The organism is Rhodococcoides kyotonense (assembly GCF_001645385.1).
Classification (GTDB): domain Bacteria; phylum Actinomycetota; class Actinomycetes; order Mycobacteriales; family Mycobacteriaceae; genus Rhodococcoides; species Rhodococcoides kyotonensis_B.
In genome coordinates, this window is record NZ_LVHI01000038.1 from 1 (window position 1) to 57,671 (window position 57,671).

43 protein-coding genes and 2 pseudogenes (1 of these 45 running past the window's edge) are annotated in these 57,671 nt (G+C 65.9%); 18 read left to right on the forward strand and 27 right to left on the reverse strand.

Features of this window, described 5'->3' with window-relative positions; translation table 11 throughout:
* Together A3K89_RS25885 and A3K89_RS21730 are read left to right on the forward strand one after the other, a co-directional pair.
* A pseudogene (locus A3K89_RS25885) lies at positions 1-156 on the forward strand (IS30 family transposase); the annotation flags it as partial.
* A 97-nt stretch (positions 157-253) separates the two neighbouring features.
* Complete coding sequence (locus tag A3K89_RS21730) at positions 254-949, forward strand: glycoside hydrolase family 25 protein (protein ID WP_068430982.1); 696 nt, start codon at positions 254-256, stop codon at positions 947-949.
* A gap of 50 nt (positions 950-999) precedes the next feature.
* Here A3K89_RS21730 and A3K89_RS21735 read toward each other — a convergent pair whose 3' ends face one another.
* The 4 genes from A3K89_RS21735 to A3K89_RS21750 all read right to left on the reverse strand — a co-directional run bounded on the left by A3K89_RS21735 (position 1,000) and on the right by A3K89_RS21750 (position 20,225).
* The gene (locus tag A3K89_RS21735) at positions 1,000-1,932 is read right to left on the reverse strand and encodes an alpha/beta hydrolase (RefSeq protein ID WP_068430985.1); all 933 of its coding nucleotides are present in this window, start codon (positions 1,930-1,932) and stop codon (positions 1,000-1,002) included.
* A 47-nt stretch (positions 1,933-1,979) separates the two neighbouring features.
* Positions 1,980-16,427, reverse strand: coding sequence for a non-ribosomal peptide synthetase (locus tag A3K89_RS21740; protein WP_068430618.1), 14,448 nt, complete (start codon positions 16,425-16,427; stop codon positions 1,980-1,982).
* Between the two features lie 306 nt (positions 16,428-16,733).
* Positions 16,734-18,779 (reverse strand): PhoX family protein, encoded by a 2,046-nt coding sequence (locus A3K89_RS21745; protein WP_068430621.1) that lies wholly within the window; start codon positions 18,777-18,779, stop codon positions 16,734-16,736.
* Positions 18,780-18,884: 105 nt separating this feature from the next.
* Positions 18,885-20,225, reverse strand: coding sequence for a helix-turn-helix domain-containing protein (locus A3K89_RS21750; protein ID WP_254303628.1), 1,341 nt, complete (start codon positions 20,223-20,225; stop codon positions 18,885-18,887).
* A 166-nt stretch (positions 20,226-20,391) separates the two neighbouring features.
* Here A3K89_RS21750 and fepB point away from each other — a divergent pair, with 166 nt between their 5' ends.
* Complete coding sequence (gene fepB, locus A3K89_RS21755; RefSeq protein ID WP_068430627.1) at positions 20,392-21,369, forward strand: Fe2+-enterobactin ABC transporter substrate-binding protein; 978 nt, start codon at positions 20,392-20,394, stop codon at positions 21,367-21,369.
* Between the two features lies 1 nt (position 21,370).
* Positions 21,371-22,171 carry a siderophore-interacting protein gene (locus tag A3K89_RS21760; RefSeq protein WP_068430631.1) on the forward strand — a complete coding sequence of 267 codons (801 nt, stop codon included), beginning with the start codon at positions 21,371-21,373 and terminating at the stop codon, positions 22,169-22,171.
* Between the two features lie 63 nt (positions 22,172-22,234).
* On the opposite strand, the gene A3K89_RS21765 is transcribed toward A3K89_RS21760, so the two are convergent.
* From A3K89_RS21765 to A3K89_RS21800, 7 genes and pseudogenes are all read right to left on the reverse strand, one after another.
* Positions 22,235-22,963 (reverse strand): amino acid ABC transporter ATP-binding protein, encoded by a 729-nt coding sequence (locus A3K89_RS21765; protein WP_068430635.1) that lies wholly within the window; start codon positions 22,961-22,963, stop codon positions 22,235-22,237.
* 2 nt (positions 22,964-22,965) lie between these two features.
* Positions 22,966-24,698 (reverse strand): annotated as a pseudogene (locus tag A3K89_RS26505) (ABC transporter substrate-binding protein/permease).
* Between the two features lie 115 nt (positions 24,699-24,813).
* The gene (locus A3K89_RS21780) at positions 24,814-25,578 is read right to left on the reverse strand and encodes an LLM class F420-dependent oxidoreductase (protein ID WP_068430644.1); all 765 of its coding nucleotides are present in this window, start codon (positions 25,576-25,578) and stop codon (positions 24,814-24,816) included.
* Positions 25,579-25,594: 16 nt separating this feature from the next.
* The gene (locus A3K89_RS21785) at positions 25,595-26,107 is read right to left on the reverse strand and encodes a TIGR04338 family metallohydrolase (RefSeq protein WP_302050743.1); all 513 of its coding nucleotides are present in this window, start codon (positions 26,105-26,107) and stop codon (positions 25,595-25,597) included.
* Between the two features lie 18 nt (positions 26,108-26,125).
* Positions 26,126-26,452 carry a TfoX/Sxy family protein gene (locus tag A3K89_RS21790; RefSeq protein ID WP_068430646.1) on the reverse strand — a complete coding sequence of 109 codons (327 nt, stop codon included), beginning with the start codon at positions 26,450-26,452 and terminating at the stop codon, positions 26,126-26,128.
* Positions 26,415-26,876 (reverse strand): hypothetical protein, encoded by a 462-nt coding sequence (locus A3K89_RS21795; RefSeq protein WP_068430649.1) that lies wholly within the window; start codon positions 26,874-26,876, stop codon positions 26,415-26,417. Before A3K89_RS21795 ends, A3K89_RS21790 begins: the two co-directional genes overlap by 38 nt.
* Positions 26,877-26,888: 12 nt before the next feature.
* Positions 26,889-27,707 carry a DUF2786 domain-containing protein gene (locus tag A3K89_RS21800; RefSeq protein ID WP_068430991.1) on the reverse strand — a complete coding sequence of 273 codons (819 nt, stop codon included), beginning with the start codon at positions 27,705-27,707 and terminating at the stop codon, positions 26,889-26,891.
* A 185-nt stretch (positions 27,708-27,892) separates the two neighbouring features.
* On the opposite strand from A3K89_RS21800, the gene A3K89_RS21805 reads away from it, so the two are divergent.
* Genes A3K89_RS21805 through A3K89_RS26070 form a run of 4 tightly spaced genes read left to right on the forward strand, consistent with a single transcriptional unit; the run spans position 27,893 to position 31,234 of the window.
* A complete protein-coding gene (locus A3K89_RS21805) occupies positions 27,893-29,164 on the forward strand; it encodes an ABC transporter substrate-binding protein (protein WP_068430652.1) in 1,272 nt (423 codons plus the stop codon).
* Between the two features lie 29 nt (positions 29,165-29,193).
* Positions 29,194-30,243: a carbohydrate ABC transporter permease gene (locus A3K89_RS21810; RefSeq protein ID WP_174551489.1), complete on the forward strand. Its 1,050-nt coding sequence runs from the start codon at positions 29,194-29,196 to the stop codon at positions 30,241-30,243.
* Entirely contained in the window at positions 30,240-31,061 is an 822-nt protein-coding gene (locus A3K89_RS21815; protein ID WP_068430655.1) for a carbohydrate ABC transporter permease, read from the forward strand. The genes A3K89_RS21810 and A3K89_RS21815 overlap by 4 nt, the downstream gene beginning before the upstream one ends.
* Positions 31,058-31,234, forward strand: coding sequence for a hypothetical protein (locus A3K89_RS26070; RefSeq protein ID WP_165839539.1), 177 nt, complete (start codon positions 31,058-31,060; stop codon positions 31,232-31,234). The genes A3K89_RS21815 and A3K89_RS26070 overlap by 4 nt, the downstream gene beginning before the upstream one ends.
* Positions 31,235-31,255: 21 nt before the next feature.
* Here the strand turns inward: A3K89_RS26070 and A3K89_RS21820 are convergent, their stop codons facing one another.
* Positions 31,256-31,846 carry a TetR/AcrR family transcriptional regulator gene (locus A3K89_RS21820; RefSeq protein WP_068430658.1) on the reverse strand — a complete coding sequence of 197 codons (591 nt, stop codon included), beginning with the start codon at positions 31,844-31,846 and terminating at the stop codon, positions 31,256-31,258.
* A 63-nt stretch (positions 31,847-31,909) separates the two neighbouring features.
* On the opposite strand from A3K89_RS21820, the gene A3K89_RS21825 reads away from it, so the two are divergent.
* A complete protein-coding gene (locus A3K89_RS21825; RefSeq protein ID WP_068430661.1) occupies positions 31,910-32,602 on the forward strand; it encodes a CPBP family intramembrane glutamic endopeptidase in 693 nt (230 codons plus the stop codon).
* Positions 32,603-32,616: 14 nt separating this feature from the next.
* Here A3K89_RS21825 and A3K89_RS21830 read toward each other — a convergent pair whose 3' ends face one another.
* A complete protein-coding gene (locus tag A3K89_RS21830) occupies positions 32,617-33,288 on the reverse strand; it encodes a TetR/AcrR family transcriptional regulator (protein WP_068430664.1) in 672 nt (223 codons plus the stop codon).
* A gap of 134 nt (positions 33,289-33,422) precedes the next feature.
* Here A3K89_RS21830 and A3K89_RS21835 point away from each other — a divergent pair, with 134 nt between their 5' ends.
* The 3 genes from A3K89_RS21835 to A3K89_RS21845 are packed head-to-tail and all read left to right on the forward strand — an operon-like array spanning position 33,423 to position 36,243.
* Complete coding sequence (locus tag A3K89_RS21835; RefSeq protein ID WP_068430667.1) at positions 33,423-34,319, forward strand: alpha/beta fold hydrolase; 897 nt, start codon at positions 33,423-33,425, stop codon at positions 34,317-34,319.
* Complete coding sequence (locus A3K89_RS21840; protein WP_068430670.1) at positions 34,316-35,194, forward strand: metal-dependent hydrolase; 879 nt, start codon at positions 34,316-34,318, stop codon at positions 35,192-35,194. Before A3K89_RS21835 ends, A3K89_RS21840 begins: the two co-directional genes overlap by 4 nt.
* Positions 35,191-36,243: a PDR/VanB family oxidoreductase gene (locus A3K89_RS21845; RefSeq protein WP_068430673.1), complete on the forward strand. Its 1,053-nt coding sequence runs from the start codon at positions 35,191-35,193 to the stop codon at positions 36,241-36,243. Before A3K89_RS21840 ends, A3K89_RS21845 begins: the two co-directional genes overlap by 4 nt.
* Positions 36,244-36,294: 51 nt before the next feature.
* Here the strand turns inward: A3K89_RS21845 and A3K89_RS21850 are convergent, their stop codons facing one another.
* The 4 genes from A3K89_RS21850 to A3K89_RS21865 all read right to left on the reverse strand — a co-directional run bounded on the left by A3K89_RS21850 (position 36,295) and on the right by A3K89_RS21865 (position 39,741).
* Positions 36,295-37,371, reverse strand: coding sequence for an inositol-3-phosphate synthase (locus A3K89_RS21850; RefSeq protein WP_068430677.1), 1,077 nt, complete (start codon positions 37,369-37,371; stop codon positions 36,295-36,297).
* Positions 37,364-37,942 (reverse strand): PadR family transcriptional regulator, encoded by a 579-nt coding sequence (locus A3K89_RS21855; protein ID WP_068430997.1) that lies wholly within the window; start codon positions 37,940-37,942, stop codon positions 37,364-37,366. The genes A3K89_RS21850 and A3K89_RS21855 overlap by 8 nt, the downstream gene beginning before the upstream one ends.
* Positions 37,943-38,066: 124 nt before the next feature.
* Positions 38,067-38,915 (reverse strand): DUF1707 SHOCT-like domain-containing protein, encoded by an 849-nt coding sequence (locus tag A3K89_RS21860; RefSeq protein ID WP_254303629.1) that lies wholly within the window; start codon positions 38,913-38,915, stop codon positions 38,067-38,069.
* A 7-nt stretch (positions 38,916-38,922) separates the two neighbouring features.
* Positions 38,923-39,741, reverse strand: a complete 819-nt coding sequence (locus tag A3K89_RS21865; RefSeq protein WP_254303630.1) for a DUF1707 SHOCT-like domain-containing protein — start codon at positions 39,739-39,741, stop codon at positions 38,923-38,925.
* A gap of 57 nt (positions 39,742-39,798) precedes the next feature.
* On the opposite strand from A3K89_RS21865, the gene A3K89_RS21870 reads away from it, so the two are divergent.
* From A3K89_RS21870 to A3K89_RS21885, 3 genes are all read left to right on the forward strand, one after another.
* Positions 39,799-40,260, forward strand: coding sequence for a DUF5318 domain-containing protein (locus tag A3K89_RS21870; protein ID WP_068430680.1), 462 nt, complete (start codon positions 39,799-39,801; stop codon positions 40,258-40,260).
* Between the two features lie 231 nt (positions 40,261-40,491).
* Positions 40,492-43,008 (forward strand): transglycosylase domain-containing protein, encoded by a 2,517-nt coding sequence (locus A3K89_RS21880; RefSeq protein WP_240931470.1) that lies wholly within the window; start codon positions 40,492-40,494, stop codon positions 43,006-43,008.
* An 82-nt stretch (positions 43,009-43,090) separates the two neighbouring features.
* Positions 43,091-44,629: a glycosyltransferase family 87 protein gene (locus A3K89_RS21885; RefSeq protein ID WP_174551496.1), complete on the forward strand. Its 1,539-nt coding sequence runs from the start codon at positions 43,091-43,093 to the stop codon at positions 44,627-44,629.
* A gap of 68 nt (positions 44,630-44,697) precedes the next feature.
* Here A3K89_RS21885 and A3K89_RS21890 read toward each other — a convergent pair whose 3' ends face one another.
* From A3K89_RS21890 to A3K89_RS21930, 9 genes are all read right to left on the reverse strand, one after another.
* Complete coding sequence (locus A3K89_RS21890) at positions 44,698-45,912, reverse strand: TerD family protein (protein WP_068430686.1); 1,215 nt, start codon at positions 45,910-45,912, stop codon at positions 44,698-44,700.
* A gap of 101 nt (positions 45,913-46,013) precedes the next feature.
* Complete coding sequence (locus tag A3K89_RS21895) at positions 46,014-46,235, reverse strand: helix-turn-helix domain-containing protein (RefSeq protein ID WP_068430689.1); 222 nt, start codon at positions 46,233-46,235, stop codon at positions 46,014-46,016.
* On the reverse strand, positions 46,235-46,831 hold the full coding sequence (locus A3K89_RS21900) for a hypothetical protein (protein WP_084423979.1): 597 nt from the start codon (positions 46,829-46,831) through the stop codon (positions 46,235-46,237). Before A3K89_RS21900 ends, A3K89_RS21895 begins: the two co-directional genes overlap by 1 nt.
* A gap of 64 nt (positions 46,832-46,895) precedes the next feature.
* Entirely contained in the window at positions 46,896-47,642 is a 747-nt protein-coding gene (locus tag A3K89_RS21905) for an ESX secretion-associated protein EspG (protein WP_068430692.1), read from the reverse strand.
* Entirely contained in the window at positions 47,639-49,114 is a 1,476-nt protein-coding gene (locus A3K89_RS21910) for a hypothetical protein (RefSeq protein WP_068430694.1), read from the reverse strand. Before A3K89_RS21910 ends, A3K89_RS21905 begins: the two co-directional genes overlap by 4 nt.
* Before the next feature lie 75 nt (positions 49,115-49,189).
* Positions 49,190-50,020: an HAD family hydrolase gene (locus tag A3K89_RS21915; protein ID WP_174551490.1), complete on the reverse strand. Its 831-nt coding sequence runs from the start codon at positions 50,018-50,020 to the stop codon at positions 49,190-49,192.
* Complete coding sequence (locus A3K89_RS21920; protein ID WP_084423981.1) at positions 50,017-52,350, reverse strand: phosphoribosyltransferase; 2,334 nt, start codon at positions 52,348-52,350, stop codon at positions 50,017-50,019. Before A3K89_RS21920 ends, A3K89_RS21915 begins: the two co-directional genes overlap by 4 nt.
* Positions 52,347-53,504, reverse strand: coding sequence for an HpcH/HpaI aldolase/citrate lyase family protein (locus A3K89_RS21925; protein WP_068430697.1), 1,158 nt, complete (start codon positions 53,502-53,504; stop codon positions 52,347-52,349). The genes A3K89_RS21920 and A3K89_RS21925 overlap by 4 nt, the downstream gene beginning before the upstream one ends.
* Before the next feature lie 59 nt (positions 53,505-53,563).
* Entirely contained in the window at positions 53,564-54,667 is a 1,104-nt protein-coding gene (locus tag A3K89_RS21930) for a hypothetical protein (RefSeq protein ID WP_068431020.1), read from the reverse strand.
* Between the two features lie 233 nt (positions 54,668-54,900).
* On the opposite strand from A3K89_RS21930, the gene A3K89_RS21935 reads away from it, so the two are divergent.
* Positions 54,901-55,476, forward strand: a complete 576-nt coding sequence (locus A3K89_RS21935; protein ID WP_068430700.1) for a TerD family protein — start codon at positions 54,901-54,903, stop codon at positions 55,474-55,476.
* 108 nt (positions 55,477-55,584) lie between these two features.
* Positions 55,585-56,682 (forward strand): DUF475 domain-containing protein, encoded by a 1,098-nt coding sequence (locus tag A3K89_RS21940; protein WP_068430703.1) that lies wholly within the window; start codon positions 55,585-55,587, stop codon positions 56,680-56,682.
* A 3-nt stretch (positions 56,683-56,685) separates the two neighbouring features.
* Here A3K89_RS21940 and A3K89_RS21945 read toward each other — a convergent pair whose 3' ends face one another.
* Complete coding sequence (locus A3K89_RS21945; protein WP_347812639.1) at positions 56,686-56,985, reverse strand: helix-turn-helix transcriptional regulator; 300 nt, start codon at positions 56,983-56,985, stop codon at positions 56,686-56,688.
* A 188-nt stretch (positions 56,986-57,173) separates the two neighbouring features.
* Here A3K89_RS21945 and A3K89_RS21950 point away from each other — a divergent pair, with 188 nt between their 5' ends.
* Positions 57,174-57,671 carry the beginning of an nSTAND1 domain-containing NTPase gene (locus A3K89_RS21950; RefSeq protein ID WP_068430706.1) on the forward strand. 3,168 nt of this gene lie beyond the right edge of the window, so 498 of the gene's 3,666 nt are visible here — the first part of the coding sequence; it begins with the start codon at positions 57,174-57,176; its stop codon lies off the right edge, out of view.

Here is a 57,671-nt window from a genome sequence, read left to right on the forward strand (position 1 = left end):
CGTCAGTACTTTCCCAAAGGCACCGATCTGTCCGTTCACTCCCCGGAACGGCTCGCCGAGGTCGAGGACCTACTCAACAACCGTCCCCGTAGGACCCTCGGATGGGATACTCCTCTGAAGGCATACGACAAGACGCTCGTTGCGATGACCGCTTGAGACCGCCGTATAGCCCGCTATACATTCGCGCGCACGAGGTCTGTGACGACTCACCATTGAACCGTCGCTGCCGGCTACCTACCGTCAGCGAGTGGCCATGAAACGCAGTGTTGCGACCGTCGTTCTTGCCAGTGCGCTCGTGTGCGCGATGCCCGCAGTGGCGTCGGCGAATCCACAGGGGCCCGATGTGTCGTCGTGGCAACACATCGACGGCACCGCGATCGACTGGTTCGCAGTGCGCGAATCGGGCCACGACTTCGCGATGGTCAAGGCCACCGAGGGTCTGAACTACGTCAACCCGTACTTCGTGCAGGACTGCGTCGTCATGCGGGTCGCGGGTGTCGCTCGCGGCGCGTATCACTACGCGGACGTCCGGGAGTCACCCGAACTGCAGGCGGCGTACTACTCGACGGTCGTCCTCGGCATCAACGGACCGGGTGATCTGCCACCGGTCTTGGATCTCGAACGGTCGCACGGTCTTTCGCCGGCACAACTGATCGACTGGACACACCGCTACCTGAACGCGGTGCAGGCGCTGACCGGACGCCAGCCGATCATCTACACCTATCCGAACTTCTGGCGGACGGCGATGGCCGACACTCACGAGTTCAACCACTATCCCCTGTGGATCGCGGACTACAACGACACTCTCGGTCCGCTTCCGGGAGGGTGGACGCAGTGGATGTTCTGGCAGTTCACCGACAACGGTCGCATCCCGGGCATCGAGGCGCCGACCGACATCAACAACTACAGCGGGTCCGGCGGCGATCTTCGGCGGTTGGCGCGCTGGTAGCCCTCGTGCGTGCGAATGTATAGCGGGCTATACATTCGCACGCACGTGGGCTAGGCGCCCAATGCCCTCGCCAGCGTCGGCCACGACGCCCGCAGCGCATCCTGCCAGTACATCCACGAGTGCGTGCCCGGGAACCCGAGGTCGAAGTCGGCGGGTATGCCCAGGTCGTCGAGACGCTGCTGCAGCCGCATCGCGCAGCTGTTCGTGATGGCCTCGATCGCGCCACCGACGACGATCTGATCGGGTAGCGGAGGCGATCCCGCAGGCCGGACGACGCCCGGCACCTCGTACGGCCCCGGCAACCCGGTCGCGTTGGAGACGAACAGCTCGAGTCCGCGAAGCTTCTCGGCGTTGACGTACGGATCGTGCTCGACCCAGCGCGGGTCTCCGTCGGGACCCCACATGTTGTCGGTGTTGCCGCGGCCGCGCGCTTCGACCAGCAGTCGAACGAAGTTGCGTGCCACAGGATCCGACGTCTGCGCACACCCGCTGTACGACGCCACTCCTCGATACAGGCCGGGAGCCTGAATCGCGAGATCGAGCACCGATCCGGCCGACATGGACAGTCCACCGATTGCGTTGACGCCGTTGGCATCCAGTGCGTCGTCGAGTACGGGCGGGAGCTCCTGCGTCAGGAAGGTCTGCCATTTGTTGCGGCCGAGCACCGGGTCGTCGTGCTGCCAGTCGGTGTAGTACGACAGATAGCCGCCGACGGGGATGACCACGTTGACGTTCTTGTCTCCGAAGAACTGAGACATGTCCGTCTGCCGCAACCAGTTCGCGCCGTCCTCGCCGCCGCCTGCACCGTTGAGCATGTACAGCGTCGGCCGCGGTGCGGACGTGTCTGCGGGACGAAGCACCTGCAGCTGGATGACGCGATCCATCGACGGCGAGTAGACGAAGACGTCCCAGCGGCGATCGTCCTTCTTGTCGATACGGTCCACCGAGCTGGGCGGATCGGCGACGGCAACAGCCGTCGGCATCAGCAGAAACAGAGCCAGAACCCCGAGGACCGCGCGGCGTAACCAGATCACCGCCCACCACCTCGGGACAGCCGCCGCGCAACCACCGGGCCGTAGGTCTTGACGGCAGGCGCGGACATCATCTGCCAATGCGAGTGTGCGACGGACACATTCGTGATTTCACCGCGGACGTAGGGATGCCACGTGGCGACACCCGACCGATCTTCCATCCCTGCCGCGACGTAGAGGACGTCGCCGTCGTACACACGTGGACGATGGCGCACCGCCAGATCGTGATTGTGCAGTGCCGCGGCGAGAAGCCGTTCGGCGTCTGAGGTCTCGATGATTCCGGACCCGCCGAGCAATGTCGGCAGAGTGTCGAGCGCGACGACTTGATTCTCGACGCCGGGCAACGACAGTCCCACCGCGTCGAGCAGATCCGACGCCGGAATCTCGGCGTTCCAGACGTCCTCGGGTTGCATGGCGTGGCTGTCGAGCAGAGTCAGCGACGCCACGTCCTTGCCTGCGTCGCGGAGTTGCACGGCCATCTCGTGCGCGATCGTGCCGCCGAGCGACCAGCCCAGCAGGTGGTACGGCCCGTCGGGTGCGATCTTCTCGATCTCCTCGATGTAGCGGCGCGCCACACCGCCGAGAGAATCGGGTAAGTCGGCGGGACCGGGCGTCTGCAGGCCGTAGATCGGGCCGTCCGTGTATCGATCCAATCCGGTGTAGCACCACGACAATCCGACGATCGGATGGATGCAGAACAGCGGCGCGGACGTTCCCTCCGTACGTATGGGGAACACGATGTCGTAGGACGAGCCCGCCGACCCCTCTGAATCGAGCAGAGCCGCAATCGATTCGGGCGTCGGTTCGGTCAACAGCGCCTGCAGCGACAACACCGTCCCGGTGTTCTCTCGAATGGCCGAGACGACGCGCATCGCCGTCAGCGACGTCCCGCCGAGGGCGAAGAAGTCGTCGTCGATGCCAACCTTGTTCATATCGAGTACCTCCGCGAATACACGTGTGACGATCTCTTGGGATTCTGTGGTGGGCGGTGTGTAGCTCCGCTCGGCGTGATTCGGAGCGGGGAGCCGTGCCGTGTCCAACTTGCCTGTCGGTGTCCGCGGCACCGCGTCGAGAACGACGACAGCCGACGGAATCATGTAGCTCGGCAACATTTTTCGAAGATGGGCACGCGCGTCGTCGGGACTGCCGAGTACGTAGGAGACGAGAATCGTCTCCCCCGACGGGCCGGGTCGGCCGATCGTGACGGCGAAGTCGACGTCGGGATGCGTCGACAGTGCCGCGTCGATCTCCCCCAGTTCGATGCGGAAGCCGCGTACCTTCACCTGGGAGTCACCGCGGCCGCTGTAGCGCAGACGGCCGCCGGGGGTCCACCGCACGATGTCGCCGGTGCGATACATCCGGCCCGCTCCGAACGGGTTCGCGACGAAACGCGTCGACGTCAGGCCTTCTCGCCCGTGGTAGCCGCGCGCCACCGCGGGCCCTGCGACGTACAGCTCACCGGGAACGCCGACCGGCGCCGGGTGCAGGCGGGAATCCAGTACGACTGCCTCGAAACCTGTTATGGGTGCACCGATGTCGACCGGCGCGCCGACGTCGACTGCGCCGAGTGTCGAGATGTCGGTGGCCTCGGTCGGTCCGTATCCGTTGAGCATGAGCCGCCCCGGTGCCCAGCGCGCGACCAACTCGGGACTGCACGCCTCACCTCCGACGCAGACGACGCGCAGCGTCTCGAGGCCGTCCGGGTCGAGTGTCGACAGCGCGGACGGTGTCATCAGCGCATGGGTGACGCCCTCGGATCGGATCAGGTCGCCCAGTTCGTCACCACCCAGAATCTCCGGCGGAGACACGACGAGCGTGGCCGACGCGGACAGCGCCGACACCATCTCACCGACGGCCATGTCGAAGCTCGGGGACGCCGCGTGCAGGAACCGCGACTCGGCCGTCACGCGATGCAGATCACGCCGTGCTGCAGCGAGATTCGCCAGACCGCGATGGGGGACGACGACTCCCTTCGGCAGCCCGGTCGAGCCGGACGTGTAGATGACGTACGCGGCGGAATCGAGCCTTACGACCCCGGCGAGTTCGTCCGCGCCCAGCGGTTCGGCGGACGCTCCATCCTGATCGGCGACGGTGTCCGCGTCATCGAGTTCGAGCCACGTGATCCCGTCGGGCAGAGACGATCTGTGCGCGGCGAGCGTGATCCCCATCGCCGCTCCGGAATCGGACACCATGTGCGCCACTCGGTCTCGCGGATAGGTGGGATCGACGGGCAGATAGGCCGCTCCCGTCTTCGTCACCGCCCACACTGCCGCCACCGACTCCCACGACCGCGGAAGACCGAGTGCGACGACGGTGTCCGGCCCGATTCCGTACCCGAGAAGCACCCGAGCCAGCCTGTTCGACGCCTCGTCCGCCTCACGGTAGGTGTGTCCGTGACCGTTCCACCGGACGGCGATGCCGTTCGGGTTGGCCATGACGGCCGTGTCGATCAGCTGCGAGAGCGTCTGTGGCCGAACCGCATTCGCGCCGTGTACCGGCGTCGACGCCGCTCGCTCGGCCGCGGACAGCAACTCGATGTCTCCCACCGCCCGACTCGGATCCTGCATCGCCGCAGTCACGATCACACCGAACATCGATGCGAACCGCCTCGCGGTGGCCGCGTCGAACAGGTCGGTGCTGTAGCGCAGCGATCCGTGGATGCCGTCGGCCACGTCTGTGAGGGTGAGTGCCAGATCGAATCGTGTGACGGGTGACTCGTACGGAAACTCCGACACGGTCAGACCCGGCAACTCCAGCGTGGTCGGCCGCTGCGGTTCGTACGCGAGCAACGCCTGGAACAACGGCGCGTGCGACGTCGACCGCGTGGGCGCGACCGCCTGAACGACCTGTTCGAACGGAATGTCACTGTGCGCCAACGCGTCCAGATTCGTCTCACGTACCCGCTGCACCAAGTCCTCGAAACTCTCGCCGGCGCGATACTCGGTCCGGAGCACGAGCGTCCCGACGAACATGCCGACCACGTCGTCGAGTGCCCCGGCGCCGCGGCCCGACACGGTGGTACCGACGGCGATGTCCGTCGTTCCCGACAGCCGCGCAAGCAGGACCGCGTACGCGGCATTCATGACCATGAACACCGAGGCGCCAGAGCGAAGTGCGAGCGATCGGACGGCCGCCGCCTCGTCTCGTGAGAGGTCGAATCCGACCTCCGCACCGCGCTGCGACGCCACCACCGGACGCGGCCTGTCGGTGGGAAGTTCGAGCAGGTCGGGCAGCCCGTCGAGCGTGCGACGCCAGTAGCCGAGCTGCTGTGACGCGACCGAGTCCGCATCGTCGGTGGATCCGAGTACCGTGCGCTGCCAGACCGCGAAATCGGCGTACTGCACGGGAAGCGGATCCCATCCGGGTGAAGTGCCCTGCAGCCGAGCAGAATACGCGGTGACGACGTCCCGAGCCAGTGGCGCCATCGACATGCCGTCGGCCGCGATGTGGTGCACGACGAGGACGAGCACATAGCTGTCGACGTCGGTCCGCAGCAGGGCGCCGCGAATCGGAACAGCCGCGGTGACGTCGAATCCGCGACCGAGGACATCGGTCACGGCGGCGAGTACGTTCTTCTCGTCGACCTCGGCGACGCGCAGATCCAGGCCGACATCGGCCGCGTCCACGATCACCTGCTCGGGCTCGTCGGCGACTGGGTACAGCGTGCGCAGCGACTCGTGCCGCTCGAGAACGTCGTGTACGGCCAGGCGCAGCGCATCGGCGTCGAGCGCTCCGGTGAGTCGTACCGCGAACGCGATGTTGTACGCCGGGCTGTCCGGCGCAGCCTGATTCAGCAACCACATGCGAGTCTGGGCGGCCGACAACGGGATTAGGTCCGGACGATCGGCGGCGATCAACCGCGGCAGCGACGACCGCTCCGCATCGTCGACCCGCGCCGCGAGCCCGGCGACGGTCGATGCTTCGAACAGAGCGCGTACCGCGAGTGCGGTCCCGGCTTCCTCGTTGATGCGGGCGATCACACGCGTCGCGACGAGCGACGTGCCGCCGAGGTCGAAGAAGTCGTCCTGGGCGCCGATGCGGTCCACCGCGAAGACCGTCTCGAACACGTCGGCGACCAGAATCTCGCTGTTCGTGCGCGGTGCGACGTAGTCGGCGCCTGCAAAGACAGGACGCGGCAACGCCTTTCGATCGATCTTGCCCGCCTCCGTCATCGGGACGCGGTCGATCGTGGTGACCGAGCGAGGAACCATGTGCGACGGCAGAGACTGTCGCGCGAAGTCCGTCAGCGCCGCGTCGTCCACGTCCCCACCTGCGGGGACGACGTAGCTGACGACGCTGTCAGCGTGCACCGCCGACACCGCGTGGGCGACGCTCGGATGCCGCGCGAGTACCGCGTCGACCTCGCCGAGTTCGATGCGGAAGCCGCGGACCTTCACCTGCGCGTCCGCCCGGCCGAGGTATTCGAGGCTGTCCCCGACGACGCGCACCCGATCACCGGTGCGGTACAGCCGCTCACCACCGGGCCCGGCGACGAACGACGCTGCCGTCAGTGCCGGGTTGCCGTGGTACCCGCGGGCGAGCGCGTCACCGGCCACGTACAGCTCGCCCACGACCCCGAGACCGACGGGATGCAGTCGCGCATCGAGGACGTAGGCGTCGATCCCGCGGGTCGGTCCGCCGATACGAACCGGTGTGTCGGCGTCGAGCGGGCCTTCCAGGGTGGCGACGATCGTGCACTCCGTCGGCCCGTAGGCGTTGAACAGCGAGACGCGGTCGGCCCAGGTCCGTACCAGCTCGGGACTGCACACGTCGCCGCCGACGACGAGTACTCGTAGCTCGGGGAGGGCATCCGGATCGACCGTGGCGGCGGCCGCCGGCGTCAGGAACGCATGCGTGACGCCGTGCATAGCAGCCGTGAGCTCGGCGCCACCGTAGACGTCGGGGTCGACGATCGTCATCGTGCCCCCTGCGCCGACGGTCATCAGGAGTTCCAGAATCGAGGCATCGAAGCTCGGGGACGCGAAATGGAGTGTGCGACTGCGGGGATCGAGTCCGAAGCGTTCGACGAACTCGGCCGTCAGATGTGCCAGGCCCGCGTGTGTGACGGCAACACCCTTCGGCAGGCCCGTCGAACCGGATGTGTAGATGACGTACGCGCGATGCGCGGGCCTCAGCGGCAGCAGGCGGTCTCTATCCGTTATCGGTGCCGTGGAACCGTCGGGGAGATCGCCCGGGTCGATCCAGTCGATGCCCCCGAGCCGGATCGTGTCGGAGATACCCAGCACCGCTTTGGAATCGGTGAGCATGTGTTCGATCCGGTCCGCCGGATAGCGCGGGTCGACGGGCACGAACGCGGCACCGGTCTTCGCGACGGCCCACACCATGGCGATCGACTGGACGCTCCGAGAGAGCGCGACGACGACCGACGTCTCCGGTCCTGCGCCGCGGGCGATCAGTTGTCGAGCCACGGAGTTCGAGACTGCGTCGAGTTCGATGTAGCTGCAGACTCTTTCACCGTGAAGCAGAGCTACATCTCCGGCTTTCAGCGCTCCAGCCATGATGTCCGGCAGGGTTCGTCGCGCGGCACCCGGCCGGCCGCGCAGCACCGACGGGCGGCTCGCCGGAATGTCCCCGACCACCGTCGCCGGATCTGCGAGCACCGCCGTCAGAATGCGCACGAACTGCTCGGCGAATCTTTCGACGGTACTGCGGTCGAAGAGATCGGTTGCGTACGTGAGAGTTCCGTCGTACGTAGTGGAATCGATACCGAACTGCAGATCGAACTTCGCGATCGGTGCGACGCCGGTCAACGGGGTGACGGTCAGATCCGGCAGTTCGACGGCCGGGGCTGGCTCGTCGAGCGACAGCATCACCTGGAAGAGCGGATGGTGCGCGGTGGAACGTGCGGGAGCGAGGAGTTCGACGAGGCGGTCGAACGGCACGTCGGCATGCGCGTAGGCGGTGAGGTCACGGTCCCGGACCTGCTGGAGAACATCGGTGAAGCTCGACGCCGAGTCCACGAAGGCCCGTAGTGCCAACGTGCCGACGAACATTCCGACCAGATCGTCGAGCGCCTGCTCACCGCGGCCCGCGACCGGGGTACCGATCGTGATGTCCCGCTCCCCCGACAACTGTGCGAGCAGAACCGCGAGCGCCGCGTGCAGCACCATGAACGGGGTCGTTCCGGTGCGCGCGGCGAGGTCGGCGACGGATGTGCGGACGTCGTCGGGGATTGCGAACGACACCGAGTCTCCGCGATAGGAGAAGGTCTGCGGCGCAGAACGATCCGTCGGCAGAGCAAGCCGGTGCGGAACACCGTCGAGTTCTCGCGTCCAGAAATCGATCTGACGTGACGCCACCGACTCCGGATCGTCCTCCGCTCCGAGCTTGTCCAGCATCCACAGCGCATAGTCGGCGTACTCCACGGGCAGGGCGTTCCACGACGGAGCGACACCGTGCGCGCGAGAGGTGTACGCCAGCATCACGTCTCGCGCAAGCGGCCGCATCGACCAGCCGTCGGCCGCTATGTGATGCGTGACGACGAGCAGGACATGCTCGGTCGCGGACAGACGGAACACCTTGGCGCGCAACGGCGGCCGATCCGTGACGTCGAACCCGCGGCCCGCGGCGGTCAGCAGCGCGGCGGTGAGGCGATCCGCGGTGGTGTCGACGACCGGAACATCGAGTGCGACATCGTCGAGTATCACCTGACGTGGGCCCGTCGGCGAATCCGGATAGAAGGTGCGCAGGGGATGGTGTCGCGCGACGACGTCCACGACGGCCTGGGTGAGTGCGCCGACATCCACGACGCCGTCGAGCCGGACCGCGCCTGCGATGTTGTAGGCGGGCGACGACGGATCGAACCGGTTCAGCAGCCACATGCGATGCTGGTTCGGCGCGAGCGGAATGGTCGACGGTCTCGGTCCGGCAACGAGAGTGGTTATCGCCGAACCGACCTCGACTCTGGAGGCCAGACCACGCACCGTCGGATCGTCGAACAGATCACGCACGCTCAGGGAGCCGCCGAGGTCGGAGTTGATGCGTGCGATCACCTGCGTCGCGGTCAGCGAGTTCCCCCCGAGTTCGAACCAGCTCGTCGTGGCACCGACGTCGACTGCCTCGAGCACATCGGAGAAGATATGCGCCACGGCGACTTCCACGTCACCGGCGGGTGGCTCGAAAACAACAGGTGACGCCAACGGTTCCGGTAGTGCCGAGCGGTCCAGCTTGCCGTTGCGCCCGAGGGGCATGCGGTCGACGTCGACGAACACCGTCGGCACCATGTACGCGGGCAGTTCCGACTCGACGTGCGCGCGGATCGTGTCGACGTCGGCAGTTCCACAGACGTACGCGACGAGGCGTTCCTTCGTTCCTTCGCCGTACACCGTCGCAACGGTCGACGCGACGCCGGGCGTCCTCAGGATCGATGCTTCGATCTCGCCGAGCTCGAGACGCTGCCCGCGCAGCTTCACCTGGAAGTCGTTGCGACCCAGATACTCCAGCGTCCCACTCGCCGTCCATCGCACCAGATCCCCGGTGCGGTACATGCGGCTGCCGACCGCGAACGGGTCCGCGACGAAACGATCCGACGTCAGCGCGCTGCGTGTCACGTATCCCCGAGCGAGCTGCACACCCGACAGATAGAGCTCGCCGACGGCGCCGATCGGAGCCGTGCGCAGCGCCGAATCGAGTACGCGCACGCCGGTGTTCCACACCGGCACGCCGATCGGAACGGCGCCTTCGCCGTCGGCGTCGGTGCGGTGGTAGGTGACGTCGACGGCGGCCTCGGTGGGCCCGTACAGGTTGTGCAGCTCGGTGGTGAGCGCTGCATGGGTGCGCTGGACCGTCGAGCGGGGTAGGGCTTCGCCGCTCGCGAAGATCTGCCGCAGCGAGCCGCACGCGTCGAGATCTCCGTGCGCGAGGAACAGATCGAGCATCGACGGCACGAAATGCATCGTCGTGACGGCCTGCTCGTGGATCAAGCTGGAGAGGTACTTGGGGTCGCGATGGCCACCGGGTTCGGCGATGACGGTCCGCGCCCCGATCATGTGCGGCCAGAACAGCTCCCACACGGACACGTCGAACGTCGTCGGGGTCTTGTGCAGAACGACGTCGGATGCGTCCATCGGGTAGGTGTCCTGCATCCACACCAGTCGGTTCACGATGGATCGATGCGATACCGCGACGCCTTTCGGCCCTCCGGTCGAGCCCGACGTGAAGATGACGTACGCGGTGTTGTCGGCGCGCAGCGGTGTCGGGCGCTCGCGGTCGAGAATCGGACCGGTGTCGAACGACGACAGGTCGAGCGCCCTCGGATCGATGACCGGCACGGCACTCTCGATCTGCGTCCCCAGGACGAGCGTCGGCGCCGCGGTGGCAATCATGTGCGCGAGCCGAGCCGCAGGCAGTGCCGGGTCGAGCGGGAGATAGGCGCCTCCCGCATGCACGATCGCGTGGATAGCGACGAGCTGATCGATCGATCGCGGCAGCGACACGGCGACGACGCTTTCCGGCCCGATCCCGCGTGAGATCAGGTAGCGCGCCATGCACCGCACGCGGGCGGCGAAGTTGCCGTACGTCAGCGACCGGCCGTCGGACACCACGCACGTGCTGTCCGCGTGCGTCGACGCCGGTTCGCGCAGTAGATCGAGCAGTGTCGTCGGCGCCACCTCACGCCTGGTGTCGATCCACCGACCGGTGACGGCGAGTCGTTCCTCCTCGCCGAGCACGTCGATGTCGACGACGCGCCCCTCGGGTGCGTCGATCATCGCGGCCATGACGCGCTCGAGTCGCTGCGCGATCGTCGTGACCTCACCGTGGGAGAACGCGTCGGGCGCGAACCGCAGCGTCATGGCCGGTGTCGGTTCCAGCACCGTGACGAGGGTCAGCGGGTAGTGCGTCGAGTCGGCGACGTCGATGCCGAGCACACGCATGCCGCCGATGTCGGTGGCGTTGCCGAGCGCATTGTGGTCGACGGGGTACGACTCGAACACCGTCAGCGTGTCGAACATCGCGCCCGGTCCCGCGGCTGCCTGGATCTCGGCCAGCCCGACGTGGTGGACATCGAGCAGGTCTGCCTGCTCCTGCTGGATGCGGGTCAGCAGTGCCCGCACGGTGTCCGCGACCTCGGTGCGCACCCGGACCGGCAACGTGTTGATGAACAGCCCGAGAGTGTCCGTCGCGCCGGCCAGTTCGGCGGGACGGCCGGAGACCGTCGCGCCGAAGACGACGTCGCGTCGAGAGAGCACCGCGGACAGCACGATCGACCAGGCCACCTGCACGACGGTGTTGACCGTGACGCCCAGGCTGCGTGCCAGGTCGTCGAGTGCGCGGCCGTCGAGTCGCACCGGAACGTCCTGAGGCAGAACGGTCGTGCCCGTGAACCGGTCGGCCACCAGGGTCGGCTCGGTCGAGCCCGACAGCACGTCCGTCCACCGCGTGAGCGCAGCGGCACCGTCGCGTCGCGACAGCCAGGCCAGGTAGTCGCGGTAGGACGGAGCGGGCGTCGGGATCGGACCGTCGGCCGCGTACAGCACCAGCAGGTCCCGGACGAAGATCGGCATCGACCAACCGTCGAACAGGATGTGGTGATTGGTGACGACGAGGTGCGTTCGCTCCCCGCTGCGCACGACGGCGAATCGGACGAGCGGGCCCGTGGCCAGGTCGAACGGCTGCGAACGTATCCGGGCGACGGCGTCACCGAGGTCGTCGGCTTCGATCTCGGACCACGGCACGTCGTGGTGGTGATGCACGATCTGCACGGGACGTCCGTGAGCGTCGGAGTCGAACGACACGCGCAGCGCGTCGTGACGGTCCAGCAGGCGGCCGGCAGCGCGGCGCAGCCGTGCGGTGTCGACGTCACCTCCGAGTGCGAAGACAATCTGCGCGGTGTACGGATCCACCCCGCCGCGCGTCAGATCGGCGTGGAACAGCAGTCCGCGCTGCAGCGGCGACAGTGGCCATGCATCGTCGAGCGTACCGAAACGACTCTCCCACAGCTCGATTCGCTTTTGATCGACCGAGATCAACGACATGTCCGACGGCGTGAGCCCGCCCGCGTCCGGAGCGGACGCGCGGTCGACCATCCGGGCGATCGCGCGGTGCCACAGTTCACCGAGCGCGTCGGCATCGACGAGGTCTACGGCATATCCGATGCGCGCCTGCAGAATTCCGTCGACGACGGCGAGGTCGATCTCGACGGCGAACTCCTGGGCCAGGTCGCGTCCGCTGTCGGACCCCACGGTTCTCGCGAGATCCGGAATCCAACCCTGGCCGGCCAGAGCGTCGGGAATGCGGGTGGAGAGGCGTCCGAGGTAGTTGACGGAAATCTGCGGTCGCGGCAGGTCGTCGAAGGCGCCGGACGCCGCGAGCACGCCGTATGCGGGACCGCGGCTCGGTACCGAGCGGATCTGTTCCTTGATGGACTTCGCGACGACATCGACGTCGGCGTTCGGTACGTCGAGCCGTACCGGATAGGTCGTGGTGAACCAGCCGACCGTCCGGGTGAGATCCGACCCCGGTATCGAATCCTCGTCCCGGCCATGGCTTTCGAGCTGCAGAAGCAACGACGGGGACGACTGCCAGCGCGAGAGCGCCATCGCCAGCGTCGTCAGCAGCACGTCGTCGGCGCTCATCCGGTAGGTGGTGGCGACGTTGCCGAGAAGCTTCTCGGTGAGGTCGGCTTCGACGGTCAGTTCGCTGTGCGCGGTGGAAATCCGTGTGTTCACCGAGTCGAACGGGCCGGACGGACCGTCGAGAACGGCTCTCCACGAATCGGTTTCGGCGACGACTTCGAGATCCTGCACCGCGTGCGACCACCGTCGCATCGAGGTCTCGACGGGCGGCAGCACGATCGACCCGGCACGCTGCGACCATGCGGTCGCGAGATCGGGAACCAGGATGCGCCAGGAGACACCGTCGACGACGAGGTGGTGGGCGACGAGCACGATACGATCCGCGTCGGTCAGGCGAACCACCTGCAGCACGACTCCGTCGCGCGGACGCAACCGCTCGCCTGCGCGTCGAACCACTGCGTCGAGATCCCCGGAATCGGTCGAAACGAGTTCCGCTACAACGGTAGTGCCGACCGGGTCGACGACGAGTTCGTCATCGACGAGGCGAGCGCGCAGCATGTCGTGATGGTCGACGACGGCGGTGACTGTGCGCACGAGATCGTCGTCGGTCAGGTCCGGAGGCGACGTCAGCACGAGTGCCTGGAAGAAGTAGTCGATGTCGGACCGCCGCGACGTGCGCGCCAGCACGCTGCGGGCAATCGGGAGCAGAGGCATCGACCCGACGCCACCACCGGGTAGTTCGTCGAGTCGCACGCGGTCGGCCACGGACGTCGCGACGCGTGCGAGGCCGGCAACCGTGCGCTGCTCGAACACGTCGCGCGGGGTGAATGCGATTCCCGACGCCTTGGCCCGCGAGACCAGTTGGATCGCGACGATGCTGTCGCCGCCGAGGGTGAAGAACGAGTCGTCGATGCCGACGGCGTCACGCCCGAGTACCTCGGCCATCGCGTCGGCGATGATCTGTTCGGTCTCGTCGGTCGGGACACGGTGGGGCGTGGCCTCGTCGTGGTCCCGAGGGTCGGGCAGTGCGGACCGGTCGACCTTGCCGGACGGTGTGAGAGGCACCGACGTCAACTCGACGATGTGGACCGGAACCATTTGCGACGGCAGGAAATCCGATGCGAGCGCATGCAGCGATGCGGCATCGAACTCGTGGTCCGGTTTGATCTTGACGTACGACACGAGCTGCGACCGGCCGTCGCGCTCGAGGACGACGGAGACGACGAAGTCGGTGGACTGATGCCACGACAGCACGGCATCGACCTCACCGAGTTCGATTCGGAGACCGTGCAATTGGACCTGGAAGTCACTGCGTCCGACGAACTCGAGCTCGGCGTCGGCGGGATCGTTCCCGCGCCAGCGCACGATGTCACCGGTCCGGTACAGCCGAGTGCCGCTGCCGTTCGGGTCGGCGACGAAACGGTCGGCGGTGACACCCGCACGATGCAGATAGCCGCGAGCGAGACCAGGCCCGCCGACGTACAGTTCACCGGCGATGCCGAGCGGAACCGGTCGCAGCCACCGATCGAGAACGAGAGCGGACGCGCCCTGCAGCGGGGTGCCGATGGTGATGGCCCGCGGATCGGTCAGCGGCGGCGTCATCGTGATGACGATGGTCGATTCGGTGGGACCGTAGCTGTTGTGCAGAACGGCGCGGCCGCGAAGCCGCTCCACGAGGTCGGGTGGGCAGGAATCTCCGCCCACGACAACGTGTTCCAACGATTCGACGGCGCCGACGTCCACCGTCGACAACAGTGCGGGGGCCGTGATGACGTGCGTGACGCGCTGCTCGTTCAGCAGGTCGGTCAGGTCGGTGCCGCCGTGGACGTCGGGTGGTGCGATGACCATCGTCGCGCCCGCGCCGAACGCGGCGATCATCTCGAACAGGGACGCGTCGAAACTCGACGACGAGAACCGCAGCACTCGCGCCGACGGGGTGAGTTCGAGTTCGGGCCGCTCCCGCGCCGTGAACGTCGTCAGTGCGGCGTGCGTGACCGCGACTCCCTTGGGCGTCCCCGTCGAACCGGACGTGTAGATGACGTACGCCGTGTTGTCCGGACGCAGCGGGCTGCGGCGGTCGTCGGGCGTGATCGGCGCGTCCGACCTGTCGGCGATCTCGGACTGGAACGCCGCGTCGTCGAGGGCGAGCCAGTGCACCCGGTCCGGCAGGGTGTCGGCGACGGCGAGCGTACTGAGTCCGACGAGCGCGCCCGAGTCGGTGACCATGTGTGCGATGCGTTCGGGCGGGTACGACGGGTCGACGGGCACGAACGCGGCGCCGGTCGCGGCAACGGCCCAGAACGCCGTCACCGAATCGATGCCGCGCGGAAACGCGACGGCGACGACGGTCTCCGGCCCCGCGCCGCGGGCGATGAGAGCTCGCGCGATCGCGTTGCTGCGGTGTGCCAGCTCGCGGTAGGTGACGTGCCGCTCGCTCTCGATCAGTGCCGTGCCGTCGGGGTGGGTGGTCGGACCGCAGGCGAGAATGTCCGGGAGCAGTGCAGGCGTTGCGACGCCGGGGCCGCGCGCCGGAACGAGCAGGCGGGCCTCGTCGTCGTGCAGAATCTCGAGGTCGTGCACCGCCGCGGCCGGGTCCGCGTCGAGGAAGCGAGCGAGCATTTCCAGGAAGCGACGGTAGAGGCCGTCGAACATGTTCTGCGTGTAGATGTTCGGGTTGGCCTCGAAGTCGATGCGCGAGCTGCCCGACGGGCCTGCCGGGTAGATGTTCACCGACAGGTCCTCGACGGGCCCGGTGGTCAGAATGTTCACGTCACCGATGCGCGAGCCGAAGCGTACGTCCCGGTCGTACGCCATGATGTTGATCGCCGGACCGAAGAAGCCACGCTGGTCCTGCGACGAATTGCTCTCTCGCCGAATGTCTTCCGCGCGGTATCGCTGATGCCGCAGCGCTCCCGTGAGTTCGAGCTGCACGGCCGACACCAGATCGGCCACGGTCGTCGACGCGTCGATGCGGGCCCGTATCGGCAGCACGTTCGAGACCATGCCGCCCGATCGTCGAAGAAGCGCCGTCGTCCGGCCTGCGACAGGGAGACTCAGAACGACGTCGTCCGACGCGGTCATCCGCGACAGGAAGGCGGCCACCGCGGCGACCGCGATCGGTGCGAAGGCGGAATCCAACCGGTCGACGGCACCGGCGAGGGCCTGTTCCATCGCGGCGGACAGCGGAGCGCCGCAGACCCGCGACCGAGCTGCAGGCGGGGCGACGACACCGGTGATACTCGGCGGCGACGGCAGGTTCTGCGACTTGGCCTGCCAGTAGGCCGCGTCCTTGCCGAAACGCGACGACGCCCGATAGTCGTCCTCGGCGCGGTAGACGTCGCGCAGACCGCCGGCCTTGGACGGAATCGGTTCCTCGCCCTCGGTGACGGCCGTGTAGATCTCGGCCGTGCGTTTCATCAGCTGAACGGCGCCGTAACCGTCGAGTGCGAGGTGGTGGACGTGCGAGTACCAGAAGGTGCGGTCGGGGGCGATTCGGAGGATCGCGGCGTGAACGAGCGGGTCACGGGTCAGATCGATCGGACGTGAGTAGGTCCGACGCATCCAATCGTGTGCGGCCCGAACGGGATCTGACTCGTCACTGAAGTCGACTCGCTCGGCGGCGTCGTCGGCAGCCTCGAGATATTGGTGGGGTTCACCATCGATCTCGACCAGTCGTAGTGATCCCGCACCGAGTTCACGCACGGCGCGACGTACGGCGTAGCGCATCGCCTGCTCGTCGACCTCGCCGCGGATGTCGATGAAGTTCGCGATCGTGATCGGTACGTCCGGCATCAGGTGCTGGGCGAACCACAGTCCACGTTGTGCCGCCGTGAGGGGAAAAGGCTCGGAGGTTCCGTCGGCGCGGCGATCGACGCTGAATTCACGCAGTTCCAGCGATTCCACAGATTCCACGAGTCGCTCTCTCGAGTTCGGGAGCCCTGCCGATGACGGAGTTCGTCGGGATCAAAGGCAGAACCGCGCTGCCCCGTAACGCCGTCTGCACTCGTGCCTGGAAAGTCCCTGGCCACCGGATTGTGTGCACACGAGGTTTACACAATCGTTATCACCGGTCAACCGCGTTACAGGGTGCGCCGAGAGCCTGAAGAGAAGTCACAGAACTGCTGTGACGATTGGAGGAGAACTAACAACGAGGAAGGCGCGCACAGCCGGAACGAACCGGCTAGTACGCACCCTCCTCTGTCAGCGTCGTGCTGGCAGTCAGGCCTTCCAGACCGCCACCATCGCGGGTCGCGGCTGCGAGCTGCCGCCGTCGGGCCAGTGCGAGATGGGGTTGTCGGCCGACGCCTCGTCGAACTCGCCCGGGTGCTGCACGGCGACGACGACGCGCTCGTCCTGGATGATCGGGCCGCACGTCTCGGCGCCTGCGGGGACGGTCAGGAACTGACGGGTCTCGCCGCGACGCTCACCGTCGAGCACGACGGCGAACAGGCCGTCGTTGGACTCGAGGGCGTTGCCGTCGGTGGAGATCCACAGGTTGCCCTTGCTGTCGAACGCGAGGTTGTCCGGGCAGGAGATCGGGCTGACCTGGCTCTTGTCGAAGCCGCCGAAGTAGGTGTCGGCCTCGTTCGGGTCGCCGGCGACGATGAGCAGGTTCCACACGAAGGATGTGCCCGCGTGGTCGTCCTCGATCTCGAGGACCTGACCGTTCTTGTTCTTGTTGCGCGGGTTGGCCTCGTCGGCTGCTGCCTTGCCCTCGGTGCCGCGGTTGGTGTTGTTGGTCAGCGCGACGTACACCTTGCCGGTGACCGGGTTCGGCTCGAAGTCCTCGGGGCGGTCCATCTTCGTCGCGCCGACCTTGTCGCCTGCCTGACGCGTGAACACGGCGACCTCTTCGGCGGACATGCCGTCGACGAGGGACTCTCCGCGTCCGTCCTCGTTCGTGCGCAGGATCGGGATCCACTCGCCCTTGCCCGCGAACTTGCCGGACTCGGGAAGCGTTCCGCTGCCGTCGATCTGGTCGGGAGCATCGCCGGTGAGGACGGCGACGTACAGGGTGCCCGCGTCGAGGATGCGCATGTTCTCGCGCATCGCGGCCTGTCCGTTGCCGGGCATGACCTTTCGGCTCGAGACGAACTTGTACATGTAGTCGAAGCGCTCGTCGTCACCGCTGTAGGCGACGACCGTGCCGTCGTCGGTGACGTAGATAGTCGCGGCCTCGTGCTTGAAGCGTCCGAGGGCGGTGTGCTTGATCGGGGTCGAGTTCGGATCCCACGGATCGACCTCGACGACGTACCCGAATCGGTTGACCTCGTTGGGTTCCTGCGCGATGTCGAAGCGCTTGTCGAAACGTTCCCACTTGCGGTCGCTGCCGGCCCCTTCGATGCCGTAGCGCGCAAGGCGTTCTGCCGCAGCGGGATCCGTGACCGTCTCGGCGTTGCCGAAGTACTGGTTGAAGTTCTCCTCGCCGGACAGCACCGTGCCCCACGGCGTCAGGCCGCCGGAGCAGTTGTTGAACGTACCGAGCACGCGGGTGCCCGTCGGGTCGACCGACGTCTTCAGCAGGTCGCTACCCGCAGCGGGGCCGGTGACGAGGAACTCGGTCGTGCCGGTGATACGACGGTTGTACTGGCCGAACGCGGGAGTCAGCTTTCCCGAACCGGATTCGCCGTTGACCTGCACGACCGACAGGCCGTGAGCGGCGAGGCCGATCTCGAACTGCTCGCGGGTCGGGTTCTCCTCGTCGTATCCCTTGAACAGGAACGGCTCGGTCGTGTACTCGTGGTTGACGACCAGGAGGTACGCGTTCGGGGTGCCCTCGATCGGCAGCAGGCCCGCGAAGTCGTTGTTGAAGCCGAACTGCATGGCCTGAGCCGCAGCGGTCTGGTTGTCGAAGTCGAACGCCGGTGCACCCTCGACGACCGGGTCGCCCCAGCGAAGGAACACCTGCTGCTCGTAGCCCTCGGGGACGACGACGGCGTCCTCGGTGTTCGGCGCGACCGCGGTGAAGTCGACACCGTCGACCTCGGGAGCGGTGGTGCTGCCCGACGCTGCGGTGGTCGTGGACGAGTCGTCGCTGCTGCACGCTGCGAGTACGCCGCCCGCACCGACCGCAACAACTGCCATCGCACCGCCGCGCAGGATGCCGCGCCTGGTCATGGCCGTCTTGACGATGTCACCGAAGTACTGCCCCTTCGAGGTGTTCGGGACCTCGTGGAAGCAGGCGTCGCCGCACTTGTACTTGCAGGTCATGTTGGAGCGTGCGGAGCTTCCGTCGTGCACCGCGAACAAGGGTAGTGGCTTCATGACTCGGCACAGTGTCAGTCAAAAGCAAAGGTAAAGGAACGTCTCGGTTACGCCGGGACCAACGGGAGGCGCCTTCGGCGCACGTGCACGAAAATACATAGCCCGCTATGTATTTCTATGCACATGGCGAAGCCGCCCGAAATCTCTGGGCGAAATTCCGTGCGCGGTGGTGAACGCCCGGGTGAACGCGGACATGTGCGCGTACCCTAGCCGTCGGGCGACGACGCTCGGCGCGACACCCAGGTGAAGTTGATTGCGCGCGTGCGTCATTCGTGACAGCGCCCGCCACCTGGGGTACGTCGATCCCGTCTCGGTGCGAAACTCCGTGCGCAATCGGCGTTCGTCGACGCCGAGTGTCGACGCCCACTCGGCGAGCGTGCGTGTGTCGGCCGGATGCCTGGCGATCGTGGCGGCCAATCGTGCGGCGAGGGATGTGGTCGGCGCGCCGGTGTCGGACGTCGACGCCATCCAATCGAACAGGCTGGCGCTGTCGAACACTCGAGGCCGCAGCGTCGTGTAGGTGGACACGACCCGATGCAGTAGATACGGCTCGTCGGCACGGGTGAAGTGCACGTGCCCGCCTGTCGTCGACACATCCTGCGGTGACCGAAAACCGACAGGCAACAACAGAGAGCCCTCGTCGACGTCGATAGTATTGCGGACACCTGCGGGCAGGATGACTGCCTGCCCTTCGTCGAGCGGTACGACTCGCTCGCCGATCCGAGCGGTCCCACATCCTCGGTACATCCAGACCGCGACGTGCGCACCGTTCACGCGGGGCCACGTCGATCCCGCGGGTAACGTTGGTGCAGAAAGTAGTTCGACGTTCGGTATCGGTGCAGCTCGATACCGTCTCGGGCTCACGCCCATATGGGCCGTGAATGCTGTGGTGAAGCCGCTCACTGTCGAGAACCCGACCTCGTTCGCGATCCACCCGACGCTGCGACCATCGGCCAGATGACCGATTGCGGCAGCAATGCGCGCCCGAGTTCGCCACTGCGTGAACGAGAGTCCTGTCTCGTGAGCGAATCGTCGTTGCATGGTCCTGACACTGATCCCGGCAAAATCGGCGAACTCGGCGGGTGACCGTCGCGAGCCAGGGTCCCGGAGAATCGCCTGTGCGACGTCGAACGACTCCGCCGAACGCGGGAGCGGCGGAAGCGTCGACGTGCCGGGCGGGACGGACCCGGCAAGATTGGACCTGGCTGACGCGTCGCCGCGCAGGTATCGGAGGTTCAAGGCGAACTCGTGCACCAGGCCGTCGTCCCATTCCGGCGGGACGACGGCCTGCGTCACGACGGTCGGCTCGGTCGCAGGATCGGCACGCGGCAGCAGGATCGGGAATGCGACGGTCCCTGCTGCGGTGTTCATGCTGACGCGTCGACCTGCTGGAATTCGCACCGACGTGCCGGCCGGGACGTCGTAGGACGTGTCATCGACAGTCACTCGCGCCGTCCCCGTCATTGTCCAGAACAGCATCGAGCTCGGCGCAGCCGTCGTCTCGCCGCGGCATGGCGGTACTGGTAACACGTTGGCGCTCCCGGGCAACTTTTCGTACTTAGTTTTGGCTAACTTTACGTGCGTTCCACCCCTGAGCGAGAGAGACCGACGAATGCTTCGATCCACACGGGCGGCAGTCCCACTGTTCGCCGCCCTTCTTTTCGCGGGCTGCGCGACGCCCGAGAACCCGCCGGCGGGAAGCGGCGGCTGGTCCCGAACCGTCGAGCACGCCGCAGGCACAACCGAACTGACGTCGAAACCGACGCGCATCGTCTCGACATCGCCGTCGTTGACCGGGGCGTTGTTGGCGATCGGTGCCCCCGTCGTCGGCAGTGCTGCGACCACGCCGTCGGGTCTGTCGGACGACAAGGGCTTCTTCACTCAGTGGGCGTCCGAGGCCGATGCGCGCGGCGTCGAGGTCGCGTACGACGGGCTCGCATTGAACCTCGAGGCCGTGCAACTCCTCGAGCCGGATCTGATCATCGGGTCGTCGAACGGTGGTGACTCGACGCTCGACGCGTACGACCAGCTGAGCGCCATCGCGCCCACGGTGCTGATCGACTACGGCACGCCGTCGTGGGAGGACGTGACTCGCGAACTCGGTACGGCGACGGGGCTCGACGACGAGGCCGAGCGCGTCGTCGACGACTACGACGCGTGGGTCGCCGAGCAGGCCGCGAAAATCGCTCTGCCGGAACAGCCCGTCACCGCTCTCGTGTACTTGCAGGCCGACGGCGTCTGGGCATTCACGTCGGACAGTCCGCAGGGCAAGCTGCTGACCTCACTCGGGTTCACGTACAACGATCCACCCGCCGATCTGCAGACCCCGCGTCAGGGCGCGTCCGGCGTAGCGGTGGTCAGTCCGGAGAACTTGTCTGCGGCTTTCGCGGATTCGCGAACATTGTTCGCGGTGTCGATGGGGCCGGCGGATCAGGATCGTGCGTTGACGGCGGAACCGTTGTTGGCCAATCAGGTGGCAGTCTCGCAGAACCGCGTGTTCTCGCTCGGCACAGCAGCATTCAGGCTCGATTACTACAGCGCTATGCAGACAGTCGATCTGCTGGTGTCGCTTTTTCAGAAGGGGCGATGAGATGGCAGTACTACGCGAGAGCGCACACGACCGTGAGCTCGACGACACCGTCGCGCAGATCGAGGCTTTGGAGCGTCCGGCTCCGAGCATCCTGCGGTTCACCGCGCGACTGACGCAGGGAACCGAGAACCCGAATTGGTTGCGGCCCAATACCGCTCTGCGGATTCAGCTCGGCCCTGAGTTCGACGACGTGTCGCGGGTCTACACCGTTCGGTCGTTCGACGCGAAGTCGAGCTCGATGATGGTCGACGTCGTTCTACATGGCGAGGAGAGCCCGATGATGCGATGGGTGCATTCCCTGCAGATCGGTGACACGTTCGCGCTGACCGGTCCGCGGCCTCACTTCGTGGTGCCCGAGAAGGACCGGCGCGCAGCAATTTTCGCCGACGACACGGCCATCCCTGCACTGTTTGCGATCCTGCAGCAGTGGCCTGTCGGACGAACCGCCATCGGTTGGGTCGCCACCGACGACGCCGAGGCTTTCGACGAACTGCCCGATGTCCCGGGCGTCGAACTGCACCTGATCGGCAAGAACGACAGTCTGGCCGAGCAGGCTTTGCGACTCGAAACTCCTGCCGCACATGTGGTGTGGGGTGCCGGCGAGCGCGACGAGATGCGTGCGATCCGTAAGTTCTTCCGCACGACGCACGGACTCGAGAAGGACGATGTCGCGGTGTTCGGCTACTGGAAGCGCGGCGTGAGCACGACGGATATCGACAATCGCCGCCGGATCAATTACCAGAAGATCCTCGCGGCGGGTGGGACTCTCGCGGATATCGACGATCTGGAGATAGGCGACTGACGTCCCATGTGCACGAAAACACATAGCGGCCTATGTATTTTCGTGCACGTGCGCCGAAGGCGCCTACAAGACCTGCGACAGAAACTGCTTCAAGCGATCGGTGTGCGGATCGTCGAAAAGCTGCTCGGGCGTACCGGTTTCGACGGCCATGCCGTGATCCATGAACAGCACCTTGTTCGACACGGAACGGGCGAAACCCATTTCGTGCGTGACGACGACCATCGTCATACCACCGGATGCGAGGTCGGCCATCAACGCGAGAACGCCTTTGACGAGCTCGGGGTCCAACGCCGACGTGGCCTCGTCGAAGAACATGACCTGCGGCTTCATCGCGAGGGCACGGGCGATCGCGACGCGCTGCTGCTGACCACCGGACAGGTTGCCGGGCCGCGAATCGGCCTTGTTGCTCAGCCCGACGAGCTCGAGCTGTTCGAGCGCGGCCGCGCGAGCCTCCTCCTTGGACATCCCCTTGAGCTTGCGCAGACCGAGCGTGATGTTGTCCGCAACGGTCTTGTGCGGGAACAGGTTGAAGTGCTGGAAGACCATGCCGATGCGCTGACGTAGCTCGTCGGGATTGTCCCTGAGGACCGACTTTCCACCGAGCAGGATGTCGCCCTGATCGGGTTCGTGCAGCCGGTTCAACGCGCGCAGCAGCGTCGACTTGCCGGATCCCGACGGCCCGATGACCGTCGTGGTCCTGCCTGCGTCGACGTGTACGTTGACCCCGCGCAGCACCTTGTTGGTACCGAACGCGAGGTGAATGTCGGTGCCGGTCAACGACACTGATGTCATGTCTACCTCTCCACCACGAGCGAGACCTTGACCGGATCGAGGGTTCCCGAAGTGTCGGCCTTGCCCGAGCGCAGCCGCTTGTCGATGTAGTTGACCAGGTGCGTCAGCGGAATCGTCAGGATCAGATAGAACACGCCCGCCGCCAACAGAGGCGACAGGTTGCCGGTCTGTGCAGCGGTGTCCTGGCCCACTCGGAACAACTCGCGTTGCGACGCGAGCAGCCCGAGGAAGTAGATCAGCGAGCTGTCCTTGATCAGCGAGATGAACTGATTGACGGTCGCCGGGAGGACGCGTCGGATGCCCTGCGGGACGACGACGAGTGCCATCGATCGCCGATAGCTGAACCCGAGCGCTCGTGACGCTTCGAGCTGTCCGGAATCGACGCTCTGGATACCGGAGCGGAAGATCTCACCGAAGTACGCCGCCGCCATCAGCGACAGCGCAGCGATTCCGAGCGGGAACGGACTGCGGCTGCCGGTGAACTGCGTGAGCGTCGGCCCGAAACCGAGCCCGATCAACAGAATGACGACGGCCGCCGGGAGGCCACGGAACACGTCCGTGTACACCCGCGCAGGCCATCTCAGCCAGCGGGAGCGGGAGATGCCCGCCACCGCAAGCCCGAGTCCGATCACCGTACCGATCACCCCGGAGGACGCAGCCAAGATCAGGGTGTTCGGCAATCCGACGGTGATCAGCTTGGGAACGGTGTCCCAGATGAGTTCCCAATCGAAGAACGTGTCGTACAGATTCGACAGTGTGCTCATGTGAAATCGGTGAATCAGTTGGCAGGAGGCGTGGAAGCCTTGCTGCCCGGCTTCCAGTCGGACGGAACCTCACGGTCCGGGTACCACTGCTTCTCCAGCGTGGCCCAGGTGCCGTCGGCGACGACCGCATCGAGTCCGGAGTTCAGCGCGTCGATCAACGGCTGGTTGTCCTTCGCGACGGCGAATGCCGTGAAGTTCGTGGTGTTGATCGTCTTCTCGAGGATGGCGACGCCGTCCTCTGCCTTGACCTGACCCGATGCCTGCTGCGACGGGGCGACCCACGCGTCGATCTGTCCGGACTTCACGTTGGCGTACGCGGTGTTGTAGTCCGGGAACCGAACCGGCTCGATGCCGAGCGTGTTGGTGACGTAGTCGTCCTGCACCGTGCCCTGCACGACGCCGATGCGCTGCTGGTCGTCGAGCTCGGCGATCTTCTTGATGGCGTAGTCGTTCTTCGCGACCAGTGCCATCTCACCGAAGTCGTACCCGTTGGTGAAGCCGACGGTCTGGCGGCGAGCATCCGTCGTCGAGATGGACGAGGAGCCGGCGTCGTACACCTTGTTGTTGACGGCGGCGAGCAGCGCCGAGAACTCGGTGGCCGAGAACTCGACCGTCAGGTTCAGCTTTGCGGCGACGGCCTTCAGCAGCTCGTTGTCGAAGCCGGTGAAGTTGCCCGCTGCGTCGATGAAGATGTTCGGCGGCGCGTCGGACAGCGTGCCGACGTACAGCTTGCCCGGCTCGATCAGACCGAGGTTCGCGGTGTCGATCTGATCGAGCGGGGTGACGTCGTCCGTCGTGTACTTGTCCAGAGATGCCTGGTCGGAGCCCGCAAGCGCGTTCTCACCCGTCCCGCCGGAGCTGTTGTCGCTCGAACAGGCGACGGCCCCGAGCGTGAGTGCAAGCGTCGCAGCAATGGCTGCGATGGCACGGCCTCGTAAACGTCGACTGGTCACGGCGGAACTCCTCGATATGTGGATGAAAGACTCCTGAGGCTAGCGCGGCTGCGCTGACGTCCAGAAATCGGAGTGCGGTTGGAACCAACCAGCACCGACCGAATCGTATTCCGCCGCGAGCGGTCCTTGTGATCTAGCGGTGCGCGTCACGCCACGCGATGGCGTCCTTCACTTCGGTCAGGTCGTATTCAGGACCGCCCGTTCCGACGGTGAACAGCGTGGCACCGGCGTCGACGAAATCCTGCGCCTTGTCCGCCCCCGGCCAGGACACCGACCGAGCGATGGACGTGACGTCGCGGCCGACGGTCTCTCCGTGCCCCGCGAGGATGTCGGACTTGCGCTTCAGCTCGTCCAGATCGGCGAAGCTGTGCCAGATGTTCGCGTACTCCGCGACCAGCTTCAGCGTCTTCTTCTCGCCGCCACCACCGATGAGGAGGGGGATCTCACGCGTCGGTGCCGGGTTGCCGACCTTCAGGCGGTTCACGATGCGAGGCAGGTACTCGGCCAGGAGTTTCAGGCGCGAGCCGGGGGTGCCGAAGTCGTAGCCGAAGTTGTCGTAGTCCTTCTGATTCCACCCGGCGCCGATTCCGAGGATCAGCCGGCCGCCGCTCATGTGGTCGACGGTGCGGGCCATGTCGGCGAGCAGGTCGGGGTTGCGATAGCCACCGCCGGTGACGAGGGCGCCGATCTCGACGTTCGACGTCTGCTCGGCCCACGCGCCGAGCATCGTCCAGCACTCGAAGTGGGCGCCGTCGAGGTCGCCGTACAGGGGATAGAAGTGATCCCAGTTGAACACGATGTCGACGCCCGCGTCCTCGGAGCGCAGAACCGCGTCGCGGATGAGGCCGTAGTCGGGAGCATGCTGGGGCTGAAGCTGAACACCGATCTTCACAGTCATTCCGCCATTGTGCGCCCTAACGAATTTCCACACCCGCCTCGAGCATCGTCGCCCGTAGCAGAAAGCCTGCTTCCTGCCCGATGATCTCCTCGACGAGCGTCACGAAACGCTCGACGAATTCACCTCCGTGCGAGGGCAATTCGGTGTCGGGCGGTTCGAAGTGGTGGGCCAGCTCGTGCAGCACGACGAGCTCCCGCAGTGCCCACGCCTCGTTCCGGCGATGCAGGGGTACCGCGATGGTCTGCGTGTCCCGCTCGTAGTGCGACGCGCCCGCTCCCGACCGTTCTCGCACATGTACGACGCCTCCCGCATCCGGCCAGCGCTCGCGGACCCAGTTCAGTTGCAGGACCGCGTCGACGTAGGCCTGCACCGACTCGATCGACGCGAACTTCCGCTCGATCGGCAGCGTGATGGTCGACCCGTGAATCTGCACGGTGCGCAGGTTGCGCTCGTCGGCGCGGTCGAACATCAGACGCACCATGGTCTCCGCGTCGTACACCTTGGAGCGCTGCGCATCCTTCGTCTTCACCGGCGCGAGCTTAATGTCCTAGGTGTGTGCCGCGTTGTACTCCAGCGCGACGCCGACCCAGAAACGCACGCCGTCGCCCTCCAACGCGTCGGCCGACACGATGATCCAACTGTCTCCCATGTCGCGGCCGCCCATCACGGCCCGCCGTACGCCTGGCCGTGCCGTCAGTTCGTCGTTGCAGGCGGGGTCGATCTTCACGAGCATCTCGCCATCTGCATGCGCGCCGACGGCGATCTTGCCGCGGACCATGAACTCGAGGCCGCCGAACATCTTCTTCTCCACCACCGGTGGTTCCCCCGCCAGCGCGTCACGAATGCGATCTGCCAACTCCGCGTCGTAGGCCATGGAAGAGAGTGTGCGCCTGTTCGCCCGTCGGCGCTGGAAACTCGTAGCGCTCCGTGTGATCGCCCGACTGCACGACGACGGCCGCGAGCGTCGGCCTACCGGCGGGCAATATGCGCACCGTGATGGAACCCGATGTGGCGCAGCGTAAATGGCCGACGATGGCACCGCGGATCTCGTCGGCGACGGCGGTTTCGTACGGTCCGAGGCCACCGTCGTCGAGCAGGTGAACGGTGACGCCCCGTTCCCGCGCCGCCCGCGCGGCCTGGGCTATGTCCGGCACGTCGAGTGCCTTCGCGCGGATGCTGTCTCGCAAGGTGGCTTCGACGAGCACGGCTTCTCGACGAGTTGCGTCGTCGAGAGTGCGATCGGCGATGCGGCCGAGAAGGACGAACAAGGTGGTCGAGCCGTCGGAGCTGGCGTTCAAACTACTCGCGCATCAGCGCCCGAGCTGCCTGGTCGAGTGACCGATCTCGGTCTCACCGCCGAGCCGGGCCGCCCGGCCTGCTCGGTCGCCCGCCGAACGCGCGCCGCGGGAGTAGCCGGCGCCGGCGCTCTGACGCCTCCACGTGCCCCGTGCAGTCGACGTCGACGAGTAGTAGTCCTGTAGTTCGACTTCCTTGTTGCGCAGCGCGAGCGCGGTACCTGCGTCGGCCCTTTCCTCCGCGATGGCCGTGGCCTCGGCCTCCTTCTTCACCGCCTCCAAGCGCTTCCCGATGCGTTCGGCGAACGCCGTCTGGAAGTTGAGACGGGCCGTCACCGCGGCGACCGGCACTGTTTCCCGACGCTTGTATCGTCGTCGCCCGACCGTCTCGACGACCGTCCGCACCGCGGTCTCGCTGCGATAGGCACCCGATTTGATGTAGGCGTCCGACGCGCGAACCATCTGGATCAGCAGGCTCGAGTAGAGGGCCTCGCAGGTATCGATGTCGGAGTCGTAGCCATAGGCGAACACCTGCGTCGACGTCCTGGCCACGTCGCACTTGACGTCGTTGGCGAACGCGATGGACACGAAGAGATGCACGAACGTCTTCAGGCCGCGTTTGCCGGGCTCACCGATGGTGATGACGCGGTGCGACGGCGTCGCCTGCTTCTCACGGGACGCGCTGTGCGACCGCGCGACCGCGAGATCGATCGAAGCCGACGTCGCGAGCCGCTGCGCAGCCTCCATGAAGGCCTCGGCCTCGTGCGGGTTGTCGGTCGACTCCGCCTGCCGCAGCAGCCCGCCGATGCGGGTCAGCATCTTCTCGGAACTCACCCGCGTGACGGTACTCCCCGACACCGACAGCATTGTTGACCGATTCAGTGATGGCGTAATCACCCCTTTCGGGTGATTTGTGTGCCACAGTGCCTATCGACATGTGCGTGGGGGACGGCACATTCGGTGTTCCCGTGTGACTTCTCCCGCGCACACCACGTTGTACGAATCAAGTGGAGAGACAAATGGCGTCTTCGATCACGAAGGTAGCGGTGGCGGCGACCGCTGCGGCCCTGCTGACGATCACCGCATGTTCCAGTGACAGCGGCTCGAGCGATTCTGCGTCGGAAAACACCGACGGTCGCGGCCCCATCACCTACGTCGAGGGCAAGGACACCACCGAGACCGGTGTCGTCCGCCAGATCATCGACGAGTGGAACGCGGCCAACCCCGACGAGCAGGTCACGTTCAAGGAACAGTCGAACGACGCCGACCAGGCCCACGACGACCTGGTCCAGCACCTGCAGGCAGAGCAGACCGACTACGACGTCATGGCACTCGATGTCATCTGGACCGCCGAGTTCGCAGCCAAGGGCTGGCTCGTTCCGCTCGAAGGCGAGTTCGCACTCGACAACGCCGGTGTTCTCCCGGCCACCGTCGAGAGCGCCACCTACAACGGCACGCAGTACGCAGCACCGAAGAACACCAACGGCGGCCTGCTGTTCTACCGCAGCGACCTCGTTCCCGCTGCGCCCACCACGTGGGACGAGCTCACCGCGAGCTGCACTGTTGCGGTGGAGAACAACATCGACTGCTACGCAGGACAGTTCGCGTCGTACGAGGGTCTGACGGTCAACACGTCGGAGATCATCAACGCACACGGCGGATCCTTCGTCGGCGAGGACGGCACGACGCCGACCGTCGACAGCCCGGAGGCCAAGGCCGGTCTGCAGGCACTGGTGACGGCGTTCCAGAACAATGTCATCCCCGCTCAGGACACCACGTTCAAGGAGCCCGAGAGCCAGCAGGCGTTCGAGGACGGCAAGGCGCTCTACCTGCGCAACTGGCCGTACGTCTACGGCACCGCCGCCAAGGAAGGCTCGGCAGTCGCAGGCAAGTACGCGGTCGCACCGCTGCCCGGAGTCACCGGTGTCGGCACCTCGACGCTCGGCGGCTACAACGCCGCGATCAGCGCGTACTCGGAGCACAAGGCCACGGCTGCCGACTTCCTGCGCTTCCTGCAGGGCGAGCAGGCTCAGCGCATCATCGCCGAGGGCGCACTGCCTCCCGTGCTCGGCTCGCTGTACGACGACCCGGCCCTGATCGCCGAGATGCCGTACCTCCCGGCTCTGAAGCAGTCGATCGAGAACGCTGTTCCTCGCCCGGTCACCCCGTTCTACCCGGCCGTCTCGAAGGCCGTGCAGGACAACGCTTTCGCCGCTATCAAGGGTGAGAAGACCGTGGACCAGGCCATCGCGGACATGCAGGCCGGTATCGAGTCGGCAAGCTCGAACTGACGTCCTCTTTCTTCAGCAGGAGAATTCATATGGCTGTGCCTACTGGTGAAACCAGTGGGGCTGCACCGACGACCGCGGCCGGGGGGGATTCCCCCGGCCGCGGTCGACATGCACGCACCGAGAAGAAGCGCCGGTTCGGACTGACCTCCGGCCGGGCCTGGTTGCTGATTGCGCCGACACTGGTGATTCTGGCGATCGTCATCGCCTACCCGGTCATTCGAGCCGTGATCATGTCCTTCCAGAAAGACCAGGGGCTCGATCCCGCGACGGGAATGTTCGTCAAGGGCGGCAGTGCTGGATTCTCCAACTACACGCACTGGATTCTGCAGCAGTGCACGTCGGCGTCGGGCACGCTCGTGCCCTGTCCCCCCGGCACTCTCGGTTCCCAGTTCTGGGGAGCCGTCGGCAACACGGCCTTCTTCACGGTGGTGACGGTGGCCATCGAGGTCGTCATCGGATTCGCGATGGCCGTCATCATGGGCAAGACGTTCGCCGGGCGAGCTCTGCTGCGTGCGGCCATCCTGATTCCGTGGGCCATTCCGACGGCCGTCACCGCGAAGCTCTGGTACTTCATCTTCGCGTACGACGGAATCGCCAACAAGATTCTCGGAACCAACATCCTGTGGACCGGTGATGCGTGGCCAGCGCGGTTCGCGGTCATCATCGCCGACGTCTGGAAGACGACGCCGTTCATGGCGCTGTTGATTCTCGCTGGGCTGCAGATGATTCCAGCCGACGTCTACGAAGCTGCGCGCGTCGACGGTGCGTCGGCGTGGCAGCGGTTCACCCGGATCACGTTGCCACTCGTGAAACCCGCTCTGATGGTTGCCATTCTGTTCCGCACGATGGACGCGCTGCGCATGTACGACCTTCCGGCGATTCTCACCGAGGGCAATCCCGCGACGCGCACCATCTCGATCCTCGTCGTCGAACAGATCCGCCAAGGATTCAACAGCGCCGCGGCACTGTCGACCATCTCGTTCATCATGATCTTCATCGTCGCGTTCGTCCTGGTGAAATTCCTGGGCGCCAATGCGGTTGCGACGCAGGAGAAGCAGCGTAAAGGTGAGATCCGATGAAGACAGCACGCATCTACCTCGGTGTCGTGATCATCCTCGTCTGGGGTCTCGCGCCGTTCTACTGGATGGTCGTCACCGCGCTGCGCGATCCGCGCTACACGTTCGACACGACGCCCTGGCCGACGCACGTGACGATGGAGAACTTCTCCAACGCACTGTCGACGAGCAACGGCAACAACTTCCTGCGCGCCGTCGTCAACAGCCTGATCATCGGTGGTGTGACGACGCTCGTCGGTCTCGTCATCGGCATCTTCGCCGCATATGCTTTGTCCCGCATCGACTTCCGCTTCAAGTACATCGTCGTCGGCATCGTGCTGGGTGCGTCGATGTTCCCGGTCGTCGCCCTCGTGACGCCGCTGTTCCAGTTCTTCACCGATATCGGGTGGATCGGGAGCTACCAGGCGATGATCATCCCGAACATCTCGTTCGTGCTGCCGCTGACCATTTACACGCTGACGGCGTTCTTCGCCGAATTGCCGTGGGAGCTCGAAGAAGCCGCGCGCATCGACGGTGCAGGACGCTTCCAGGCCTTCCGTCTGGTGATGTTGCCCATGGCCGCACCCGCGCTGTTCACCACCGCGATCCTGGCCTTCATCGCCGCGGTCAACGAGTACCTTCTGGCGAGCCAGCTGTCGAGCGACAAGACCGAACCCGTCACCGTCGCGATCGCGCGGTTCTCGGGCAACGACCCACACGTCGTGCCGTACGCGGCGATCATGGCCGCAGGAACCATCGTCGCCATTCCGTTGGTCGTCATGGTGTTGATCTTCCAGCGCCGCATCATCTCCGGTCTGACCGCGGGCGGCGTCAAGTCGTGAGTGCTCAGGACCACCTGCAGCTCGTGGCGGGCATCCTCGGGTTCTTCGCGCTGATGGCGTTCGTCGCTGCGGTCGCGGGCATCGTGCGCGGTGAGCCGAGCATGATGGCGTCGGCGGTGCTGGTGGGCCTCCTGGCTGCACTCTGGTTCGTCGTGCGGCGGATCAGGGCCTGAGCTAGCTGCCCTGATCGGATGTCAGGGCTGGACCAGACGTCGTGCAGCGTCCAACAATTCGTGCCGATGTTCGGTGACCGTCGACGGCCTGTGCTCGACGACGTGGTGCAGCACGCCGTCCGACAAAATGCGAAGCCAGAGTGCACTACTCGCAGCCGTCCGGTCGACGCGCATGGTCTTCTGACGTTGCCCTTCGGAGACGATCCGAACAAGAGTGTCGTGAACGAGTTCTGTCTCGGCGTTCAACGCACTGGTCACGTCGTGGTGGTCGGGGACGGTGGCGAGAGCCGCCACGAACCCGGGAAGATCGCTGTCCGACGCGTCGGCAATCACGTACTCCGTCCACAATGCCAGCGCACCGTCGGCGTCGCGCGTCGCGTGCCGAGCGATGTCGTTCATCAGCTGTCGAATGCGCTCGAGGTCCCGCTGAAGTATGGCAACGAGAACAGAAATCTTGGTCGGAAAGTGGTGGAAGAACGTACCCGAGGACACGCCTGCAGCCGAGCAGATCTGCGCTGTGCTCGTCCGTTCGTATCCATCCTGGGCGATACAGCGATAGGCGGCGGCCACGATGTCGTCTCGTCGATCGGTGGAGCGCGCTCGTGGGGTCACCGATCGTATCCTCCGAATCATGATCGCTAGAGTGTTCGCTCTAGAGTATGTACTCTAGCGATCATGGTAGCGGAGGAATCGTCTGCGCTGGACATGTCGCGGAAAAGACTGCTGCTCAGCCTGGTCCTCGGGGCGACCGTGATCGTCGGCATCTACGGTCGTCCGCCGGACATCGAAATAGCAGGGCTGGATCTGCGATTCGGATCGAGCGGACCGTCGGCGGGCGATCCATGGAAGTGGTTCGGCGCTGCGCTGCTGCTGGTCGTCGTCGTCGCTGTCGAACGCCGTGGTCTCGGATCGCTGCTCATTCGTAGGCCGACCTCACGCGACATCGAATGGGTCTTGTACGCGTTCGGCGCAGTCATGTCGTGGGCCTGGCTGATAGGCCTGATTGCGCCACAGCGGAACAACGACGGCATCGAGACTGTCATCGCCCTCGGAGTGGTCGGCGTTCTGGCATTGATCGTCACCGCCGCCGTCACCGAGGAGATCGTCTACCGAGGATTTCTCGCCGAACGGCTCGGGGAGCTGTTCGGGGGTGGACAGGCCGCACGGTGGTTCGGGGCAGCCACGAGCCTGGCAATCTTCGTTCTACCGCACCTGGTGTTCTTCGGACCGTCGTGGCTGCTGCATCAACTTCCCGGCGCCGCCGCCATCGCCGCCATCGCCCTGGTGCGTCGCAATCTGCCGGCCGCAATGCTTCTGCACCTGCTGATCAACCTGCCCATGCTCATACCGACCGTCATGGGTGGATGACCCGTTCGCGACGGCTACTCTCCCTTCAACCGGGCAAGGGTGACGAAGATGGGCTCGTCGGCGTCGAGATCCACTTTCTTGCGCCGCAGAAACGCGTCGAGCACTCCCCACACGAGGTCGGTGACGTTGTCGACGAACTCGGCCGGCTGAGCGTCGGGTGCGTCGAGCCACAAGTCGGTCGCCGCGAGAAGAACCCCGACAGCGGCGCGGCAGGCGTAGTCGATGCCGTCGGTGTCCACGTCGACCGACTTCAAGATCGACGTCGCCACGCCTGTGAACCGATCGCTGATGTCGCGTCCGATATCGAGCGGCGGAGCGGCGCCCGAACCCTCTGGCGCCGAACGTGATTGGGCGAGAAAGCGGAACACGTTGGGATGCCTGGCCACGACCTGCGCATAACCGGTGATCGCATGTCTCAGCGCCGACGACGGGGCGTCGAGCAGGAAGTTGAAGTCCGACACGGCGAGCTCGTAGACCTCGTCGGCCATCCGCTGTGCGACGGCGCTGTAGAGATCGGCCTTGTCCGCGAACTGGCGGTACAGCCGTGGCTTCGTCGTGCCGGCCTCGCGGGCGATGTCGTTCATGCTCGGATTCGGGCCCTGGTCGTCGAGAACGCGAAAGGCAGCATCGACGAACTCTTCGCGGATGTGCGTCCTGCGGGCTTCCGGGTCTCGTGACGTCGGCATCGCACCATCCTAGGTGTTACCGCAGGTAGTCGTGGCGAAGCCTTGACACCGCCGTCGCAGATGGTGGATTGTCGAGTGAGCCGTACCGGCGGTAACGTTTATCGTACCGTCGGTAACAACGACCTGGAGTACGCATGACCATCGAGAGAGAACGGCAGATCACGTCGGTGCGCGTCGACGGTGCCGAACTGGCCGTGTTCGTCAGCGGCAACCCCACCGGACCGACGCTCGTCCTCGTACACGGCTGGCCGGATACCCACCATCTGTGGGACGGGGTCGCGTCGCGTCTCGCCGATCGCTTCCGTCTCGTCTCGTACGACACGCGCGGCCACGGTCGGTCCACCGGAACGGGAACCGTCGCCGAGATGCGGCTCGAGCAGTTGGCCGACGACTTCATGGCCGTCGTCGACGCGGTGGCCGGTTCGACGCCGGTACATGTGCTCGCCCACGATTGGGGGTCGATCCAGGTGTGGGAGGCGATCTGCGAACCGGGTGCCGAGGTGCGCGTCGCCTCGTTCACGTCGATCTCCGGCCCGAGTCTCGATCACTTGGGCAAGTGGATGCGGCAGGCGCCGTCGACTCCGAAAGGTCTGTGGCAGCTGTTCACTCAGCTCGTATCGGGTGCGTACACGCTGTTCTTCATGGCGGGAGCATTGCCGCGCGCGGTCTTTCGTGTGTTCGGCCGTCGCTGGACGTGGGCACTCGGCCTACGCCTGTTCGAGCGGGTTCCGGGGCGACACATTCATCTCGCGGATACCCTGCAGCAGGACATGATTCGCGGTCTTCGCATCTACCGCGCCAATATTCCGCGCAAGATCCTGCGTCCCGACGAGCGCTACACCCACGTTCCGGTTCAACTGCTCGTCCCGTCGCGCGACCCCGCTGTCCGGCCTGCGTCGTTCGCAGGAATCGATCGCTGGGTGGCCGACGTCAGCCGAACCGATGTGCGCTCCGGCCACTGGCTGCCGCTGAAGGACCCGGAACTGGTCGCCACCGCCACCGCCTCGTTCGTCGAAAGGAACTCGAAGTGAACGCCCATGAGCCAGGCGATATTTCGCTGCATGCACGCAATGTCTCGTTCGACTGGTCGAGCACGCCGCTGCACTGGATGCCGTCGGAACCCGTCGCGTCGCACACGGTCAGTGCGCTGAATCTGCTTCTGCCCGAGGGTGAGCGGTGGTTCTGCGCAACGTACACCGAGGCCCTGCCTCTGATCGCCGACGCGAAACTCCGCGAGGACGTGCTCGGATTCATCGGCCAGGAGGCGATGCACGCGGAGACCCACAACGTCGTGCTGTACGACTTTCTCGACGCGCACGGCGTCGACCCAAGGCCGTTCGCGGCGCACGCCGAATACCTGATGCGCAAGGTTCTCGGACCCCGACCTGCGTCGACGCCCACAGCGCAGAAGCAGCAACTGGTCGAACGCATCGCCTTGATCGGTGCCATCGAGCATCTGACCGCATTCCTCGGTGACTATGCGTTGAACTCTCGCTGGGACGAATTGGGCGGCGACGCAACGATGATCGACCTCTACCGGTGGCACGGGGCCGAGGAAGTGGAGCACCGCAACGTCGCACACGACGTCGCGATGTACTTCGGGGTCGGGTACTTTCGGCGCAACGTCGCGATGGTCATTGCGTTCGTCGCCTTCATGGTGCTGTTGCTGCGCGGCACCCGGTACATCGTCACCCAGGACGCGAGTATGAAGAATCGCGGGTACGTGAGGCTGTGGCTCGGCTGGCTGGGCGCGACGCGCCGCGGCGCGCTGCCGTCGCTGATGCAGATGACGAAAGGCGTTGCGCGGTATCTGAAGCCGTCGTACACACCGGAGAACGAAGGAAGCACGGCGCAAGCCGTTGCCTACCTCGCGAAGTCGCCCGCGGCTCGGGCGGCACACCGATGAACGTCGCGCTACCCGTTCCCGACGCCATCCCAGGCGACCTGTACGGACGTCGGGAGCGGGATCCGCTGCTCCGCGTGTTGGAACGATTGATGAACGCGCACATGCAGTCTCTGCGGCTCTGGCATCGAAAGGATGTCGTGGGCGAGCAGAACGATCGACGCATGTCCGTCGTCGTGGTCGGACGAACCGTCGAGGCGCACGACGAGAACGTCGTCGGTTTCGTGTTGGCAGGTGCAGGTGAGCTGCCGTCGTGGCGTGCGGGTGCGCACATCGACGTCGAACTGCCGTCCGGGCGACTGCGGCAGTACTCGCTGTGTGGCGACCCGGCGGACAGTACGACCTATCGAATTGCCGTGCGCCGCATACCCGACGGTGACGGCGGTTCGATCGAGATGCACGACGAGGTGAGCGTCGGCACGCAGCTGACGATTCGAGGCCCGCGCAATGCGTTCGCATTCGCGGTACCCGGGCACGGCTCCGACGCCGATCATCTGCACTTCGTCGCGGGCGGCATCGGGATCACGCCGATCCTGCCGATGGCGCGGCTGGCCCAGCGTCTGGGCGTCGACTTCTCGATGGTCTACACCGGTCGTAGCGAGGACTCGCTGCCGTTCCTCGACGACGTGCGCAGCTTCGGCGACCGTGTGTCGATCCGAACCGACGACGTGGACGGAATCCCCTCTGCGCAGACACTTCTCGAAGGTTCGACGCCGGCATCCGCGATCTATGCGTGCGGTCCGATGCCGATGATCGACAGCCTGCACCGCGGTGTTCACCCGGAGTCGGAGTTCCACTTCGAGCGCTTCTCGGCGCCGCCGATCGTGAACGGCGTACCGTTCACCGTGGTACTGAATCGCACCGGTGAGCGGATCACAGTGCCCGCCGACAAGTCGATCCTGGACGCGGTCAAGCCTTTTCGGCCCGACGTTGCCTATTCGTGCCGCCAGGGATTCTGCGGCACCTGCCGCGTGCCGGTCGAGGGCAGGCCCGACGGCATGCTGATCTGCACCGAGCGGACCGAGGGGGAAGAAGTGACACTGCACATGTGAGTGGGAATGTATAGCCCTCTGTACATTCCCACTCACATGCGACGAAGTCGCCTATGCGTCGATGATGAACGCCTCGAGCTGCTGACGCGCGACGTCGTCGGCGAGCTGCTTCGGCGGGCTCTTCATCAGGTACGCCGATGCCGGGATGACCGGTCCACCGATGCCGCGGTCGAGGGCGATCTTCGCCGCACGCACCGCGTCGATGATGACGCCTGCGGAGTTGGGCGAGTCCCAGACCTCGAGCTTGTACTCGAGGTTCAGCGGCACGTCACCGAAGGCACGGCCTTCGAGGCGCACGTACGCCCACTTGCGGTCGTCGAGCCAACCGACGTGGTCCGACGGTCCGATGTGGACGTCCTTGGTGTTGAACTCGCGCTGCAGGTTCGACGTGACGGCCTGAGTCTTGGAGATCTTCTTCGACTCGAGGCGGCTGCGCTCGAGCATGTTGAGGAAGTCCATGTTGCCGCCGACGTTGAGCTGCATGGTCCGGTCGAGCTGAACTCCGCGGTCCTCGAACAGTTTTGCCATGACGCGGTGCGTGATGGTGGCACCGACCTGGCTCTTGATGTCGTCGCCGACGATGGGAACGCCTGCGTCGACGAACTTCTGGGCCCAGACGGGATCGCTGGCGATGAAGACGGGCAGTGCGTTGACGAACGCGACGCCTGCATCGATGGCGGCCTGCGCGTAGAACTTGTCGGCCTCCTCCGATCCGACGGGGAGGTAGGACACGAGCACGTCGACCTTCGCGTCGCGCAATGCCTGTGCCACGTCGACGGCGTCGCCGTCGGCCTCGGTGATGGTCTCGCGGTAGTACTTGCCCAGTCCGTCGAGCGTCGGTCCGCGCAGAACCTGCACGTCCTTCGGCGCCACGTCGGCGATCTTGATGGTGTTGTTCTCGCTCGAGAAGATCGCGTCCGACAGGTCGAATCCGACCTTCTTGGCGTCCACGTCGAACGCGGCGACGAACTCGACGTCGCGGACGTGGTACTTGCCGAACTTGACGTGCATGAGGCCGGGAACGGTGACGTTCTCGTCCGCGTCCTTGTAGTACTCCACACCCTGAACCAGGGAGGCGGCGCAGTTGCCCACACCCACAATTGCTACGCGAATGCTGTTCTCACCCATGGTCGGGCTCTCCTTCTTTCGAAACGCTCTTCGGGTTCGATGTGTTCGACGGTCCCGCCTGTTCGGCTGCGATCACCTCGTTGAGCCAGCGAACTTCACGTTCACTGGACTCCAGACCGAGCTGGTGCAGCTGACGGGTGTAGCGATCGAGCGTGCCGTTGGCTCGGGAGATGGCCTCCCGCAATCCTTCTCGACGCTCCTCGACCTGGCGACGCCTGCCTTCGAGAATGCGCATCCGTGCTTCCGCCGGTGTGCGACTGAAGAAGGCGAGGTGAACGCCGAAACCGTCGTCTGTGTAGTTCTGCGGTCCCGTGTCCGCGACCAACTCGGCGAAACGCTTCTTGCCGAGTGGCGTCAGCTCGTAGACGCGTCGGGCACGACGCTTGACGAGCGCGTCGGGTCCAGCGTCTTCGGCGATGAGCCCGTCTGCTTGCAGACGACGCAGAGCCGGGTAGAGCGAGCCGTACGAGAACGCCCGGAAGGCTCCGAGGAGACCCGTCAGACGCTTACGCAGCTCGTATCCGTGCATCGGAGCTTCGAGGAGCAAACCGAGAATCGCAAGCTCGAGCATGCTCATCTCCTCCCCGACGCCGGAACCGCACAACCTGATGCGATTTCCGAGCATATACACAAAATGTATCGCGTCGATATATGTACATACATAGCGACAAGTTATCTTGTAAAGACATTAAAAACTAGTTGTCGACGCGTGAGACGTACGTCGGATTGCCCGAGAAGTCGGTCTCGACGCGCCCGCCCATGGAGTCCGGAGCCTCGACCGAGACCGAAATGCGTTGCAGACCACCGTCGTTGTCGATCTGCACCCAGTCGGCATTGCCCCTCGTGTCGCCGACGGTGGCCGGTGCTCCCGCGATCACCCCGGCGACGACGGCCGAGTCGAGCAGTGCCCAGTCGAAGGTCTGCTGAGCTTCGGCACGCAACGACGTGTCGGGCTGAACTTCGAACCCGCCGTGGACCATGACGCGTTCGACGCGTCCCTCGGCGTTCAGTCGGTAGATGTCGGCCCGGTTGTCCTCGTCGACTTCCAGCCTGAGCTCGACGACCTCGGAATTGCCGAATCGTTCGAGGTATCGCGCGCGGAAGTCGTCGAGGCCTTCGGCGGTGTCGAACACGAACGGCGCGGCGACGATCGGCGTCACCGACCCGGGCAGTGGCATCGACACCTCCGGCACCTGGGTCTGCGTCGGTTCCGCGGCAGCAGGTTCGTCGTCCGCGCTCGTCAGGATGACCGCTGCGGCCACGGCCAGGACGACGACCGCACCCGACGCCAGGAGCAGGGCGGGTCCCCGTCTCGACCGCGGCGGCGTCGGCTCCGGAAGGTCGACGTCGAGCTGAAGATCGGAAACGAGTGCGTGCAGTTCACCCAGAGTGACCGCTGCCCGCGCCGCGGCGGTGCGCGAATGATGTTCGTCGACGCTCAACTGCCCGTCGGCGTAAGCCTGATCCAGTGCGCTCGCTATGAGCCCACGGTCGATGTCGCGCGCTCGGAGTGCGGGGGCGCGGTTCTTCGGTGACAGAGCCACGGTCGCCCTACTCTCCGAATCGGAACGGATCGACGTACAGGAAGTTGCCCGACGGATCGACGTACATCATTCCTCGCTCCTCGTCCGTGTTGTCCGCGTTGATCAATACCTGCGGTCCGTCCGACGTACCGCGGATCTGAATGTTCAGGCTGTCGATCCTCGACAGGTTCAGACTGTCCGCCGCGCCGGCCACGACACCGGCGATCCTGGGCAGATCGAGCGTCGTGAGGTCGATCTGGCCTTGGTTCGCCTCGCGTGCGCTCGACCAGGTGTCGTCGAAGTCGTCGAGTTCGCCGTCGCGGAAGTCGTAGGACACCTGCTTCTGCGGCAGGCCGGGAGCCGGCATGCGGACGATCGCGTACCCGGGATACAGACCGAGACTGTCGACGACGGTCGTGCCGGTCTTCTCCGCCAGGGCGCGTGCGATGTCCGCCACGACAGCCGGGTTCTGATAGCCCATGTCTCCGTACGTCGACACCGGATCGCCGTCGGCAGCACACGACCGGATCCCGAACACCAGCGCGACGACAGCCGCGACCGCGGGCACCGCGACGGCGAGGCAACCGGTACGCGACGCACGCGCAGTTCGGACCGGGTGGGCGGGCTCGATCGGTGCCGACATCGGCGTCAATCGTGTCGTGCCCTGCAGGTCCTCGATCAGCGCGTGCAGATCGGCGAGAGTCTCCGCCTCGAGCGCGAGGTCGATGCGCGCCGCGTGTTCTGCATCGGACAGCTGCCCGTCGGCGTGGGCCTCGTCGAGTGTCGCGGCGGCGTCGGTGCGATCGACGTCGCGGGCCCGTGTCGATGGGGGCAGTCGTGTCGGCACAGGTGGAGCATAGTTTCCGCGGCCCCGATCGGACAGCTTCGACGGTGGCCGATCCGCATGTCCGCGGCCGCACGTACTCTGGTCAGCGTGCGACTTCAGCGACAGGTGGTGGACTACGCCCTTCAGCGACGGTCGCTGCTCGCCGAGGTCTATTCCGGCAGGACCGGCGTCAGCGCTGTGTGCGACGCCGACCCCTACCTTCTACGAGCAGCCAAGTTCCACGGGCGCGGAAGCGACGTGGTCTGCCCCATCTGCCGGAAGGAACAGCTCACGCACGTGTCGTGGGTGTTCGGAGAGAAGCTCGGTCCCCTGTCGGGGTCGGCACGCACGGCAGACGAACTGGTCCGACTCGCGGCGACTCAGGAGGAGTTCTCGGTGCACGTCGTCGAGGTCTGCCGATCCTGCAGCTGGAACCACCTGGTTCAGTCGTACGTGATGGGTGCAGTTCCAGCCCCCAAGAGACCGCGCCGGTCGCGGTCCGGATCCCGCCAACCGAACCGTCGCACCGCGAGCGAATGACACAATCGCTGCGATGATCGATCCGGTCGGCATACGGATGTGCCTGCCGCAACTACTGGAGACCTGTACGTGAGCAACCCCTACGACAACCAGTCGGGTGGTCGGCCTGGAGATCGCGATCCCAGGCGACCCGCTGATCAAGGCCCCGGCCGACGTCCTTCGGGCCCCCCACCGTCCGGTCCCCCTCCCGTTGGTCCTCGCTCGTCGACGCCGCCTCCCGGTGGCCGTCCGATGCCTCCTCAGCGGCCCGCTGGCCAGCGCCCTCCCGGTCAGGGTCCCGTCGGACCGCCGCCGCAGCGTGACGCGCAGGGTAGGCCGTTGCTGCCACCTCCCGGCCGAGCGCCGCAAGGCCCGCCGCAGGGTTCGCGGCCCGGTCCGCCCCCTCAGGGCGCGCGTCCACAAGGCCCTCCGCCCGGACGACGTCCCGTCGGCCCTCCGCCCGGTCGTCCCCCTGTGTCCGGTCGCGGCCCCGAGGGCCCACCCACGTCCCGCGTCGCAGGTGGCATTCCGCCGGCTGGGCCGCCGGACGACACATCCCCACGCTCTTCGGGCAGTGAACCGCCCGAGCCGCCCGAGAGAGGTACTGCCGCGAAAACGAAGAAGAAGTCCCGCTGGCGTACCGTCCGCCGAACTCTGTACGTCCTGATCGCGTTGGGGCTCATCGTCCCGATCCTGGCGTTCATGGTCGCGTACACCGTCGAGGACGTCCCGCGTCCCGGTGACATAAAGACCAACCAGGTTGCGACCATCCTCGCGTCGGACGGCGTCACCGAACTCGGTCGCGTCGTCCCGCCGGAGGGCAACCGCACCGACGTGACGATCGACCAGATCCCGCTGCACGTTCGTAACGCCGTGCTGTCGGCCGAGGACAGGGACTTCTATTCGAACCCCGGCTTCTCGGTCACCGGTTTCGGTCGCGCGTTGCGCGACAACGTTCTCGGCCGCGACAGCGCAGGTGGCGGCTCGACCATCACCCAGCAGTACGTCAAGAACGCCCTCGTCGGTTCCGAGCGCACGCTGACTCGAAAGATGCGTGAGCTCGTCATCTCGTCGAAGATGGCTCGCCAGTGGTCCAAGGACGACATTCTGGCCGCGTACCTCAACACCATCTACTTCGGCCGCGGTGCGTACGGCATCGCCGCGGCGTCGACGGCGTACTTCGGCAAACCGGTCGATCAGCTGTCGATCGAGGAAGGTGCCGTGCTCGCGGCCACCATTCAGCAGCCGTCGGGACTCGATCCGGAGTTCAACCCGGAAGGTGCGCAGTCCCGTTGGGACTACGTGCTCGACGGCATGGTGTCGCAGGGCAACCTCGACCAGGCGCAACGCTCCGCGATGCAGTACCCCCAGTGGGTGCCCAGCGCGCAGGCCGACAACTCCGACACCGACAGCGGTCCCAACGGCCTGATCAAGTCGCAGGTTCTGCGTGAACTGTCTGCCGCGGGCGTCAGCGAGCAGGACCTCAACACCGAGGGTCTGCAGATCACGACGACGATCGACCCCGTCGCACAGCAGGCGGCGATCGATGCGGTGAACTCGAACCTCGAGGGCGAGCCGTCCGAGTTGCGTACCGCCTCGGTGTCCATCGATCCGAGAACCGGCGCCGTGAAGTCCTACTACGGCGGCGCGGACGGACGAGGATTCGACTTCGCGCAGTCCGGGTTGCAGACGGGTTCGTCGTTCAAGGTGTTCGGCCTCGCCGCAGCCCTCGACCAAGGCATCCCGCTGTCGCAGATGTACGACAGCTCCCCGCTGACCGTGAACGGCATCTCGATCGGCAACGTCGAAGGCGAATCCTGCGGCACCTGCACCATCGCGGAAGCGCTCAAGCGCTCGCTCAACACGAGCTTCTACCGGATGCAGCTGTCCATGGACGACGGTCCGCAGTCCATCGCCGACATGGCACACAAGCTCGGCGTGGCAGAAGAGCTTCCCGGCATCGGCCCGACGCTGACCGAGCCGAACGGTGCAGGTCCCAACAACGGCATCGTCCTCGGGCAGTACCAGTCGCGTGTCATCGACATGGCCTCGGCCTACGCGACGCTGGCCGCATCCGGTGTCCACCACGATCCGCACTTCGTGCAGCGCGTCGTCACCGCCGACGGAACCGTGCTGCTCGATCGCGGCGTGGAGCCGGGTGAGCAGGTCGTGTCCTCGGCCGTCGCCGACAACGTGACTGCCGCGATGCGTCCGATCGCCGGATACTCCAACGGCCACAACCTGGCCGGTGGACGTCAGTCGGCGGCCAAGACCGGTACCGCGCAGCTCGGCGACACCGGGGAGAACAAGGATGCCTGGATGGTCGGCTACACGCCGTCGCTGTCCACGGCGGTCTGGGTCGGCACCGAGCAGGGCCTGCCGTTGCAGAACAGCTACGGTGGCTCGATCTACGGTTCGGGCATCCCGTCGGACATCTGGAAGGACACGATGGACGGTGCGTTGGAAGGCACCTCCAACGAGACCTTCCCGACGCCGGAGCCCATCGCCGGTCAGGCAGGCGTGCCGCAGTACACGGCCCCTGCCGCTCCCGCGCCGTCCGTGGCGCCGACGACCGTTCCGCCAGCGGTCACGCTTCCGATTCCGACGGAGATCTCCCCGCCTGTCGTCATCACGCCTCGACAGGTCGAGATCCTTCCCGGCGTGACGATCCCGCTCCCGGGACTCGCTCCCGCGCCGACGACGCAATCCCCGGCGACCCCCCAGTCGCCGGCGACGCCGGAAGAGATCGAGCCCGAGCCGGCCCGGTAGCCTTCACGGAGTGAGCGACGACGGATCCTCCCGGCCCGCAACCGGCCGGAGTGCAGCCCGCGGAACGACTCATCGAGACCGCATGCTGGCGAGCCCAGGTCCGCTCGCTCCCGATCGCTCGTCCGACCGCGCGCGGGATCAGCCCGCCGTGACCGATCCGATGACCGCAGAATTGGCTGCGGTCATCGGCGGCCCGGCCGGTAAGCATGCCGTGATCGGGCGTCAGCAATTCATGACGCCACTACGGGTTCTGCTCCTTCTGGCCGTGGTGTTCCTGAGCCTCGGCTGGTTCGCGAAGGCCGGATGCATTCAGCAGGCACCCAACGGACCCGAGGGTGCCCTAGGCCTCGATTGGAGCGGAAGCCGTCAGTACGTCGCGATGTGCTACTCCGACACGGTGCCTCTGTACGGCGCCGAACGCCTCGACGAGGGCGCCTTCCCGTACAAGAAGTTCTGGGAGGAAGCGAATTCCGACGGGACCACCCAGATCCGATACATGGAGTATCCGGTTCTGTCCGGCCTGTACCAGTACGGCTCGATGGTGGTCGCGAAAGCCTGGACCGCGATGCCGTTCCTTCCGCAGGCGCTACAGGTGGTCGTCTACTTCAACGTCGTCGTCGTCGGTCTCGTACTCGCATGGTTGATCACGGTGTGGGCGACGGCTCTTTCTGCCGGACGCCGAATCTGGGATGCCGCGCTGGTCGCGGGATCACCGTTGGTGATCGTGCATGCGTTCACCAACTTCGACGCTCTTGCAACGGCTTTCGCCGCGTGCAGCATTCTCGCGTGGAGCAGGAAACGTCCGGTGCTGGCCGGTGTTCTACTCGGACTCGGCGGCGCGACCAAGCTCTATCCCCTGTTCCTGCTCGGGCCGCTCCTCGTACTGTGTTGGCGCGCAGGCAAGATGCGCGACTGGTACATCACCGCATGCTCGACGCTGGCGGCGTGGCTCGCCGTCAATCTCCCTGTAGCACTGCTGTATCCGCAGGGCTGGTACGAGTTCTTCCGGCTCAACTCGTCGCGCGGCGCGGATCCCGACTCCCTCTACAACGTCATCTCTTCGTTCACGGGATGGACCGGATTCGACGGAACCCTCTATCCCGGCGACAAGCCCATGGTGCTGAACGCGGTGACACTGCTGCTGTTCGCCGCGGTGTGCGTCGGCGTCGCCTACATCGCGATGAACGCGCCGACCCGACCTCGGCTGGCGCAGTTGACGTTTCTCGTCGTCGCCGGGTTCCTGCTCACCAACAAGGTGTGGAGTCCGCAGTACTCGCTGTGGCTCGTCCCGCTCGCGGTGTTGGCGCTGCCCCATCGTCGAATTCTGTTGGCGTGGATGACGATCGATGCTCTGGTCTGGTTTCCGCGGATGTACTACTACCTCGGTATCGAGAACAAGGGAATACCCGAGCAGTGGTTCACCGCGACCGTCGTCGTGCGTGATATCGCGGTAGTGCTGTTGTGCGCGTTGGTGATACGCCAGATCTACCGGCCCTCCGAGGATCTCGTGCGGCGCGGCGGCGTCGACGATCCCGTAGGTGGAGTGCTCGACGGTGCACCCGATATCGCAGGCAGAACGCGGGTTGCCGGCCGTCGAGACGAGCCGGCACCCACGTCCTGACAAACGCATATGCGTTTGCGTGGCATGTCCCCGCAAATGCATATGCATTTGCGGGGCTATTTCCCTGCCTACAGGTACTTGCCGAGCTGAGGGACCGCCTCGCCTGCGTGCTTGGCCTGGATGCCGTCGCCGATCGCCTGCAACTTCCAGTTGCCGCCTTCGCGGAAGACCTTGGCCATGACCAGTCCGGTGAACGGCATGCCGCCCTGCAGCGTGAACCGCGCCAACTCGATGTTGTTGGTGTCGTCGACGAGTCGGGTGAACGCGTTCTGGATCTGCTCGAACGTCTGGCCGCGGTACGACGTCACGGTGAACACGATCGCGTCGATGTGCGCGGGCACGCGGGTCAGGTCGACGTTCACGACCTCGTCGTCGCCTTCGCCCTCACCGGTCAGGTTGTCACCCTGGTGCAGAATGGAGCTGTCCTTGGACTTCAACTGGCCGTAGTAGACGATGTCGGCGACATTTCGGCCCGCGAACAGGATCGCCGACGCGTCCAGGTCGATGTTTCCTCCGCCTCGGTTACCGCCCCCGAAGAAACTCGTCTTCTTCGGAGCCTGCACCGGATCCCAACCCAAGCCCATACGGATGATGGTCAGCGCGACGCCGCCGTCCTTGCGCAGCGTGACCTTCTGGCCTTTGGTGAGGCTGACGGGCCGAGCCTTGGTGAGAGTGACCTCGGGCGGTCCCGCGGGCGCGGCAGGCGGGGGCGTGGGTGCAGGCGGGGCGGGAGGCGGCGTCGGCGCGGGGGTCGAGACCGGCTGCGCCGGCGCGGGTTGTGCGGCGGGCTCGTCGTCGACGCTGACTCCGTGATCGGTGACGAGGGCGGCGAATCCACCGGCATATCCCTGGCCGACGGCGCGGACCTTCCACGCGCCTGCGCGCCGATACACCTCGAGCGCGATGACGATGGATTCACTGCTCAGGCCGTCGACGGTGTAGTGGAACAGCGGCGTGCCCTGCCCGTCGGAGACGAACGCCGTAGGCGGCGCGGAACGACCGAAGTTGCTCGACGCGTCCTCCAGCGTGATGACGGCACGGATCTGCTCGATGTCCGCGGGGATCTGCGCCAGCGAGATGGCCAGCTGCGCGGGCTGTCCGGCTGCGCCGGGTACGAGGCGAACACCGGGTCCCTGCGGCTGGTTGAAGAACACGAAGTCGGCGTCGGAGCGGACTTTGCCGGTGGAGGTGACCAGCAGGGCCGACAGATCAGCGGGCGCGGTGAGCTGCACCGACACGATCACGTCACTGGCGGAGATCGGTCCGTTCTGTCCCTTCACCAAGGGCTGACCGGCGGGAGCAGACAATGTGTGTCCTTCGATTCGAGTGGGATAGCGGATGGCCTCTTCCAATGTACTGGGTCGATTTGTCCGATTGCTCGTGCTCAGTCGCGGACGGTGAACAGCTCGCCCGGGCTGCAGTTCAACACCCGACAGATGGCGGTCAGCGTCGAGAATCGAATTGCCTTGGCCCGGTCGTTCTTCAGGACCGAGAGATTCACGACGCTCACTCCGGCCAGACGTGACAGCTCGGCGAGCGTCATTCCGCGGTCGTCGAGAACCTCGCCGAGATGACAGGTGATCAAGTGGTCGGGGGCGTCACCCATCAGACGAGGCCCTGGGTATCCTCGGCCAATCGGGCGCCCTGCTGCATGGCGGCGAACACGATCTGGAGGAAGAACGCAATTCCGATCGCTGTCCAGACACCCACGGCCGAGCTCGCCGAGTCGAACGTATCCAGATCGAGTGCACCGATGACGGAATTCGTGCCGAGACGTCCGAAGATGCCCGGCACGATCGGGTAGGCGACGACCGCGACGCCCACCATGAGCAGGTTCGAGTTGGCGCGCTTCGTGAAGGGCTGCCCGGTCAGCACGTCGACGGTGAATCGGTAGAGAAACAGCAGGCCGAACAACAGTACGACCATCACGGCGATGGGCTGGGCGTATCCGCAGAAGGTGACGAACCCCTGCAGGTGGCCCAGATCCGACTTCGCGACGGTGATCTCCACGATGTTTCCCGGCGTGAACTCGGCGCCGAACATCGGGAGGGCGGGCTGCTTCTCCGATGCTTCGATGGTGGCGTCGACCGTGGACGAGCGGTGGAACTGTACGAGGTTCAGTACCGTCCAGATCGCGATTGCCGCGGCGAACCCCCATGCAAGCAGCTTGTTCTGGCGCACCGAGCCCAGCTGGTTCTTCACGATGCCTCCATATCGACGATCGATAACAACGACTATCGATAGGGTAACGAAAATCGATGGGGTGTCAACGGGTGACGTCGTCGACTGCGCGCCTCACCTCCCGTTCGAGATCCGCCGGGGAGGCGGGAAGAATGCTGACGATCGATCCGTGCCGGACGATGTAGCGTCCGTCGCCGTCGATGTCGATCCAGTGAAAGCCGGCTGCGGTGTCGTCGGGGCGTCCGTCGATCGACGCACCTCTGCAGATCAGAATTTCGCCCGCACTCGACTGGGGACGGCCGAGAAGTTGGTCGGCGCGCTCGCGGTCGGTTGTGCGCGTCGCAGCACGCATCATGGCCTCGTTCGAATCCGCTTGTCTCCGAGGCACGTCGAGCCGTGATGTGTCACCCGAACCGCAGACGGGGAGAGCCCCGAGGACGAGACGTGCCGCGTGACGACTGTCGACGAGGGTGACCGTCACGTCGTGTCCGGTCGCGTCGTCGACGCCGGGATCCTGGGCCAGGACGACGCCCACGTCGTGCTGCACTGTAGCGTGCGCGCGAACCTTCTCCGGCTCGGATCCACGCCGCCGGTGGTGACCGACGACCTCGATGCGGTACGTCGGATTTACGAGGACACGCAACGAGATTCGAAGATCGCCGTCGAGCGCGGACGCCGCCAGGACTTCGGCGTCGTGTTGTTGCCGGGCGTACTCCTCCGCCGACGCGACGAGCGGACGGAACTGAAGCGGAAACGGGAGCCTGTCCCGACCGACGCTGCGCATCAGGCTCCGGAACTCGAGGCCGCGAAAAACCCACTGCCGCTGTATCATTCGCCGAGCACCGGCGGCGCGACCAGGGGAAGGGTGCCGATCAGCTCGTCACCGTTGATCGCGTCGACAAGGTAGCCCGGAGTCTTGTGGACGTCGTCGCCGTCGGTGCCGCTTCTGCCCGCGCCGGGTGCCATCGCGCCCATGCCCGGTGCGCCGGGACGCCCCTGTGCCGTCGTCGCACCTGCGACGCCGCCTGCGCTGCCGCCCGTTCCGCTCGGGCCGCCCGACGGTGCGCCGCCGAGCGTCGACCCACCGATTGCCGATCCACCGAGAGACGAGCCACCACGCGGGCCTGCGCCGAAGCCGCCGGGTCCACCCATTCCGCCGGCGCCCGAACCGCCACCGAGGCGTCCATTGGATCGCGGAAAACCAGGTCCAGCCGCACCGGGTCCAGCTGCACCGCCCTGACCGCCGACCGGTGCACCGAGCATCGATCCGCCACCGGACGTGGAACCGCCACCGGGCATGGAACCGCCGCCAGCCCCGTTGCCGGCTGCAGAAGCCGTCGGCGCACCGAAGGCGGAGTCACCGGACGTCGGAGTCCAGCCTGCTGCCTGCGTCGTGGTTTCCTGGGGTGTCGACGGCGTCGTCGTCGCGGTCGACCCAGACCGACCATCGGGGTCGCTCTGCGGGCCGGTAAGTGAGCCGCCCGACGACGGCGTCCCTCCACCGGACCAGGTCGATCCCGAGGACCCGCCGTACGGAACGTAGTGCCCCGAACCCGAGCCCGAGCCACCCGCCTCGCCGCCGTTCAACGGATCGAGCGCCCGAGGGAGCACCGGAATACGGTCGCTCGCGTCGCGAATGGCTGGTTGGTACAGCGTTTTCATGATCGTACGAGCCTGTTCCTCGGCTTCGTCGCGTTCGAACTGGGAATTCTTCATCGAACCGGGGACGACGAGGTTGCCGACCGACGCGAACACGTCGAGGACGCGGTCGGTCTTCGAGATCGGTTGCGGCGCAGGCACGCTGCTCTTGGTGTCGGAGAGGGCGTCGTGTGCGGCGGCGATCGTACCCGAGAACGTGTGCGACGCGATCATCAGCTCGACGGCCGACACCGCGTAGCGCTGCACGCCCGCTCCGGCCGCCTCGGCAGCGGCACCCTGCCAGTCCTGGCCGATGACGTTGCCGATATCGGACGCGAACTGCCCGGCGTCCTTGGACGCGTTCCCCCCGATCGTGCGCCAGTTGTTCGCCATGTTCTGCAACGTGTCCGGGGTGAACTCGGATACCTTGCCGTAGATCTCGGCGTGGCTCATCGCGTCGAACACGTCGTCGGCCGCACCGCCGGGTCCGTCGTACCGAACGGCGTACCCGGCGCGCCTCGAGATGTCGGAGACCACGCCGTCGAGTCCCAGCGCGAGCCCCAACGGCAGCGGGGATCCGCCCTGCAGAACGGACGGAAGAGCGACGTCCAGCTTCTCCATCACGCCGGGTAGATCGGAGAGAACGAACTCCGGTTCCGGGCTCACAGGGACCCCCACGGCATGCCCGAACCGTCTACCTGCGTGTTCATCCGTATCCCCCCAGCTACGAACCGACCTCGACTACTTGGACGCACCTCCGACGCCCACGGTTCCGTCCTGTTCGACCAGTGCGTGCATCCACGCGAGTATCTGCTCGCTCGCCTTGCCGCCCGCCGCGTCCGTGACCTCGAGCCGCTCGTGTCTGAAGCCGAGGAGTTCGAGTTCGCCGTGCTTCGGCCGGATCGCCCGATCGGCGGCGATGAGCATCTCGGCGTCGAGGGCGCCGTCGCCTGCCGCGAGTGTGACGGCGTCGGCGTCGAGGGTTCCGTCGTCGATGCAGCGGGAGAGCACCTCTGCGACGGCTCGGCTCTTGCAGACGACGTCGGGCATCGTGTACACCTTGCGGCCCTGCTGCGAGACGTTCCATCCGCGTTCGGCACACCACGTCGACCAGTCGGCGAGGAAGTCCGCGGGCATCGATGCCGTGTCGACGACGAGGTAGCAGAACAGGTCGTCGGCAGTGCGACGCTTCAATACCCAGTCGCCGACGGCGCGGCGTTCCAGTTCGCCGCGCACACCGTCCAGGTCGACCGTCGAAAAGCTCTGGCGCCACGCCTGATCCGCTACGCCGTCGACGAGAATGTTGCCGCCGTTGCTGGTGATGGCGTATCGCCACGGCGCACCCGGTAGCGCGATCCGCTGGAATTGCTCGATGGTGCGCGTCGTCGTCGGCACCACGACGGCCCTGCGCGTCAGCGTCTCCAGGGACTCGGCGGCCACGTGTGTCATGTAGGACAGCGGAGCGCCGTCGTACATCTCGACACAGCGTACGGAATCGTCGACGGGGAACCCCAGTGCCGCAGCAGAATAGATCATCGTGCGGTCCAGGTCGACCGAGATCAGAACGCTCACGTGACGTCCTTGATCAATCCCATGCACGAGTACGCGAGATCCGGCACCTCGACGACGGGTACTCCGCGGGCAGCGGCGAGCATCCTGATGTGCTCGTGCTCCGGAGCGTCGATGTCACGCACCAGAATTCGCCAGGGAACGCGTCGGAGAAGTACCCGCGTCGTCTCCCCGACTCCCGGCTTGACGAAGTTGACGTGCGAGATTCCGAACTCGTCGCGCACCTTCTCCACCGATGCCCAGCCCGACCACGTCGGCGTGCGATCGGACGCGGTCACCGCGGCGACGGAGGCGGTGACATCGTCGCGTACGGCGTCGAACTGCGCGGCGACGGTATCGAGCAGGTGGTTGGACACGTCGTCGGGGGCGAGGTCCGCGTAGTACTTCGCCCCGTGGAACTCGCCGTCGCGAATCAGATCGCGGTTGAGGACGGTGCGTGAAACCAGTCCGGACACCGTCGAATTGAGGCATGCCGACGCGATCAGGAAGTCGTCACGCGTGCCGTAGGTGCGCGCGCACTGGCCCGGATCGGCGAGGACCGCGAGGTCGGGATCGAACCGCGGACCGTCGAACGCGTCGAGCGCCGCGGTCAGCTCACGAGCGATCGCCCCCTTACCGGTCCATCCGTCCACGAAGACGACCTTGCCCGGGTCGTGGTTGTCGGCGAGGTAACGCAGCGCAACGGAGTCGATTCCGCGGTCGCGGACGATCGACACCGCGTAGTGCGGCAACTCGAGTCCGTGCACCTGGTGTGCCCAGCGCCGCATCAGAATGCCGACAGGTGTTCCCGCCCGTGCCAGGGACGCGAGCACGACATCGTGGCCGCGCTCGGCCAGCACGATCTCGGTCACCGTTCCGACGGCGATCGCCAAGCGAGAAGCGCTCTCCTGCAGCACTTTCTCGAACAGCTCGCGGTAGGCGACATCGGGTTGGTACTCGATGGGGAGCGACTCGGCGTAGTGCGCGGTACCCGCTTGAATGTTCCTCTCGCGCTCGGTGATTCCTGCTTCGAGTTCGACGTGCGAGAGATCCTTCAGCAGCCAGGTGACCTCATGTGGTGCGTACGATCCGAACGCCGGCCCGGTCAACGGAACCGCGCGGCGTGATGCGGTGAGCGCCAACGGATCGGCCCCCGAGACCACCACGACCAGAACGTCGGATCCCGACGCCGCGAGAGTCCGTGCAGCTCCACCTTCGCCGAACAGGCGTTCCGTGTCCGCGGGATCGTCCACGACCAGGACCAGAATCGCGTCCTCGGGTCCCGACGCGTTGTAGACGTAGCGCGCCTCGGATTCCCCGTGCTCGGGGGCGATGAACTGGAAGCCGCGTCGCAGCGGGTAGTCGGGTCGATCGAGCACGTATGCCGGTGAGCGCGTGGTGGTCTGGAACAGCGCGGGATGTCCGCCCGCCCGCAGAATCGACGCCAACCGAAGCGGCAGGTACATCAATTCCTCGTGTCCGAGCACGACGATCGGCGCGCCCGGTGGTAGTGCCGCGTCGACCTGTGCGGCGACGCGGGCGATCGCCGCCTCGAACGCAGGCGTGTCGAAGGACAGGAAGCCGTGGCGGCCGCCGTCGGGAACCGCGTCGGGCCACTCCGCGTCGACGCGCGTGACGGTTCCGGCCTTGTCCGCGACGGGATTGAACTGCGGCTCGGGCAGCGCGGCGACGTCGTCGACGAGTGTGTCACCGAGGTCGACGCTGCCCTGAGCCAGGCTGACGCTGTCGATGACGACACCGAGTTCGGCTGCGACGGAATCGGACTGGGCACGGTGCTCGGGCGCACGCATGTCGACGAGCGACGCGATCACGTAGTGCTGCCGCGGCGTCGTCGCGTGCACCGAGCGGATCGCTTCCAGCGCGGTCTTGCCGGTCGAGATCTCGTCGTCGACGAGAACCAGCGGCAGCGGCACGTCCAGAACGTCCGCGGACGTCGGCAGCAGGCGGTGGTCCGTCGCGTGCGAGTGCCCCTCCTGGAACTCCCCGTACACCTCGATGCCGGGCACGTCTCGACGCGTCGAGTGCAGGTAGCAGTGGGCGTTCAGCCGGGCTGCGACGCCGTGGCCGAGACCGGTTGCCGTCTCGGCGAATCCGAGTACGACGACGTCGGATCCGCCAACGGCGTCGAGTACGAGAGCGCCGAGGCGATCGGAGGCAGCGGTCACGACCTCCGGGTCCACCGGGATGTGCTTGCCGAGCACCTCCGACACGAGAAGATGTGCGCGCCTGGGGTTTCGGCGTAGTCCGGGCTGGACGAGTTGCTCCACCGTCCAGTCGGACGACGACCCGGTGCCGGTGACGACGACACCCGATGCCGGGTTGGGCGTCGTCATCGGCCCGCCAATGCCGTGAGCAGATCCACGAACGTGATCCCTTCGTTGGTGACGCCGAACGCATTCGCGCGCAGCATGGTCTGTCGGGCCCAATTGCGGTGTGGGCCGAGCTCGTTCATCTTGTTGCGGTATCCGGACGGGCGTACCCCGCCCGAGTTCGACTCGAGAATGTCGAGCGCGTCGTGATACTCCTCGTGCGTGACGGCCGACAGTGCGTGCACGGCAGGAACATGCGACGGATGTATGACGGTCTTGCCCTGGATTCCGTTGGCTCGATCGAGTGCGACCTCACGCAGCAGCCCGTCGAGGTCGCTGCTGACGAGTTGCTGACGGAACCGTACCGCTTCGTGTTCGACGAACGGCGTCTGCCGCAGCATCGGGCGGAACATGCGTTCGTGGTCGGCGAAGTACTCCCAGACCGGGCCGGTGATGACGAATCCCGAATCCCCCGAACGGCCGAGGTGATTGACGATGGCGCTGATCGCGTCGGCGACCACACGGACGTCGTAGATCGTCAGGTCGCGGTCGCGTCGGATGCCGAAGGTGCCGCACATGTCGGTGGCACCGATACGTACGGCGAGGATGCGGTCCCGGTGCGCGACGAGGAGTTCGCGAATCGCCATCAGTTCCGCGTCCCGTGTCTCGCGGAAGAGCACCTCCCTGGACTCAAGAACGGGCATGGCGAACAACCGCTTGCCGTGTACGTCGGAGGCTGCGGCGATCTCGTCGAGGAACGACGCGCCGCGTGCGGCCGTGAACTTCGGGACCACGAAGCCGGACAGCGCGCGGGCGCCGTGTGCGACCTCTTTGCTGATGCGTCGGATCTGTTCCGGTGTACGAGCCCTGACGAATACCAGCGAGCCCAGATCGTCGGAGAGGTGGAGCTCGTCGAGCGTCGCGACGGTGTTGCCGATGGCCTCTTCGAGATTGTCGTCGGCGACGGCGTCCTCGAGGTCGATCACCAACGAGCAGACGCCTTCCGTGCTGCGTTTGACGAGCGTGGCCGTCAGGTCCTGCCGTGTCGCAGGCATGTACAACGTGGCTCCGAGAGCCGTTGCGACACTGGCCAAGTCGCCGTTCGGGTCGACAGGCGACGGCGACCGGAAGAACAGCGCGGCCTGGGTGGCCGCGTCGAGGTGTCGAAAGTGTTGCACCGGATTCCTTAGAAGTTGTCGATCGGGTCCTGCCGCGGCAGGTGTTGCCGAGCCGGGTGTCATCGGGCGGAGGCTCGCATGCGGTCGATCACCCCGGCGATGAATCCGGAAATACTGTCCAGATCCTGCAGATACGACCAGTAGTCCGGGTGGGTTCCGGTCAACGCGGTGCTTGCTCGCTCGATCCGAGCCAGCTGAGCATCCAATACCGATCCCCACTCGGCAACCAGTCCGCGGTTGAGCGCCAATTGTTGGGCGTCTCGTAACTTGAAACGCACCGCTTGTTCTTTCTCTCGCGGGTTGGCTTTCACTGCACGAAGCAGGTCGACGCGGTCGGTCACCGCGTCGACGAGCTCCTCCGCGTCGCTCAGGTGTGCTCGCGCCTGCGTGATGTAGTCCAATGCTTGCTCGGGATTTCCGGAATCCGCCGCTGCACGGGCCGCCGACATGTCCTCGGCAGCTTGCTCGATGTGGCGATCGCTGGCCTTCTCGTTGCCGGACAGATCCGCCGAGCTGGCGACGTTGAACTCACGCAGCAGCGTCGAGAAGGCAGGTGCCAGGCGTTCGGAGCGTGTCCGGACGGCTTCGAGGCGCGTGCGCACCGAAGCGAGGGCCGAGCGTGCCTCGCGCTCACGTGCCGGGGCCGCGTCGATCGCCGCCTCCAGCGCACTCGAGGCATCACGGAGGTCGCTTGCAGCGGCGCGTGCACCGAGGGCGTTCTGCGACGCCATCGCTGCATCGAGAGCTGCGACGGCGGCGTCGACCGACGACCACGCCGCGCGGATCGACGGATAGCCGATGAATTTCTCGTCGGCATCGGCGACGGCCATCTGGGCCTTCTGTGCGAGGGCTTTCGCGTCCTGCGCCAGGCGCGGCGTGGCGGCGAGCATCGCCCGAGCCTGCTCGAGGTCGGTGCGGTGCGCCTCGTAGAACGCATCGACTGCTCGGCTCGCCTCACCGAGTGCGCGCGTCGCGTTGTCGAACGCAGCCTGCGCCGCTGGTGTGGCGACGCCGTCGAACTGGTCCATCGCGGCGAGATACGCCGCGCCGGCGTCGAAACACTTCTTCTGCGCGCCCGCCCACGCGGACGAGACGTCACGATCGGGCGTCAGTGCTTTGATGGCGTCGACGCCGGTCGACGCGATCGACTGTCGCTTGTCCATGTCGAGGAACGCGGCGACGGCGGTGTCCTGCGACGCGCGCGCGGCGGATTCGGCTCCCCCTCCGCGGCGAAAGGCCCCAGGCCAGCGACTTGTCACGAGCCCGATACTACTGACGGGAACTTCGGCGTGCGGTGCGCGCGTTGGCTGAGTACAACCGGATGAACTCGCACGAATCGGACACACGACCACTACGGTGAATGCCGTAGCGGAATCCACATCGAAAGGACTTCTCCATGGGCGTCAGCCTCAGCAAGGGCGGCAATGTCTCACTCACCAAGGCAGCTCCCAACCTGACCGCGGTCACGGTCGGTCTCGGCTGGGACATTCGTACGACGACCGGAACGGACTTCGACCTGGACGCCAGCGCCATCGCGCTGAGCACCGAGAAGAAGGCGTTGAGCGACCAGCACTTCGTGTTCTTCAACAACCTCAAGTCTCCCGACGGGTCCATCGAGCACACCGGTGACAACACCACCGGCGAGGGCGAGGGCGACGACGAGCAGATCAAGGTCGATCTGGCTGCTGTTCCGCCGAACGTCGATTCCATCACGTTCCCCGTCTCCATCTACGACGCCGATGCCCGCTCGCAGTCGTTCGGTCAGGTGCGCAACGCGTTCATCCGCGTCATCAACCAGGCCGACAACTCGGAGCTCGCTCGCTACGACCTCAGCGAGGACGCCTCGACCGAGACGGCCATGGTCTTCGGCGAGCTGTACCGCAACGGTGCCGAATGGAAGTTCCGCGCGGTCGGTCAGGGCTACGCCTCCGGACTCGCCGGAATCGCCCGCGACTTCGGAGTAAACGTCTAGTAAAGGCGTTCTCAAGATTGGGGATACCCCCGTTCCATCCTCCATGATGGGCGGGGGTTTTCCCGTTTCCTGACGTTCTTCACGATGGCAAGAGAAAGGCCACCGACAGTGGTTCTGCGAATATTCGGTTGGTCCATCGGAGTCACCCTCGTCTCGATGGTCGTGGCCTTCCTCTACGGTGGCTGGCAGGCGCTCTTCCTCGTCGCGATTCTGGGCGTCCTCGAAGTGTCTCTGTCGTTCGACAACGCCGTCATCAACGCGACCGTGCTGCGACGCATGAGCGAGTTCTGGCAGAAGATCTTCCTGACCATCGGCATCGTGATCGCCGTGTTCGGCATGCGCCTGTTGTTCCCGCTCGTCATCGTCTGGGCGGCGTCGGGCAAAGGGCCGGTCGAGGCTCTCGACCTGGCGCTCAACCCGCCGGCCGACGACGCCGCGTACTTCCCGGACGGCTCACCGAGTTACGAGACGCTGCTGACCGACGCGCACCCGCAGATCGCGGCGTTCGGCGGCATGTTCCTGCTGATGCTGTTCCTGAACTTCATCTTCGAGGACCGCGACATCACGTGGCTGAGCTGGCTCGAGAAGCCGCTCGCGCGCATCGGCCGTCTGGACCAGCTGTCCGTCGTCGTCGCAGGTCTGTTGCTGGTGCTCAGCGCCGAGTTCCTCGCCGAGGACGACAAGATCTCCACCGTCATGGTGTCGGGTGTGCTCGGCATGATCACCTACATCGCCGTCAACGGTCTCGGTGAACTGTTCCACGTGGACGAAGAGGGCGAAGAGTCCTCGGGCGGGCCGTCGAACCTCGCCAAGGCCACCGGCAAGGCGGGCTTCTTCCTGTTCCTCTACCTCGAGGTGCTGGACGCGTCGTTCTCGTTCGACGGCGTCATCGGCGCGTTCGCCATCACCGCGGACCCGATCATCATCGCGCTCGGCCTCGGCTTCATCGGTGCGATGTTCGTCCGTTCCATCACGGTCTACCTCGTCCGCAAGGGCACGTTGTCCGACTACGTCTACCTCGAGCACGGCGCACACTGGGCCATCGGTGCGCTGGCCGTCATCTTGCTGGTCTCGATCGGCGTGCACATCAACGAGATCATCACCGGTCTCGTCGGCGTCTTCTTCATCGGTGCGGCCTTCGTCAGCAGCATCATGCGCAACCGCAAGCTGGAATCGGAGGGCGTGGACACGCACACGCACGTCTAGACGTCACCAATCGTCGAGCTTGGTCAGGCCGTCCTGTAGCGCACGCGCGAACAGGGCGGCCTTCGTCGGTGCGGGACGCCCGACCGACAGATACTTCTGGCGAATGCGCGTCAGGTGCGTGTTGATGGTGCCTACGGAGATGTGCACCGATTTGGCCGCTTCGGGCTTCGAGTCCGACGCGAACCACGCGATCATGACTTCGACCTCGCGTGCGCTCAGCGGGGGCTTGCGATACAGGTGACCGTCCCGGTCCAGGGGCGAATCGTCATCGGAGGGTGGGTTCGGCGGACGTGGTGGGGTCATTACGTGTTCGACCTCCTTCGAGTGGGTTCGACGCCGGGTGTTCCCGGGCGCCGGCGTCCGACCGCCTGGTCTGATTTTGCACGGACAGCCGCTCGGTGTGCCACTTCGTCGCTCGAGTCCGTACAGGGTCAATACATCCGGTTGGGCGTTGACCTGGCGAAGAGCCGGTATTGCCCTATAGTTCGCGCATGAATACCGACCGCCCCGATCCCTCGGCGATAGTCACCAGGGCCGAGCTGGCAGCCGGACTTCGCGCTCTGCGCGAGCAGTCCGGTGTCACGTATCGCGAACTGGTCGAGCGCTCGGGCGGCCTGCACGGCACCGTCAGCGGATGGTTCTCCGGGCATCATGTGCCGGTGAAGGCCAGCTCGGAGATGTTCGACCGGGTACTTGCCGCATGCGGAGTGGACAGCAGAGCCGAGCGACAACGGTGGTGGGATGCCGTCGGGCGGGTCCGCTCGTCCCCGGGGCGGAAGCACTCGCGCAAGGGGCAGGCGCCGTACAAGGGTCTCGAAGCGTTCGGCGAGCAGGATCGTGAATGGTTCTTCGTCGTGCTGGGGGCGTCGGGCTCCGGCAAATCCTCGTTGCTGCGTGCGGGCCTGGCGGGCGCCCGAGAAGGTGTCACGGTTCGTTCCGGTTTCGCAGGAGCGCGGGACTTCGTCGACACCGAGACGCACACTGCAGTC

Coding starts and splice junctions, on each gene's coding strand:
- A3K89_RS21870 (WP_068430680.1), top strand. CDS start 39,799: ATGTCCGCGGCCGCACGTACTCTGGTCAGCGTGCGACTTCAGCGACAG.
- A3K89_RS21825 (WP_068430661.1), top strand. CDS start 31,910: ATGGTAGCGGAGGAATCGTCTGCGCTGGACATGTCGCGGAAAAGACTG.
- A3K89_RS21805 (WP_068430652.1), top strand. CDS start 27,893: ATGGCGTCTTCGATCACGAAGGTAGCGGTGGCGGCGACCGCTGCGGCC.
- A3K89_RS21830 (WP_068430664.1), bottom strand. CDS start 33,288: ATGCCGACGTCACGAGACCCGGAAGCCCGCAGGACGCACATCCGCGAA.
- A3K89_RS21815 (WP_068430655.1), top strand. CDS start 30,240: ATGAAGACAGCACGCATCTACCTCGGTGTCGTGATCATCCTCGTCTGG.
- A3K89_RS21780 (WP_068430644.1), bottom strand. CDS start 25,578: ATGACTGTGAAGATCGGTGTTCAGCTTCAGCCCCAGCATGCTCCCGAC.
- A3K89_RS21810 (WP_174551489.1), top strand. CDS start 29,194: ATGGCTGTGCCTACTGGTGAAACCAGTGGGGCTGCACCGACGACCGCG.
- A3K89_RS21790 (WP_068430646.1), bottom strand. CDS start 26,452: ATGGCCTACGACGCGGAGTTGGCAGATCGCATTCGTGACGCGCTGGCG.
- A3K89_RS21905 (WP_068430692.1), bottom strand. CDS start 47,642: ATGATACAGCGGCAGTGGGTTTTTCGCGGCCTCGAGTTCCGGAGCCTG.
- A3K89_RS21880 (WP_240931470.1), top strand. CDS start 40,492: ATGCCTCCTCAGCGGCCCGCTGGCCAGCGCCCTCCCGGTCAGGGTCCC.
- A3K89_RS21885 (WP_174551496.1), top strand. CDS start 43,091: ATGCTGGCGAGCCCAGGTCCGCTCGCTCCCGATCGCTCGTCCGACCGC.
- A3K89_RS21745 (WP_068430621.1), bottom strand. CDS start 18,779: ATGAAGCCACTACCCTTGTTCGCGGTGCACGACGGAAGCTCCGCACGC.
- A3K89_RS21735 (WP_068430985.1), bottom strand. CDS start 1,932: ATGCCGACGGCTGTTGCCGTCGCCGATCCGCCCAGCTCGGTGGACCGT.
- A3K89_RS21945 (WP_347812639.1), bottom strand. CDS start 56,985: ATGACCCCACCACGTCCGCCGAACCCACCCTCCGATGACGATTCGCCC.
- fepB (WP_068430627.1), top strand. CDS start 20,392: ATGCTTCGATCCACACGGGCGGCAGTCCCACTGTTCGCCGCCCTTCTT.
- A3K89_RS21920 (WP_084423981.1), bottom strand. CDS start 52,350: ATGACGACGCCCAACCCGGCATCGGGTGTCGTCGTCACCGGCACCGGG.
- A3K89_RS21855 (WP_068430997.1), bottom strand. CDS start 37,942: ATGCTCGAGCTTGCGATTCTCGGTTTGCTCCTCGAAGCTCCGATGCAC.
- A3K89_RS21845 (WP_068430673.1), top strand. CDS start 35,191: ATGAACGTCGCGCTACCCGTTCCCGACGCCATCCCAGGCGACCTGTAC.
- A3K89_RS21835 (WP_068430667.1), top strand. CDS start 33,423: ATGACCATCGAGAGAGAACGGCAGATCACGTCGGTGCGCGTCGACGGT.
- A3K89_RS21850 (WP_068430677.1), bottom strand. CDS start 37,371: ATGGGTGAGAACAGCATTCGCGTAGCAATTGTGGGTGTGGGCAACTGC.
- A3K89_RS21895 (WP_068430689.1), bottom strand. CDS start 46,235: ATGGGTGACGCCCCCGACCACTTGATCACCTGTCATCTCGGCGAGGTT.
- A3K89_RS21930 (WP_068431020.1), bottom strand. CDS start 54,667: ATGGACAAGCGACAGTCGATCGCGTCGACCGGCGTCGACGCCATCAAA.
- A3K89_RS21760 (WP_068430631.1), top strand. CDS start 21,371: ATGGCAGTACTACGCGAGAGCGCACACGACCGTGAGCTCGACGACACC.
- A3K89_RS21730 (WP_068430982.1), top strand. CDS start 254: ATGAAACGCAGTGTTGCGACCGTCGTTCTTGCCAGTGCGCTCGTGTGC.
- A3K89_RS21765 (WP_068430635.1), bottom strand. CDS start 22,963: ATGACATCAGTGTCGTTGACCGGCACCGACATTCACCTCGCGTTCGGT.
- A3K89_RS21935 (WP_068430700.1), top strand. CDS start 54,901: ATGGGCGTCAGCCTCAGCAAGGGCGGCAATGTCTCACTCACCAAGGCA.